Raw genomic sequence first — 57,671 nt, forward strand, 5'->3', positions numbered from 1 at the left:
TCGCCGCACTCGCAGCGGCGAAAATCGCCTTGCTGTCGGCTTTGAGGATGCGAAGCCAGTGGCCGATATATTCGGCATGATCGGCGCGCGGCTCGGCGGTGATACCAAGATCGCCGCAGAGGAACGCCGCGCCAAGTTCGGCAACCATTTCCTCCATCGCATAGGCATTGTCGCCGAAGCGTTTGCCGAATGTGCGATCACAACGCGATGATGCACCTGACCAGTGAGTCAGTTCGTGCAGAAGCGTCGAATACCATCCTTCCGATGCGGAACTGGTTTCGGTTCCGACGAAGCGATGCCGATCCGGCATGGTGATGCTGTCGGTTGCGCGATTATAGAAGGCGCGTGTGCCGCCGATGGCGATGTTCGCTCCGGTGGCAACGATGAACTGCTCGGCACGCTCGCACGGGTCGATACGATCTACGGCGGGTTCGGACGGTTCAATCTCGTAGCCATCAACCTGCGCCACGTTGAACACGCGCGATGCACGGGCAACGAAGAAACGGCTCTGCTGTTCGTCACCATTCGACGATGCGGACTCGTTCGGATCAAGATCGCGATAGAAGATGATGACCGAGGATTTCTCACCCTTGCGAACTTGTGCGCCCTTCTCCTGCCACTGGCGATAGGTTCCCCAGATGCTATGCTCGAAACCGCAAGCATCGGCCGCAGCCCAAAGGGCGACGGTGTTGACGCCGCGATAGGCTCTGCGGCTCGTAATATTGGTGGGGCGCTGGATTGATCCGCCATTGCGGTGCCACGGCAGTTGCACATTGTCGCCGGAACCGGCTTCGATGGCGGTGATGATCTGATTGGTGATGGCGGTGTAAACGTCGAAGCGTTCGTTCGGTGAAGTGGTCATGTCCTGATCTCCTTTCGCTGTTTCCTGAGGACGCGAAGGGACCAGGCTGGGGGAAAGTCGGCTCAGTCAGCCGAAGGCGTAACAGGCAACACGGGAGCCTGAATGCAATGAAGGGCGAATGGATCGGGCAGCCTGTTGACGGGCAGACAGCCTCAGCCACATTCGCGGATGAATCTCAGGGGATAGCGATAAGGAGTTTGGTCAGATTGACCGCCCGCATCGAACGCGGCGATGTCTATGCGGACGGCGTCACAGCGCCATCGCAATCACTCAATGCCGAGTTTGCTAAAGAAGATTTTGTTGCGCATTTCGGCATCGCGCAGGAGCTTGGTCCAACTCAGCACCTCAATGTAGAGATTGATATTGCCGAACCAGCGGAACCAGCCAAGCCCATCGGGCATGGGCGTGAAGTCCTTCTCGCGTTCCAGCCAATCGGCAACCTTCTTGGTCAGGTCGCAGACGACATAACCGTAGAATGGAGTGTTGGTGTTGACGAGAATGTCGCGGTTCTTCGGGGTCTTGAACTTCCCGTCGCGAATCTGATTCACGTAGCGAACAATCTGCTGCACGGGATCGTCCTTGGATGACGGATTCGCAAAATCGTCACGCTGCGGCTTTTTGAACTCAAAGATCGTGATCGGATTGCTGGCTTCGTTCTCGCCGCGAAACGCCACACGATTGTTGAAAATCGTGATGTCCGTTCGATCACCATTGGCCTTGTTGATCGGCTTTTCCGATGAAATATAGGCAGAGAAATTGAGCCGTTCGTCCAGCATCCAGAGGTTGTGGGCATCGAAGTCAATCTCGTCGGAATCCTTCTTCCTCTGCATGATGATGTCATGCACTTCGCCTTCGGACTTGTGGCGACCATCATCATCGGCTTCGAGCGCCTTCGAGAAAATATCGAGAACGCATTTGCGCATGGAGACATAGTGGATGAGGTCGTTCTTGCTCGTCTCGGATATGCTTTCCATCACCTCCGAGATTTTCTTGTCGAGGTCGGCCTCGTCCTCGGCTTGCAAGATCGCGGCAACCTGCGCGCGGGTCACTTGCTCTTTCTCAAACTTCTTCCGCTGGAAATGCAGTTCGATGTCCTGATTGCTCGGGCGCATCGGAAGGGAGCTGAAATCAACCTCGTTGCTCAGCGTTCGATGCCACGGCGCTTGGGTCGATACATACTCCGTGATGCGAGCTTGCTTCCGTTGCTTACGCTCGGCGATCTCCGCGCCAACAGCCGATTGCGCGATCTCTGCTGCTTGCTGCTCGATCTGGCTCTGCGAGATTCCGCTGAGCAAATCGGATTCGGTCTGGAATCGAAACTCGCCGCGTTCGAGCGACACGTTGTCGTTCAGATAATCGCCGAACACATAGGCTTTGATGACAAAGTTGCGTCCTTTGCCCGCCTCATCGCCGGGTATCGGCTCAAAAAACTCGTCCGCGAACTCTGGCACATAGGTTTGCAACGCTACGTCCGTCACTTCACGGCGATGGGCGACGAGGCTCACTTTGCTTCGGGCGGCGCGTGGCGAATAGAATTTGAAGACGCGAACCTGAAACGATTTGTCTTCGCCATTCGCTGATATGCTGAATGCGCCATTCTGGACGGGCATCTCGATGATCTGGCTGCTGTCCTTGCCAAGATAATCGTTCAACGAAACCGGCGCGGTGGTGCTGCCTTCGTCACGGATCACAACGCGCGGGCAGGGCTTATCAGCATCGACGAAATACGGGAGCAATCGCTCGACAAGCACGCGGCTGATCGTGTCGATGCCCTTGTCGGGAAACTTCACCGACTTAATTCCAGCGATCTCGACGACACTGCCTACCTCGCCCTCGGAGATCGGGCGCAATTCTTCATCGACGATGATGTCTTTATCCAGACCCATGCGGAACTTGCGCTCGCGCAGCTCGTGGCCTTCCGCAAAAATGCTACTGACATTCATGCGGTCAAAATATTTGAGGCAGGTGAAGCGCCCGAAGCCTTTCCCACCGTCTGATTTTTTCTGCTCGGTGTAGAGTTCATCGAAGGAGTCACGATTGAGCTGGGTGAAGCCAATCCCGTTGTCGGAGACGATGAATCCATCGACGCCGCGCAAACCTTCGATCAAATCCTCCTGACCATCGCGCTTGATCTGGATATCAACCACGCCCTTGTCGGACTTTTTCTCGTCGATGGCTTGGATCGAGTTCACGACCAGTTCCACGAGCGGCGTATAGACGTTGGTGCCGGAGCGAATGTTCTCGACAAGGCGCTTAATGTTGACGTTGCTCATGACGCGCCACTCTCGCGGACGAGCCGCGCGGTTTTCGGATCATAGGTATATTCGGTAATCGTGCCGTCCTTGATCCGCTCCACAGCGTCATCGACGATAAAGCGCGGCACGAGGAACCATTCACGCGGGATGACGGGATTGCCGAAACGATCCTTGATCTCGATGTCGAGTCGCGCTGGATCGAATATGCGGTGGATCAGATTTTCGAGCTTGGTCCGGTTGATGTTGTAGAGCGTGTAGGTCGCGACGATTTCCGCCTCGGCCATCAGGAATGTCGGATCGAATTTGGCATTGGCGATGCGCTTTTGCACGTCGCCGCCGGTCACGCCGATCTTGTGCAGAACATCGCGGTTTGCGGCGACCACGGGATCATCGGACTTGCTGCGCAACACATAGATCGTGCCGCTGGCGGAATCGTCATCGTCAAGCTGTCCAGCGAATGGCGACTGCTCTTCGCGCACAAACAAGGGGCCAGCTTCGGGATCGGAGATGCGTCGGCCCGCCTCGTCCTTATGCAAGGCCCGCTGCAATGAGCGCATGAGCATATTGCTCTCTGTGCCGTTGTCGAAAATCACGCGCAGGCGAGCATCCGTGCGTCCCTGCGCATTGACGAATATCTCGTCCATGTCGGCGACATAGGCTTTTTGGCCTCCGACGATGAACCATGCGCCGGGACGGATTTCGGCCTTCAGCTCGAACTCCCGCGATTTCCTGATGCCACTCTCAAGCTCGCGCTGGACCTCCTCGAATAGAGGCTTGAACGTGTCGAAGTCCTCGCACTTTTCGCGGTTCGCGATCTCTTCGGCAGCGCGCTTTTCTTCGGCGGTTCGGACATGGCGAAGATCGGAAATGTCGGACGTGCCAATTGCGTCCTCAAGTTCAGCCAATAGGGCGTCGGTGTCCATGTCATCATCGGACGCGGGTGAAGCGGCCTCGGTTCCCGCAAGCAATCCCTGATGGTCGAGCGGTTCTATAAGAGTCCGGCAGTCTTCCTGCGCGCGCAGCCGATCAAGGCGCGTTGCATAGATGCGCTCGAAGATGTCGCGGCTTTCACCGTGACGCGGCGCATGACCATGCTTCTCGACAAATCGCTGGATCTCTTCAAATCCAGCGATGATGCGTTCCTCGCGCGGCCCGCGCCCGACCTTTTTCTCGGGCGGCGCGAAATCGGCGAGCGCGTCAGCTAGGGCATCAAGGTCGAGGTCATCCGTCATAGCGGCCCTCTTTCTTGAATCGCATGAAGGCGGCTGCACCCTCGGCCAAACGCCTTTCCCACGCGTCCGACGATGTGATCGACGGCGGACGCTCACGTTCCTTGATGAAGCGCGCGGCGCGCACGGCAAGGTCTTTCGCATCATCAGGCGACAGGCTGGTGCGCTTGCTGGCAATGGCGGCGGCGACCTGTTTCAGACTTTCCTCGCTCATGGATTTCGCGAGGATCGCATAGGCCTCCTGAAACGGATTGATGCGGTCGATCAGGTCGATGTCGAGTTCGCGCACATCCATCGCGAATTTCCGCACGCCGTCGATTAGCGCGGTATTCGCGCTCGGCTCGCTATCGCCCTTCTTGTCATCGCCAAGCGCAATGCGCGCGGCCTGCTGGGTGAGATTGAGCGCGGCGATGGCGTGCTGACGCACGGCCTCCTGATCCTCTTCATCCAGTTCAGGATATTTGTCCTTGATGATCTTGCCGAGGCGAAGCTGGGTCAGCTCTTCGGGAACCATCTCTTCGTCGAACAGCCCGCGCTCGATCGACGGCTTGTCCTGAACGAAGGTCGCGATCACCTCGTTCAAATCCTCTTTGCAGATGCGCGCGGCTTCCTTGCTCTTGGGTTCGGTCAGACCTTTGATCTCGATCTGGAACTGGCCCGTCTGCTCGTTGAAGCCGACATTGCACTTGTCGGGCTGATAACCGTCATCGCCATAATCGAAGCCGGGTTGCGGGCCGCTCTGTGGATTTTTCGGTGTGAAATTGAAACGCGGCGCGAGAACCTGCTCCATGAGCAAGCTCGCGGCGATGGCTTTCAGCGTATCATTGATCGCCTCGATAACGGCGGACTCGGATGCGTCCGGCTCGGCGATCAAGTTGGTGAACCGCGCGCGCGTCTTGCCCGGTGCATCACGGGTGGCGCGGCCGATGATCTGCACAATCTCGGTAAGGCTGGCGCGATAGCCGACAGTCAGCGCGTGTTCGCACCAAATCCAGTCGAAGCCCTCCTTCGCCATGCCGAGCGCGATGATAATATCCACATGATCGCGGTTATTCTTTTGCGCGGGGTCTTTGAGCGCGGCGGACACACGGTCGCGCTTCGATGGATCATCATCCACAAGATCGGCAATGCGCAGCGTCTTGCCGTCCGGCGTTTTCACCAACTGGAATCCGGTGGCGGGATCAATGCCCTGCCAGTCCCCCAACTCGGTGATGATATGTTCCACCTCGCGGATTTTGTCCTTCGTGCTTTCGCGCGAATTGACGTTCGGAATGTGGATGATGGTTTTCTCAGCCGGATTCAGCACCTCAAGAATGTCGTCGGTGTAGGAGCCGGAGTAGAAGAAATAGCCGATGTCGAGCTGTTTGAGATATTCGTAGCCGTTGAGCTGCTCGTAATAGGTGTAGGTGACGGTATCGAACTTCGCCTCATCGGTCGGCGCGAGAACGGCCTCGGCGTCACCGCGAAAATAGCTGCCGGTCATCGCGACGATATGCACCTTGTCGCGGGCGATAAACTCGCCAAGGTGTTTGCCCAACACATTGTCGGGATTGGCGGAAACGTGGTGGAACTCGTCCACCGCGATCAATCGGCCATCGAAAGCCTCGACGCCGAACCGCTCCACCGCGAAACGGAATGTCGCGTGCGTGCAGACCAGCACTTTGTCATCGCTGGCAAGGAAGCTGCCGACAGAATTGACCTTGCCGCCATCCTCGCCGGGTGCGTTGCAAAGGTTCCATTTGGGCGCAACGATCCAGTCAGCCCAAAAACCATGCTGGCTCAGTAGTTCATCGGCGAAGCTGGAACCGATGGATTTTTCAGGCACGACGATGATCGCCTGCTTCAAACCTTGATTGGCGAGCTTGTCGAGCGCGATGAACATGAGCGCGCGGCTCTTGCCTGACGCCGGCGGCGATTTGATGAGAAGATAGGGTTCGCCACGCTTCTCGAACGCGCGCTCCTGCATTGCGCGCATACCAAGGGCATTGGACTTGGCGGAGTTACCGTTGCGGGCGTATGAAACCGATACGGAAGGAACTGTTTTCTTGTCGAAGGTCATTATCGGTCCCCCGCGACACTGGCGAGCGCCGCTTTCAATACTTGGAAGCAAACCTTGGCCGTATGCTGATCCGGCGTGAAGCCGGAGGCCATTTGTTCGTATGGATGGATGTAATTGCGGAAGTCACGCAGGCCATGACCAAATTTTTTTACATCCGGCTTGAGTAAGTCAATTTCGCTGGCGGCGTCGATGAATTGAGCGAGGCTCCATTCGTGAAACCGCTTCACGCTGCCGTCCGCTGCCTTAGGGCTGGCCGCTGCCTGATTGAAGCGCGCCGGTTGCTTCTGTGCCGCCCCCAGCAAAACGGCTTCGAGAACGCTGCCGCACAGCAGGACTGTCGCAAGATACGCGCCCGCTCCCATCGCCGTCCGCGCTTCGGCCAGACGACTCTCGATGATCGGGACCGCCTGAGCTTCGATGGGCAGGTTCTGGATATTGGGGATGGTGAACTCGCTGTGCAAGAAGTCATCGACAGTCTGCGCGGTCGACGCTTTCGGCGTTGCGGCGGGCTTGCCCTCAAGCCGTGCAACGATGCCGCGTGCTTTGGCGAGAATGGTGTCATCGGATTGCTGGCCATTCAGCGCGCCTATGGCCTCGCAGGCATCAAGCAATTCGGACAGCACCTTACTGACAAGAGAGTCCGGCTCCTGCTCCCAGAACGAACGCAGCTTCTTTGCTTTTGAGCTGCCGTAGGTTTGATATTTCGCGTCGTGGATCGCTACGCGGTGGCGTTTGAAAAACTCGGCGAAGGTCTGGTCGGTGTAGTCAAGGACATAGCCGCTCGACATGCCAAGCAGGTTTTCAAAATAGCGTTTTTCAATGTCGGTGAGGCTGCTCATACTGCCCCTACCTTGCGCTTTTTCGCGCCGCCCGCGCTTGCGGTCATTTTGGTGTAAAGCTCGAAGAGCTTTTCCAGCCGTTCTGTGTCGTTCCTGAACCGTCGCCCGATATAGATGCGTTCCAGCACCTCATCGTTGCGCTCGTGTGCTTCGAGCAAGTCAGCGGGCATCTTCTCTGGATCATAGAGGTCGGCAATGGTCGCCGGAAAATGCGCCTCGCGCGCCAGCAAGATGTCTTCCGCACAGCGGTTCAGGTCATCTTTGTTCTTATCGGTGAGTGTCGGCACCGGAAATGTATTCCAGCCAAGTGTGTTGGAATATCGGAAATCTGTCTTGAGTTTGCCGCAGACGGTGGCGATCCAAATGAGGTGGAGCCTCGATGCAATCAATGCCATGTTCCAAAGCGGTGCATCGTAGAGCGCAAAGGAGCTATCTGCGACAATCGAACGCTCCGGCAACAGGCCAATGGGGAGATAAGGCCGCCGCTCCGAGCTGACGCGCGGCACGATAAGCGCCATGCGCTCACCGACTCCCTGAATTTGGCGGAAGCGATGCGGGAACTCTGCTGCGGGTCTTGTTTCAGCGGCTATGCTGTTTGCGCGGAAGGTCCGGATGTTTGCAATCCGGTTTGCGATCTCTGGAATCTGTGCCGCGCGCGTCGCATCGCCATCTTCGATCCACAGACAGTATCGCTGTATGCCGCGAATGAACTCTGCTGACCCATAGTAAGGTCTTATAAACACACGAGCTTCTGGATGATCCGAACACAGCGCATTAGCGCCGTCGTGATCTAAGAAAAAATTGCCATCATCAGTAGGCTTGTTACCCCACAACATTAGCGCGCGATCCGAGGTCGTTCGGTTAACCTTCTCAACGATCAAATCCGGTCCTGACACCAGATAGGCGTTTATGTTTTGAACGTCTTTGACAATGGACGTTCCATCATCCGATTCCGAATATAGCTGCCGAGCATTACTGGGCGCGATCTCCAGACCAATAATTGCGACCGTCACGCCAGCATTGTGGCTGGCAAGATTAGCCCATTTGAATGACGTGTGAGCGAAAGCAATCTTGCTATTAGTCTTAAAAACTAGCGGCCATAGAACAGGAACCTGCTCGCCTTGGCAAACAGAGTTTGTGGAAACGAAGGCCGTTTTTGCCTTGGTAGCGATGGCATAGTCCGCAGCCTTCATAAACCAACCAGCGACGTAATCGAGCGACTTCCAGTTTTTAGTTCTGTGGCCAAAAATCGCCTCAAGCTCGGCCTTTTGTTCTTTGTCCTGCCAAGTCGATCCGAGATACGGCGGATTGCCGCAGATGTAGGTTTCACCGCCTTCGTTGTCGAAGTCGATCCGCGCTTGATCGAGCGGCGTGTGAAACAGGTCATCACCAACGAGCTTCACGCCTGTTCCTGTCGGTGGACAGATGCTCAGCCAGTCGAGCCGGAGCGCATTGCCGCAGGTGATCCAATTTTCATTGTTGAGCGGAAGAAACTCGGCAAGTGCCAATTTCTGCCCGCGATAGAGGGTGTCACACTGAAACTCGGCGATGATGAGCGCGAGACGCGCAACCTCCGCCGGAAAATCGCGCAACTCGATCCCGCGAAAATTCGTGAGCGGAATGTCGGACAGGCGACCGACCTCATCGCGCCGCCGGTTTATCTCCGCCTCGATCTCGCGCATTTCCTTGTAGGCGATCACAAGGAAATTTCCGCTACCGCACGCAGGATCGAATACCCGGATGCGCGCCATGCGATTGCGGAGATTGAGGAGCTTGCGGCCATTGCCACCGGCCTCCTCAAGCTGCTCACGCAAACTGTCGAGGAAGAGCGGATTGAGAACTTTTAGGATGTTCGGGCGACTGGTGTAGTGCATCCCGAGCGCGCCGCGCTCCTCATCATCCGCCACTGCCTGAATCATCGACCCGAAGATATCGGGGTTGATCTGTGTCCATTTCAGGCTGCCGATGTGGAGGAGATAGGATCGCGCGATCCGGCTGAAACGCGGCACCTCAAGGCTGCCGGAAAAGAGGCCGCCATTCACGTAAGGGAATACGTTCGCCCATGAGCGGATGTTCGCCGTCTGCCGATCCTTGATCGGCGTGTTCATTGCGCGAAAAATCTCGGCGATCACTTCATGGGTGTTCGACGCATCCTTCTCGCTCATCTGGTCAACGGTCGCGGTGAAGAGGCCCGTGCCGTTGAAGATGTCGGTGTCCTCCGCGAAAAAGCAGAAGATCAGCCGCGCCATGAAGTGATTCATGTCAGGGCGGCGATCCGCCTTGCCCCATGCCGGATTGTCTTTCAGCAGTTCCACATAGAGCCGGTTGAGGCGGCTGGTGGCGCGAATATCGAAGGCGCTGTCGCGCACTTGCTTGACGGTGCTGATGCCCGCCAAGGGGAGAAAGAAACCGAAATATTCGGGGAACTCGGTGAAGGTGCAAGCGACGGTTTCGCCGGATTCAATATCCTCGGCCTCGAACAAGTCGCCGTCCGTTGCGAGGATGAATTGCGCTTTCGCCTTGGTGGTGGCGGGACTGGCTTTCAGCGCCGCCAACGTCGCGGTCACGGTGCCGGATTCGGCGACCGCGATATGGATGTTATTCCGTTGCAGCACGCCGCCGACATCCGAGCCGTTGCTGTGGCCGTCGCGCAGGCGCTTGATCGTCGCAGGCTTGTTGCCGAAGGCTTCAAGAAACTGGAACGGAAACGCCTCTCGGTCGAACGGGCGTTCTGCCAATTCGGAAACAGCTTCTTCGATCTCAACGGCGTTCATAGTCTGTGGTGGGCCTCTCCCGCCCTGTGTTCGGTTGGTCGGTGTTCGCGACATAGGCCCGCATAAATTCGCGGAGCACCTGCGCGGCGGGTCGATCCTGTTTCCGGCAAGCGGATATGAACTCCTCGCGGAGTTCACGCTCGACCCGAATCCGAAAGCCGGAGTCTTTCCCTGACATAGCGTGAGTGTAACCAATGGATACACAAATCGCCAAGGGAAAACTGCCTCCGATACGAAGCCATCTACAGGGAAATCGGCCGCGCCGAACGCGAAGACGTTTCTCAATCGGGCTGGGAGCTAGTCGCGGTCATTTTCTGACAAAGCCAGTCGACTGCAAAACCGCTCATCGAGCTTGGCGGTGATCTCATCGAAATATGCACGGTCGCCTTCGACAATGGACAAGATCATCTGCGTCTGTGCGGTAAGCGCGACGATAAGGCGTTCGAGCGGAGTGCGAAGTGTCGCTGCCTTCTTGTTCGAAAGCACTGCCGCGTATGCAGCTTTCGCCGCCCAGTTAGAGGCGGCCAGATACTCAATCACGCGCTGCTGCTCGGACTCATCGGGTTCGACGGTCAGATTCTGCAACGCCCTTGCCGTGCCGAAATGTTGGAGGAGCAATCGGCCGATCAGACGCGGCCAATCATGTCCCTCCGCCGCATAGACGGGCAGGATTTGCGACGCCGAAAACGAGCCTGTCACCGGTTGCGAGTGGCTGAGAACGATCTGGATTAACGCGCGCAACCTGACCATTTCCGATGTCGTGATGCTCTCTTTGCTAAGCGCCTTGCAGCGGGATTCAAACGCGGTGACAGCTTCCTGAAATTTCTTGGCGGTCGCCCGACTTTGCGCGGAAAGCGATCTGCTTTGCGGCACGGAATGGGTGCGCGTATCGCCGCTCCCGCCATCGTCGGCGGATTGCGGTTCGGTGGTGCGGAAATCTATCGCGCCAAGCGCATCGATGTCCTCATCCTCCATGCCGCGAAGATCGGGACCAACCAACCCGATCATCTGATTGAGGCAGGCGCTCATCAAACTAGCGGCGCTATCGTTGCGGCTGTTCAGATAGAGGCCGAAGGATTTTCCTTGCGCGTTCGCATGAGTGCGCGCGCGGATGAAATCGTCATAGGAGAGAACTTCATATGTGGGCGGCGCGGTGTCTGCTGCCTCTGGCTTCGCGCGGGGCGTCTGATCTGGACGACTGGCACGATCCTCCTCTTCCAAGGCTTCGAGCTGGTTGAGCGTTTCGATCAGCACCAAATCCTCGTGGATGGATTCCACGAGTGTATCCATGAGCCGCCGCTTGCGCCCTCGCTGTGCAGGCAAGGTTGTGACCGCGAGATAATCAAGATCGACGATCTGCACGGGCGCTGAGATCAACCCTCCCGCGAATGTCACGATGCCATATTTGGGACGCTGCGCGTCGGAAGAAACAATATAGATCGCGGTGCGCCCGTCCGCTTCGATCTCGGAAAGCGCAAGTCCGTCGCGATCATAGAGCTGGATCGTTGCCGATGCCGCCGGCGACGATGCCGGAGCGGCCCACGATATTTTTCCGGCCTGCAATATCAGCGTGCCGCCATCGACTGTTGGCTCCGCGCTCTTGGCTTCTTCAAAGTTGTGTTGAAGTTCTGCAAGTTGCTCGCCCTCGATGCGGGCATCTTCATAACCGTCCAGCCCAAGCGCTTCCAACGCCGTGCCTCGCGCAACACGCTTGTAGATTCCGGCCTCCGCATTTCCGTGAATGGCTGGCCCCATCAAAGCTGGAAAGGTGCAATTCATACTGCCAGAGATGACATGGTCCCATCTCTCACCATGCGCGATGATCAGCTTTGCGTGTAGAAACCGGCCTTCAGCGTGTGAGGTGACATCGAACAAATTGGTGTCCGTGAATCCTGAAAGAGCGCTCGAGGGAAAGCCATTGGCCTCGCTCTCGATGAGAATGTTGGCGACAGGATTGCCGAGCGCATCGCGAAGGCGCGCCAATCCTTCAAGCCGCACATCCCAATATGGCGATACGACGATAAGGCGCTCAATCGTATCATCACCGATGGATGCCACGATCTGATCGAGGAAAGTGATGTCGGGGCGGTCGAAAAGAAGATTGAGATCGGTCTCTCCGCTCGCATCGAATGTGAGATCGAAATTATCATCGCGCAGCCACGGCGCGGAACGCAGCGCGCGTTGGAGACTCACGGGAAACCACTGATCGTCCTGCGGCACATATCGGCGCAGGTAGGCGAGCGCGCCGATGAAGAATTTTGCGTTCTCAGGCGCACCTGCCGAATAGGTAATGCTGGCGAGTTGTTCCTTGTTACCGCCTAGACCGAGCGCGGTGAGGTTTGCCGAGCCAACAATCAATCGACCTTTCGTCTCGCCGATCAGCATCGTGATCTTAGGATGGAATGCACCAGGTGCATCGACTTTGATGAGATGATAGCTGGTTCCGGCAAAGCGCGGCGGGCCGAACTCCGAGAAGGCTTGATTGACCATCGCGCGGTCGGCCAGCACCGTGATGTTCCGACATCCCGCGCCGCGCAGCTTCGGAAATGGGATGTCCTCGAAGGCGAGCGATCCGAACGCATAGGTCGTCATGAAGGCCGCGTGGAATCCACCTTCGCCGAAGGCTTCGAAATATTTCATGCCGCCGCCATTTCCGCGCGGCCGCGCTGTGTGATGCCGCCCTCGTCAATCAGTCTGATATCGCGAAGGAACCGGAGCGCCTGATCGAGACGCGGGCTGCTCGGGGAAATACGGAAGTGGCTGCGGTAGCGGAGTTGCCCTTCCTCGGGTTCCATATGGAAGGTGTAAGCCTTCTGATTGCGAAACTTGCGCGATGCGACCCAGAGATGCCGCTTCAAAACCCGCTCGCGAACCACATCGGCCATCACCCGGCTCGCAGGCGCGGTGTGCGCGCGATCAAGAAATTGAACTTCGGTGCGCAGCGATTGAAAATAGTCCGCGCCGCTCAATGCCTCATCGATTAGATTGGCCGCATCTGATGCCCTGACATAGAGAATGGCGATCAATGATGCGGCGAGCCGAACCTGCTCTGCTGTATCGCCTTCGCTCATGGCATCGAGCATCGCCTCAGCATGTTCGCGCGCAACTTGTGCGCCATCGTCAAAGCCGAGCGAGAAATCTTCCCATGTTTGATCGTCGGCAATGTCTGCGAAGGCGATCAACTCGTCCACGACATCGGCAAGCGACATGCGCCGTCGCGGTGCGGAATCGAGCAATGTGAGCGCGGCTGCGAGGATCACCTCGTAGCTAAGGCGCATGAGATCGCAGGCTTGATACAGAAACCAGAGATGCGCGACCTCACCCGCGCTCCCGCCATTCAATTCCGGCACATTCTCAAACCAGTGCCATTTCACTTCTTCAGCGCGCGGGATTGAGCGCGATGTCGCGGTCACATCGAGAAGCATCTGAAGTGTGCTCCGCCGCATCATATCTGTTTCGCTGCGCGCATCGGATTTGCCGAGCAGAATATCAGTCAGCAGAATATGCTCATCGCTGCCATCGCGAAGCTGATTGGGTTTCATGGCCTCGAACGATCCAAGTGACGACATGGCGATCTTGCCTGCCGCCACAATTTTGAAAAACTCGTCCGCCGTCGCGCCCAATTCTCGCGCGAAGGCCTCGGCGAGTTTCAGCGCATGCTCGGAGCATACAGGGTTGGGGTTCGGGTCGCCTGCGCTCGGGAAATGGATCAATCCCATCTCCGCCATCTGCGTTGAGTAGATCGCGCCGAACGCGCCGCCCTTGTTCCGCAGATAGCGCAGGCTCTCATCCGAGTTGGGATCGGCCCCGACGCTGAAATCTATGATCGCATCGCCTGATTGCGCGCGCGCTTCATTCAGCGTGCGTCCCGCCCAATCGGAACCCGTGATGCCCAACTCCGGCTCCCCATAGGTGCAGATTAGCGCGAAGAGCGCTTCGCATCGGCGCTGAAATGCTCGAAACACGTCAGGATCGGTATGCCGGATGTTCTCCTCATAGTGTTTGAGAATGAACGGAAAGAAGGAATAGTAGCGATATCGGAGCGTGATCGTGCTGATGCCGGGCACAATCGATTGGTAGATGACTTCGATGGGCCGCTGCATTCCGAGTGGATCGAGGCCACTATCCTGTCCTAGCTCGGTCCATTCTGGGAATCCCTCTCCTAAGTCCATTCAAACACCGCACATTTTGTTTTCTGTTAGATCACCGCACTATGGCGCACGATCAGGAAACCACAACAGCAAGCGCGGGGCAACTAGCTCGGTCATTCGACAAACTTTGCTGGGTGTATGGGGCAGGCACGCCCCTGCTCGTCATCCATCGGCGAAACGATGGCGCGCATCCAATCCGCGCAGGGTTGGCCGATGGATTGAAGGGAGAGCGGCGTCTCCCTCATCATGGGTGTCGGGAGCAGGAACGCTCCTGACTGGCGATGCAACGGCCATACGTTGCGACTGGCACATTGACGCCCCTGCCGCCGATCAGCGTCATGCAGATACGCAGCGGTTGGGGTTTGGGAATGTGGCAGCGGCGAGAGGGATGCAACGGGAGAGCGCAGCGTCTCCCTTGCCAAGATGTGTGAAACGCAAACGCAGTTTGTAGTTACGCACACATCTTGCAGTCGGCGTTAGACGCCTGTTTCACCCTAAGCGGAGTTCATAGAACCAAAGCTATGATTTTCAGGCCATTCAAACAAACCGTTGTGCTCTCCGCATTCACGTGACCATAGAGATGATCTCAGGGCTACGGAAAATCTATGTTGCACAGAGCCAAAGACGCCAACAGGATCGTTCTCAATCCGATGACCATTACCTCGGTCGCGGAAGGCGAACACGGCACGATTATTATCACAAGTTTCTTCGGGAGGCGGCATGTCCATATCGTCCGTCAAAGCCTCGATGAAGTTCAGGCAATGCGCGCGCAACTGCGTGGCTTGTTTCCCGGCAAGATCACGCTCGATCTTGTCGAGGGCGATAGCATCGACTGACCGCGCGAGGCGCGCTTCAATTCGCACGGGCGGGGTCGGCGACATTGACCGATGCGCTGCGTAAGTGCCGAAACAAGGTTGCGCGACTAACCGCATAGCGGTGCGCGACCGTCTCCGCTGTTTCGGTACGCATGAGCTGCGCAGCCTCTGCGATCTGGCAGGGCTGCATCTTGGGTTTCGCACCAAGGCGGACACCGCGCGCTTTCGCGGCATCGAGTCCGGCCTTGGTGCGCGCGACGATCATGCGCCGTTCGACATGGGCGATCATCGCGAGAATGGTGGAATATAATTCACCGGCTTCGTTGCCGGTGTCGAACCCCTCGCCGATGCTGACAAGGCTCGCGCCTTTATCAGCCAGCTCGGCAACGATGGTCATGATGTGCGGGATCGATCGACCGAGACGGTCGAGCCGCCACACGATGAGTTTGTCGCCCTTGCCAATTTCAGCAAGGGCGCGATCCAGCCCGTCGCGCACCATTGAGACGCCCGTGATCCGATCCTCATAGATCGGGTCGCATCCGGCCTTGGTCAGGGCGTCATATTGAAGATCGGTATTCTGTTCGCAGGTGCTCACGCGGACATAGCCGATCCGCCGCCCGCCCATCGGCGGGCGCGTGACGGGCGCGGGCGGAACGCCCCTCTTTGCCCGCAAAGGCAGGCATTTCCTTGGTTTTTCGGGTGTCATGCGACCTCTCGGTGGCGAGTCTCACAAACTGTCCTTTGTGAGACTCTGCAATTCAACCCCGGAGGGGAACCTCACCAAGACGGAAAACCGCCATAATTCAACGCCGTTAAAATACCATACGTAGCGAATACAGCCAAGAAAAAAGAGTCTCATAGACCACGGAATATGAGACGCCGTGAAGTTAAAACATATGAAACACAAGTGAGCGTGCGATGGCTACTTTATCAAATGCGATGAAATCATTTCGGACAGCGGCGTTAATGGGTGCTGCGCTCGCTTGCGCGACACCGGCAACGATCACGGCGGCGGAACCTGCCGTCACGGGATTGCAGCCGGGTCAGTGTTTGCCGATGGCAGATATGAACGCGGCGCTTCGCGCCGAAGGTCAGCGCACAATGATTATCGGCAATCGCAGCGCTGTGCAGGAACGCGACGCGCGCGGCAATCCAACGCGGGTTGTTGAGAACGTCGAAACCATCACGTCGAACGCCGACGGCAGCATCGGTTACAATCTTGGCGGCGATCGTCCACGCGAAGAAACCTCAACGAGAGTTTGCGTTGGTGCACGCCTTACGAATGTCCGCCTCTATGACGCGCGCTCGGGCACAATTCCGCGCGATGCCTATCTCGGTGGCACATTTAATGAGGTTGTGGATCGGAATGCAGCGCTTGGCACACGCCCGATGGTTGTTGCTGATACCGTATTCACGAACAACGATGGCAGCACCCGCATCGGTCGTCCGATTGTTCTGTTTGGAAATATGGAAGTGCGCGGTGGTTCACTTATGACCTTCACCGCCAATCGTGAGCCTGCTGAATTGGCCCTCATGGTGGATACAGATTATACGCCAGCGGCTATGGAACGCATCAGCGGCACTCGCACGCTTGCGTCTCTTTCGCCATCTATTGCTGGCGGCTCACGCTAGTCAATCACACATCAAATCCAGAAGAAGCTATTGCCGCTGGTGCAGGAGCGGGTGGTGCAACCGTGCTGGCTGCAAGTTGAGGCGCATCGAGCGGGGTCGTTGCAGTAAGAGCCGCTCCAAACTGCCCACGAAGAGATGGCGCGCCAGCAATGGCGGCTTGGCCATCAATCTGCCCCGACACCGAACCGCGTGAAGTCGCAAGTGCGTTCGTCGTTATCTGTGGATTTGCGTTCGTCGTTACCTGTGGACCTGATGTAACCACGCCACTGTTCAGCAAATCCGACCGAGTGCCATACGCTGTGTCGATTATGCCACTATTGGCAGAGCCATTCATAGCTTGAGCATCTACTCGGGTTGCAACCACTGGCGTGAATCTGCTTCCGCCCATTTGCTCATACTGGGCCAAGCTGTCGGAGCCAGCGTCACGACGCTCATCGGACATTCCGTTATATGCTCGACGCTGCGCGTCGTTAGCTTGACCGGATCGAACTGCGGCAATGATCTGCGCGTCTTCAAATCTTCGACGGATTTGATCGTCGGTCATTCCCGGATTCATCATACGCAAGAAGCTCATGAAGCGCTCCTGCCCGTCGCGTGTTTTCAAATCATCGTTCAATTCCGCATAATTCTGCTGGCTCAATCCATAGCGGTCAGGGACGGTGCTGAGCTGATTGCTCATCGCGTCGTCCGCCATGTCGGCAACACGCGCTTGCTCCTTACGCTCACGCTCGGTCTGCTCGCGACGCTCGTTCCATGTTTCACCGCGCGTGAATGCGCCGCTACCGTTTTCCTGTTTCTCTTCCTGCAAGCTCACGGCTGCACGAAGATTCATGAGCACGCCGGAATCCAATCGCGCGGCAAGCGGCGAGTTCAATATCTGCGCCGCCTCTTCCGAAAGATTGGTGGATGGATTGAAACGAAGATCGTCAATTATCTCTTCGACATCGGATGCGAACGCATCGACTGCCGGTTGGGCGCTCGCCTGCGACATAGCCGCATTGCTGCCTTCCATTGCATTTGCCGCTGCACGGATCGCCTCAATGTCAAAATTGTTGGAAGTTCTCTCCAAAGCCATGACATGAGGATATCAAACAGAATTTAATGAATTACGTAAAATAGATAAAGTTTAAGGCAAATTCGTCTTTCATTTTATTCAAAACTAGTATTCTATTAACCTACTATCCTGTTCAATTAATGTCGGGGTGGCCCTCCCCATAAGCCACCCCTCTTCTTCCTACGAAACGATGGCTGATTTCTGCGATTTCGCTCCGTCCCTTTCGATTATTCAGATCACGCGCGACATGAAGCGGGAGTTGCGCTCTCATTGGAAGCGCACTGGCCTGTCCACGCGGCGCATCGTTGAAAACGATCCAAACGCGCCCGAGGGGCTGACCGTGGCGATGGTCAATGGCTGGATCGCGAACAAGATACACGAAGCCCGCGCCGATCACTGGACATTCACGCTCACGAAATGGGCATCATTCCCCGATGGGGAATATCACCGACAACGACGCGCGACACGACAAAAAGGGCCGGGTCGCCCGCGACGCAATAAGGGCGACATCTGGATTCCCCTGACGCCGGAAATGTCTGCGCAATTTATCTCGGAAATGGCGCGCACCAACGCCGATTTTGACGGCGACATTTTACGCGCAGCGAATGTGCCCGAAGGATTGACGCTGCGCGTCCTCCATAACTGGCGTTATCGCCACACCAAAACCACGCGCTGCGATCATTGGAATTTTGTAATGGATCGTCTGCGCACCATGCCAGATTTCAAGAGCCAGTTTTCCAAGCGATAGTGCAGAAGGCGTGACTTCTCCCCATCCCGAGAATCGGTTGGTCATAGAACCGTGGCGGAAAGGATTTCCGCTATGGATAAATCGACAGCCGTGCGGGGATTGATGCCCGCGAATTTCATCATGCATTTTATCTCTGCATCGCTCGCGGGCGTGTGGATCAGCGACATGGTGTCGCAATCCGGCGCGATGACTCCGCTCGCATGGTTTGAAACCATTCTCGCAGTGGTCGCGATTTCAATTGGGCTGAGCGTCTGCACATATATCGCGCTACGCCATATTCCGGCGCTCTCGCCTGAGCAGCGGCGCAAAGCAAAGATCGCGTTCATCACCGCCTATGGCGTCCTCGCTCTTGTGCTGGCGACCGCCGCTGCATCCGTTCTCGGCGCACCTGCCGGTGAACGCGCGCACCAAGAGCATGGCCTGACGGAGATGAAGGCGGCGACGGAAGTGCGCCGCAGAGCCGCTGCGACAATTCAGAATCGCGTGCCCGCTCTCACCGATTGCGTCGATACGTCCGGCGCGATGAGCAGGCAGGAAGGTGCGACGGGCGCATTCAGCCGCGAAGGCGGCGATGTCGGCCGCGTTGCGATCACGCTCTCCAATATCTCGAATGCGTGCGCGACCGCGCGCAATGCGATTTATGCGAGCCGTGCGCAGCTCGCACGATTATTCGCGCGCGCTGATCGCATCCTGATCGAAACGCGCCGCACGATCGATGCCGATATGGATGCACATGATCGGATGGTGATGGTGCGCCGCTATGCCGATGAATGGCAGCGCGTGATGCGCGCGGTGAATGATACGCTTGCCGTCGAGGCGATGCTCGCCGTCTCCGATGCGCTTCGCAAGGATTGGCACGCTGCGGGGCTGCCACCGAGCGCGGCCAATGCGATAACGCAGAATTTCGACGGCCTCGCGGATGCGCTCGTCGAAGGTATCGATGACATTGCGGCGCTCAAGACCGCACCGCTTCCAAGTGTGCCGGTCGTCTCCAATATCGCCTATCTCGGCCTCTACCCTGACGCGACCATGGGCGCGCTTGCGATTGGCGCGATCATCGAGCTGATCCCGCTCGGCGGGATCTTGCTCGCATTTGCGATCATGGAAAAATCGGTGAGCGGCAATCGCGCGCCTGCACCAGCCGACACGGCACCGCGCGTCGTTGCTTCACGCCCACCGAAGCGGCGTGGGCGACCGCCAAAGGCGTGAGCCAAAATGGATGATGCAATGAGCGCGGAGCGATGAAAATCGCTCCGCGTTTTCGCGTTACCACCATGCGTAATAAGCGATGGTGCGGCCACGTCCGAATTCCTCGCGGGCTTTGCGGATGAATTCGAGATCATCCTCGCGTTCCTCACCCGTGGTTTCGCCGAAGAAGAAACCGGTCGTCTGCGGAAGCGTGCCGTCGAGAATCGTGCGCTCAAGCGCATCGATATCGGCGGATGTCAGTTCCACGGTGTTGACGTTGAAATCGTCATCGCTGCCGCCCTTCTCATAGTAGCGACCAGCCATCCAGCCATGCAGGTTCGGATGCTTGCGCCAGTAATGCAGGCGACGGCGTTCTTCGTCGCCAATGTCGTCGAGGTCGAAATCAACGCATGGTCGGTCATCGTCTTTCGGTAGTGAGTAGGCATACATATCAAGTCCCATATCGGTCTCCTTTGGTGTGAACCCGCACGACCATTCGCGCGGGGCATGGAGACTGGCGGGCGCACGCCGGATCGCGCGCGCAACGCCCCAACACGGTCATCAACGATGAGTGGTGCGGGCGGGGCTTGCGGGCATGAGCGGGCCGGACGGGCGCAAGGTCGGAATAATTCCTCGCGCACGGATGTGTCCGGTGTGGATCATAGCGGAGACAAGACTGGCGATGATGGATGCGCTCGCATCGCGTGCCGATCACACGCGATGTCGACTATCGCGGCAATCGTCCGGGTCAGATTGTTGTGGCAACCATAGCCATTGGCTGTCCGTCACATGAGACGGCTTATGGCACGAACCTATTCGCGCGCCGATAGTGAGGTGCAAGGCGGGACTACGATCCCTGGCCTTCTCCGCGTTCGCTGCGATCACAGGTGATGCACCTTTATCCGATCACGCGAATGCACGTCCTCCAACGCGGCTCATGGTGAGCGGCGATCAGCAAAATGGAGGTAGCCCATGAACTTCAATCTCACCCGCACCGATCTTGCGAGAAAATCCACATCGCAGCTCGCCGCGCTTTTCCAGCAAGCGACAACCGCCATCGCGGTTCGCCAAGGCGATCTCGCATCGGCGCACGCGATCATCGCGATGATCGCGCAAGAACTCGGTCGCCGTGGGCCAGCGCCGTGAGGCGCTGGCTCGCGACCCGCGAAGGGGAGCGTTAGCTCCCCTTCTTGGTGTCCTTCTCGTCGTTGGTGCGCATCACGATCCGGCCATTGACGGGGATCGCATTCAAGATGAGCGTGTAGCCCTTGCCGTCTTTGGTTGCCCATGCGACGCCGATATCGGTCCAGCGGGCGTTGTCACCGTCGCCGTTGACGTTGAAAAGGCGGTGGCTCGGGCGGTTGGTGTTTGTATCAGACATAGTAGGTCTCCTTGGTTGTTCGCGGGCGGGACCATTCCCACCGGCTTCATGGGGAGACTCGTGACCTGACGGGTGAGACGGCGATCAAAGGCCGAGCGGAACGCGAGCCTGTTGGCGCGGAGCTGCACAAACCCTGAGGCACGAAGGGTGCGGAAGCGAGCGGCCTTGATCGCCGTCGCGTCTGGTCAAAAACCCATGAATGATGACGGCGGGGATGGTTCTGCCATGCCCGTGATGACGATTGCGGAGACCTTGCCTGATTTGACTGCCAATCGAACGGGCCGCGCTCGCGTCAAATAGAGCGTTGGCAATTTGGCTATCGGATCATCGATCTCGGCATTCCATCATCAGCAAGCCGGAGGGTTGCTACGAGAACCCGCGTCTCAACATGACGGCGCGCTCGAACATCATCGTGTGAGGAAGAAGCTCGGGGCCAGCTTCGCAGCGACAGCCGCCGAAGCGCTTCGCCTTCTTCATCCCCAGCATCGCGCGGATCGCGACATCTATGCCGGGTTCGTGGGAATCGCGGTCCCGAAGCGCAACGCCCATGCTGACCGATGCCCAAAGGTCGGGCGTGATATCGGACCACTGTATCCGACCGAGGCTTTCATGCGCGGCGACCAAGTGCGACATCGCGTCCGCGCCCCGTATCGCCAGATAAAAGGCATCGTCACCGCACTGGCCGGTATCACCGCCATACTCCGCAACGAATTCGCGCAAGGCGGAGTCGATTCGGCGTATGACGGCATCGCCTACGGTCTCGCCGAAATTGCGGTTGATATTTTTGATCCCGTCAACATCGATGATCGCGAGGCCGAGATCGCTCCGGCTTGTGGAATCCATCGGCGGGTTCAAACCTGTTTCGAGGAAAGCCATACCAGCATGTTTGGTACGCACCGTATTTCTGAACTGGAAAAATGCATCCGGCCCGCTCCGCCGCTTTGCGACCGCGCGCGATAATTCCTCGAAGAGCTTGTCCACGCCGTAACTCAGGTCGAGAGATAGGCACCGCGTGGTATCAATGTCATACAATGCCAATGTCGCAAGCGGCTCATCGACGATGAGAACCGCCACTTCGGCATCGCGGGTGAATGTGGCGCGAAGCTGCTGCTGAAACTCGGCCTGCTGCCATGGTTTGCGCATGATCGCTTTCGAGAGGCAGATGACAGTGAGTTGTGCCTCGTCGATGCCCTTGGGCCACGACCGAGCCACGGTCTCGGCATTCGCGCCGTCCACGAGGACAATATCGACGATCATGCCTTTCTGCGCAAAGCGCTCGGCAATCTCGGTCACGTCGCGCGTTTCGTTCTCACCGCGTCCTTTGGCCGCGACGAATAGGAGCTTTGGGATGTCCAGCGCGTTCTGCGGCTGGTTCGAGGATAATTCACGATCAAGAATTTCGCCGATGAAGTCGTGCAGGTCACACCGCTCTTCCAGAAGAGCAAGGAACTCGCGTCGCGTTTCGGTCCATTGATAAAAAAGCATCATCGGAACGAACTCTTCATAACCGCCGTTCCGCTTGGCTCCATCGACATGCGCGCTTACGCGAGTTTGAGCATCTCTTTCATTGTCCGGCAGCGAATATCTGAACCTCATCGCCTGCGGTCGTGAAAATCTGACAAACTGGCGATATTTGTTGCCATGCTCAGATTTGGCGTGGCTTTGGAACGCCTCCACCATGCGAAAAAGCAATGTGTACTCGCGTGTTGGAAGTTGCTTATGTGGCTCGAAGTCTGCTTTCAGAATTCCAGCAAGCTTTTGAAAATCTTCGGCATTCATCATCTGGCGCAGCCCCTGCGTAGAAGGTCTAGCGTAGAGACAATGTGCGCGAAAGCCGTTTGAGTTATCGTGACCTGTTCGGCGCGAGTCTCGCCATATAATGTAGAAACGCTCCTATAACCGGACCTGTGGGTGGCAGGTCATCTGTCTGAATGTGGTTTGCTCAGATACCTTTTCACCCGCCCGGTAGTGAGCGGCATAGTCCTCTCTGGTAAACGAATCGAAGGTTTTAACCGCAGGGCCGCCTATTCGATGCAGAAGGCCGTTCGAGTACCATTCTTCTTTTTCGCGGAATGGACCGGATATGCCGCAGTAAGATTGAATAGCCGCAGGTCCACGTTCCCGGTGGCGAACACCATTCTGATACCACTCTTGGACTGACACTCCTCGGGAGTGCGTAACGTTCGATGCATCAATGGCTGGTTGGCGGAGGCGATGGAAAACACCATTTTGATACCATGCATTCAAAAAGGCGTCAGGGTTCATCGATGAACGGCCAATAATCGCGGGGCCGTCTTCACTATGGATATTGCCTTCTTGATCAAAACAAACTTCGAATTGATCGATATAAAATCTACGAGCCAATTGCCCAATTTTGCAATCTGGATCATTATAAAAACCGTCAAATATTGTCTCAATGCTCGATCTATCAAACTGATCTTTAAGTGAAATTTTCATCTATAGGCATTCTCCCTGCTGGTTTTGTGTAATAATATATCATAGTATTTTGCATAACAGCAAGATTTATTTGAAGAAACTTTGCCAAAACGCGTCCGGAAAAGCTCCGGAATCATTCCGGAAACACTCCGGACGACCTTGGCAAGGCCCTCCGGCATAACCGCATCACTGATCAGGGCTTGGCAGACCCAAGCGCGGCCGCTCCCCATTTCGAGGAGCAAAAGTGATGGAAACACTGGAGTTTACACGGACCAGCTACACCGATGGCGGACCATCCCGTCCGCAAGGGCCAACGATCATCTATCTCCCGCCCGCGCGCATTCTGCGGGAGACCTATACCATCTTCAATCTGGCTATCGCCTATGCAGGGATCACACCGCGTATCTCGCGCCGCCGTCTCGTCGATTGGGTCTATGACCGGATCATCGGGTTCGACGGCATGGTGATCGATCAAGGTGGGCAGCATCTCAATCTCCATGCCATCGACATTGACGAGGTGTTTGGCGATGACTGCTCCGCTAGCTGGTCAGGCGATTTTCTCGGTGGCCGCGCTCGCCCGCGCACACTCAGCGCCTCACCCAAAATCACTGCGCGCATCAAGCTCATCTGGATCGCGCTCGCCATTCATAATCCCGCCGCCGCGCGCGATGTATTGCGCTGATCGCACAAGTTTGCCCCACGCGCCCACGTGTTCGGTGATGTGAAGCCTCCACCGGCAATTTCGCTGGTGGAGGTTATTTCATGTCCGATGTTCAGTTCAGGCTCGACTATGACGAGGATGGCGCTCGGCAAGTCGGGAGAGAGATTGTCCCTGCTGCCGCGCCGCGCGTTGCCCCCGTGAAGCGCAAGCGCAAGTTCCGCCTTCCGGCTGCGGCGAATACCGCGATCACCGTCATCATCTGCGGCGGCGTGTTCTTCGCCGCTGTCGCCTTCGCGCCCGAAGGGTGGCGACCACAGGATTTCACCGGCCAGTATGTCGGTGATGTCACCCGCGAGGTGAAGGCGAATGAAGGTGCCATCGAAGCCGAGGTGCAAGCTTATACCAATGCGACGCGCGCGGCCTACGAACAGCGCAACGCGCAATATGGCCGTATCATCGAAGGCTATCTCGAAGCCTATCGGGCGGCGGTCGCACTCAACCAGCAGCAGATGGAAGCGAACAACCGGCTGCGCGGTTCGTTTGTCGATCGGCAATCCAGCCAGACGATGCAGAGCAACGGCTCGAACATCGGCATTGCCAACGCAGCGGAGCTGATCGGCAATGTGCAGAATTGGCTTGAGCCAGGATCGGGCGATGCGACGCTTGGCGAAGCAAGCCGTCAGCGATCCATCGCTGCGGACCGCCTCGAAGGCACGGCGCGGGAGAGTGCGAGCGTCGATCTCACCAGCTATGTGAACGCGCTGCCGAGCGAGGAAGCCCTTCGTCGCCGCATCGACTCGCTGCCTCCCATCGAACTCCCGCCCCCGCCACGTTTTGATCGCGAGGGCCGATGATATGCGTGGCGGTAATCTGCTGAACTGGATGGAGCGCGGCTTCGCGCTCCATCGTGGCTGGGCGGAAGCCGATCATGCATATGAAGCGCGGATGCGCGCACTTGATCTCGAAGATGCGATGCTCACAGCAAAGCCGTCCGGCGCACTTGGCGATGGGCGGCTTGGTGATTTGGAGGATTGCAGAAAATCGGGGCTGCTGGGTAGTCAGGGATTATTTCTTGGCGCGTTCGGGACACGCGGACATTTCCTGTTTCACAATGGCGAGGAATCGCTTCTCACCTACAACCGTGCTGGCGGCGGCAAAGGCACGACGCTGATTCAGCCGAACCTCGCGCATTCGCGCGACAGGACATTGATCGTCGTCGATATCAAGGATGGCGAACTCGCCTTCTCATCGGCCAAGCATCGCGCCGACACGCTCGGCACCGAAGTCATATTTTTCAATCCCTATGGATTGCATGGCTACCCGAATGCCAAGATCAATCCGTTCTATCGACTGATCGAGGTGATACAGGCTGGCGGCTCATCCGATGGGGAGGCCGAAGCGATCTGCGAGATTGCGATGCCTGCGCCGCCGCGCGAGAGCGATAATAGCTGGGTGCGCAAAGGCGCGATCCAGCTCTCAGTGCTCCGCGCCGAATATCTCGCGCATTTCTCTCCAGACATCTGCACGCTCCCCGAGCTGTGGCGTTTTCTCAATGGAGATGAGATGCATTTCGGGATGGCGTTCTCGATGATGGCAACGTGCGGCATCGAATCCATCGAGCGACGCGCGCAATCCTTCGCATCCATGCGCATCGAAGCGTCGAAACAATGGGAGGCCATTCGCAGCGAAGCCGCGACCGCGTTCAATGCGTTCGAGCCGGGAAAATCACTCGGAGAATCCTGCTCTGCGCATGAGTTCGATCTGACCCGCGCCAAACGCGAGAAGCTCACCATCTTCATCATTCTCCCCGCCAATCGCATCGATGTGGCGAAGGCATGGGTCGCCATGCTGATTGCCATGATGACGGAAGTGATCGCGGCTGCGCGCGGTCCAATCCGCACGACCTTCATTGTCGATGAATTCGCAAACCTTCCGCGCGTGCCGAACATCCTTCGCGCGCTGCGGCTCTATCGGGGTCTCGGCATTTCCTACTGGCTGTTCTCACAGGGCCGTCACGCACTCACATCGCAATGGTCGAAAGAGCAGGTCAAGGACATTGAGGATCAGGTCGGCATCATAACGATGAAGTCGGTATGGGAGCCTGATCTGCTCAAAGATATCGAACTCTGGTCGGGCATGAAAACCATTCTGCAAGGTGGTGTCAGCCATGCGGGCGGCGTCGTGCAAACGGCGAATGCCAATCTCTCCGAAACCAAACGCCCTGTCCTGCAAGCCGGTGATGTGATCGCACTTGGCCCCACGCGGCAGGTGATCCGCGTGGCATCGATGCCGCATCTGCTGATTTGCGATGCGGTTCCCTATTTCACCGTCGATCCGTGGAAGAATCAAGTGCGCGACGTGCGCGATCTGCACAGAGGATTGGCTGAATGAGCGACAGCGGCATATCGATCTCGCCGCGCTTCAACGGTGCCGCAACGCTCACGGCGCGATCTGCGGAGATTCAGGCGCGCGTCGATAACGCGATGAAGCGCATGAACGATCATTTCGAGAGGTGCGAACCGGCACTCACACAATCGCGTTATCGCGATCTCCTGACCAAGCAAGGGAACGCGCCTGAATTGAAACCGTCACACGCTCATGAAAATCCACAAGAGCGAATGATGAAAGCCGCGCGCCAATGGGTGCGTTTCGATCATCTCAATCGGCTGAACAAAATTCGGAATGTCGGCGAGCGCATGATCGGAAAAGATCGCGTGCTCGAACGATGAGCGCGATGCACAACATAATGTTGTGGAAAACTATTGAATTAGTATAAAATTTTATATTAAAATTATATTATAGAGTGGTGGCGCGACAATCGCGGGGAGATTGTCGGTTCGGAAACCCCGATGATGGCGTCGTCGGCTGTTTCCCCCACCAGCAACTTACTTCGGACATAGTTTCTTGGCCAGACGGCAGAACCAAAGCGGTTCTGCCATATGGACCGAGGATGGTGGTATCGTGCTGGAAATCAGGCCCGATAAGATGGATCGCTATCGCGAGATCGTCGCAAAGATCGACGTTCCGCAGGACCGAAAGGATGATGTGATCCGCTCGGTCGCGAACCTGCTGCAAGCGTTCATCGACAAGGCATTCGGCGTCGATCCGGTGCAATTGGCGACGCAAGACAGGCTATCGGACTCTTTCCAAACCGCCGCCTCTCATGCTAATCTTGGTCACCGCCAAGATGCGGCACGAGTTGACCTCGATGATGAGGGCGCGATCACCAAAACAAAGTCCGACAAGGATATGCGCCATGATAAAAACACAGACAAACAAAGCGGTCATTTACTGCCGCGTTTCTAGCCAGAAGCAGATGCGGGAAGGCGACGGGCTTGAAAGCCAGCGCGCTCGCTGTGAGGAATTCGCGAAGTATCGCGGATATGAGATCGTCGAAATTTTCAGGGACGACGCCTCCGGCTCGCTCGTCAATCGTCCCGCGATGAAAGCGATGATCGCGTTCCTCAAAGCGCGTAAGGAGCCGCATGTCGTCATCATCGATGACATCTCGCGTCTCGCGCGCGGTCTCGAAGCCCACCTGACCCTTCGCAACAAGATCAAACAGGCTGGCGGCATTCTGCAATCGCCAACCATCGATTTTGCCGAAGAGGATTCTGACAGCTCTCTGATGGAACATGTTCTGGCCTCCGTGTCGGAACACGCCAGAGCCAAGATCAGGGAGACTACGCGCAATCGGATGCGCGGTCGCATGATGAACGGCTATTGGTCGTTCCGCGCACCGATTGGCTACAAGTTCCAGCGCATTGCCGGTCACGGCAATATGCTGGTGCCTGACGAGCCTGTCGCATCGCTCATCAAAGAAATCTTTGAAGGCTATGCGTCGGGCCGCTTTGCCGGTCCTGCCGAAATCATGCGCTATCTCGGCAACCATCCGGTGTGGCCGCGCTCGCGCCGTGAAACCATGACGGTCGAGCGCGTTCTCGAACTGCTCGAACGTGTCCATTACGCCGGATATCTGAATTACCCCGAATGGGGCATCCACATGCAGCCCGCCAAGCATGAAGGGCTTATCAGCCTTGCGACGTTCAACGCGGTTCGAGATCGTCTCGCGGGCAAGGCGAAGCTGGCTGCACGCAAGGATATCAATCTCGACTTTCCGCTGCGCGGGTTCGTCGAGTGTGACGATTGCGGACAGCCGTTCACGGCATGTTGGACGAAGGGCCGCAATGCGCGATACCCCTATTACCTCTGCCAGACCAAGGGCTGCTGCTCCTACGGCAAGTCGATCAAGCGCGATGTGATGGAAAGCGAATTCGAGCGGCTGCTCGCATCGCTTCGTCCGTCGCCTGAGCTCTATGAACTCGCCATCGAGATGTTCCGCGACTTGTGGGATGCCCGCGTAGCCAGCTCACAAGGCAATCGTGGGCATCTGCTCTCCGAAGCAGTCCGCCTCGAAAAGCAGATCGAACAGCTTGTAGATCGTATCATCATCGCGGACTCGGATTCGTTGGTCGGCGCATACGAGAAACGTTTGCGCTCGCTCGAGGCGGAGAAGGTCGAAATGAAAGAGAAGATTGCGAATTGCGGTCGTCCGCTAAGCGACTTCGACACGACTTATAGAACCGCTATGCAGTTCCTCGAAAACCCTTGCAAAATATGGACTTATGGCGATCTCGCCGACAAGCGCGCGACGCTAAAGCTCACATTTGAGCATCGCATTCGTTACAACCGCAATGAAGGATTTAGAACCGCCGAAGCGGCGGTTCCTTTCAGGATTTTCAACGGTTTAGATGGTCTGGACTCTGACGAGTCCGAAATGGTGCCGCTTACAGGACTCGAACCTGTGACCCCCGCATTACGAAGGCCTGTGAGGCACGGCAATAAAACTCAGTAATTTCAATGCGATAGATGTAAATATCGAGTGATGATACAAGCTGACCCACGTTATCTCCAAACCGACCTGAGATCGATCTTCAGCAGCTTCCCACCGAGTGCACATTGGCTGGATCGAACGCTACAAAGCGACCTGCGCTATACCCGCGCGAAGCGCCCGACCTTCTCCAGATTAGCGGGGCGGCGCAGTTAGACAAACGACCGAATGTGGGGACTTTCCCGCCCGGCGGCTCTCGGGAGGCCAAGTATCGATAGCTGCCCGTCCGCTTGTTTAGAATTGGCCAGGCAGAAAGCGCCCCAGAAACCGCCGCTCAGGATTTCGGCTGTCGTACGCCGAAGTGCCAAAATATCGCAGCCGACAGCGACGCAACAGCAGCGAACGCCAGCACCGCTTTTATGGCCGTGTCGCTTTGCTCGTAGAGGCCGAATGGGTTGACCGGTGGCGTGGGAGCCGGGCCCAGCCAGCGCCAGATGGCAATAGCCCCGGCGAGCAGTACGAAGGGCAGGGCAGTAAGTCCCAGGTAGTGGGTCAAGGCGGTTTTCTTGAAATGCCGTAGCACGAGATGAATCGGAACACCGATGAAGGCAATGGCGCCGTAGCTCAGGAAAAGCAGAAACAACATCGCGGCGACAATGTCCGCAGCTGTCGCGTCGCCCGTACCGCCTCTTATCGCATTGAACACGACCGCGATCAGCACCGGTACAATCACAGGCAGCGGAGCTAGCGCAAAGGCTTTTGTCTCTCGCTCGGCCATGACCACCCCCGGCTTCGTCGGATTTCAATTCAGAATATCGCAACAGACGGCGGCTTGCTGCCGCGCGCCTCAGACATTCTGGACCTACGTCGGCAGGTCGGCTGCCGCCATCGGCCGGGACACACATGATGGTTTCCACGGTCGAAGCCCGATGGCCGGCAGTGACGTGCATCGCATCGCGCGGCGAAGGTACGCCGGGTTGAATCTTCGATAGCTGGCCGATCGCATCGCGAACCGTGCGGAATTCTCCACGGGCAAGGAACCCTTTGGGCATGCCAACGGGCCTGCGCATCGCAATCAGGAGCGCACGAAAGCGTTGTTGCGGAACGCCGAACTCGGCCATGTCGTGAATGGCAATGCAGGAATCATAGCCAGCCTCGGACAGCAGCCGCCTGGCCTCTGCAACAAGCGGCCAATAGCGGTCCGTAAGTATCTCGGGGACATTTTCCGCAATGATCACATCCGGGCCGACAGCCGCCGCGATGCGTGCGAACGCGACGAAGAGCGAATTACGCAAATCTTGGTCCCCGGCGGCGTTCCTGTGGGAAGAGAACCCCTGACAGGGCGCGCAGCCGATCATCACCAATGGTGCGTCCGGCGCGCTACGAACGGATCCGATAAGACGCTTCGTTTTTTCAAGATCCTTCGCGAGCTCGAAAACGTCGAGCTGCTTCGCGATCGGACCTATGTTCCGGTTGTACGTCGCGATCGCGTCCGCATCGGTGTCCACAGCAAGCGCCAATCGATAGGTCGGGTCCTCGCCATTCAGAGACAAAAAACCCGCGGACATTCCGCCACACCCAGAAAAGAAATCGATGACATCGATCGGCCCCGCCATCGCCGCTTTCGCCGCCGGCCATCGGGAGTCCATTTGCAGCGCCGCCGAGCGAATGTCGGGTCGCGAACCTCGGTCAATCATTGGATTCCCCCTTTAACGCTGCACGTCAAATAGCGACCGCTGCCTATCGAACTTTTCGCTATCCAGATGATCTCGAATGAGGCGCGCAATCAGAGTGCTCTTCTTGAACCCTCGCGACCGACAATAGGCGTCGAACCGGTCGGCTTCCGCCGACTCCAAAAGGACAGAGATCTTGGTGCTATGCTCTGCCATGCGCACTTGTCCTCCGAAGTGCGCAGTTTTGCGTAGTTTGCCGCACTGGTCAAGGCATATGGCGGTGGCGGGGGATGATCGGCACTGTTGCGCGACCACGGTTAGGATTGGCGTTCGCAAGCAAGTGTGGGTCGGTTCGCGCATTGACATCAGCGGGCGCCGCAGTTAGTATGTTCCCTGTTTGTTCTCACATCTGATGGCGGGTTTCAAGTGGCGATCTTCGACGGCATCGAAATCCCTCTCTGCGTCGTCGCTGGGTGGTGCCACCCCATAGCACTCAAGCCTGTGATTCCTCATTGAGGATAGGCAAATTGGGCTGACTCTGACGAAGGGGTTACCCGGCATGGCAAGCTACGAGATATTGCGCACCCTTCCCTGAACCACCCAGCCGCAGGAACGCCAATTAGTCCCTCTCAAAGCGCCCAAGGTTGACCCACGCCGAACCCACGTTCGCTAGGCAATTCGCGCTGATCAAGCTGAAAGGTGGGTGGTGCCGCTTGCAGGACTCGAACCTGCGACCCCATCATTACGAATGATGTGCTCTACCAACTGAGCTAAAGCGGCATAACTCCAATTGCTCCCAACTCCGTAGACCCCCGCATTACGAATGCGATGCTCTACCAACTGAGCTAAAGCGGCATATGCTCCCGGACCCGCCGGAGGCGAGGCGGGCGCTTACCAGCATGATTCATCGCTGACAAGCGTTGCGGAAGCGTTGACGCGGCGGGCTGCCTTTACGCGCCGTTTACCACGGCCGTTGCAGAAGCATTGCGAACAACGGGGCATCTTTCCCCAGTGGAGCAAGCGCATGGACATGGCCCGCGGCGTCAACGATCCGCTTCGCCCGGATCGCCCGGAGCATGAGGACGAGATGGACGACGTGCTGAGCGACCGCCCGCTCGATATCGGCACCGACGAGCGCCGCATGCATGTGCGCGCCTATAACCACTGGGTGTCGCTGCTGCGCGGGCGCGCCTATCCCTCGATCGAGGATCTGGATCCGGAGAATATCGCCGATTTCGGCCCCAATTCGGTGCTGCTCGATTTCTCCAAGGGCATCGAGGACCCCGCGATCCGCTTCCTGGGCCGCGCGCTGCGCGAGGAATGCGGCGTCGATACCAGCATCACCCATGTCGCCCAGGTGCCCAGCCGATCGCTGCTGTCGCGCCTGACCGACCATTATCTCCAGATCATCGCGAATCGCGCGCCGATCGGGTTCGAGGCGGAGTTCGTCGGCCAGCGCGGGCACAACACGCTGTATCGCGGCATCCTGATGCCCTTCTCGTCCGACGAGGACACGATCGACTTCATCTATGGCGTGATCAACTGGAAGGAGATGGTCGACGCCGAGACCCAGGCCCGGCTGAACGCCGAGGTGGAGGAGGCCCGCCGCGCCACGCCGCGCAATCCGGTGGCCGCCGCCGTCTGGGCCGATGGGCCGAGCGCCAGCCTGATCGGCACGCCCGGCGCCGACCCGCAGCACGAGCCGGAGGTGGAGGCCGCCGCGCGATCGCTGAGCGTCGCGCCCGTGGCTGCCGCGCCGGCATCGGCGCAGCAGACGCTGGCCGACCGGCTGATGCTGGCCCGCGAATCGGCCGCCGCCGCGCGCGCCGCCGACACGCGCACCCGATCCGCGCTGTATCGTGCCCTTTCGCGCGCCTATGATTTCGCGACCGCCGCCGAGGAGGATGAGGACGGCTATGCCGCGATCCTGGCCGATGCGGGGATCGTAGCGCAGGAACGCGCGCCGATGACGCCGTGCGCCAAGCTGGTGTTCGGCGCGGATTACGACAAGACGCGGCTGACCGAGTTCGCCGCGGTGCTCACCCATGCGCGGCGCAACGCCGTGCCCCAGGGCGGGCTCGACGCATTCCTGGAAGTCGCCGAGGGCGGGATCAAGGGCGTGGTGAAGGCCGAACGCGCGCTGCGCCGGCCGGAAGCAAAGCCCGACCTCTATGCCCGTGCCGCCGCCGAGCTGCGCAGCCGCCCGCCGCTGGCGCATGTCCCGATCGCGCCCGCGGGCGACGGGTTCGTCGTGCTGCTGGCGCGTCCAGGTGCCGACGGGCTGGACATCGTCGCCGCGATCACGGGCGACGCGGGGCTGACCGAGCGCGCGGTGAAGCGCGCGGCGGGCTGATCCGCCGCCCGCGCGATAAGCAATTCGCGGCGGTTTCCGACACGAAATGACGGCGCGCCGCCACGCGCCTGCAACTTAGTTGCAAACGTAACTTGGGCGTCGCCACAAGGCTTGAGGTGGCGTCGCAGCGGGCGCATAGGGCGGCCATGCCCAAGATCAAAAGCACGCTGTCCAAGGCGTTCGAGGAGCGGCTGCTCGAAGGAGCGCTGCCGGGGGAGATAGAGGATTTCGGCGCCGCCGGACGCGCGGAGGCGGCCGCCTTCGTGGCGGAGGCCGCGGCGGAACGCGACGCGGGCGCCCCCCGCATCGCGCTGGCCACCTATCAGGACGGCGAGCGGCGGCGGATGCGGCTGGCGGTGATCAACGACGACATGCCGTTCCTGGTCGATTCGATCGCGGGCGCGATCGCGGCGCACGACATCGCGATCCACCGCATCCTGCACCCGGTGATCCCGGTGGTGCGCGACGGCGCGGGCGCGATTTCCGCCATCGGCGAGGGCAAGCCCGAATCGATGGTCTATATCGAGATGGACCGTGCCGACGCGAGAACGCGCCGCCTGCTGGTGGCCGATCTGGAGCGCACGCTGGAGCAGGTGCGCGACGCCGTGATGGACTGGCGCGCGCTGCAGGGCGCGATGGCGGCCGACGCCACCCACCTGCCCACGCCGGAGGGCACGGCGCTGCTGCAATGGTTCCTGGGCGGCGCGATGACGCTGCTGGCGCATGAGGAGTGGAAGACCGACGGCACCACCGGCGCCCAGCTCGGCATCGCGCGCTATGATCATGCCCAGCCGATCCTGGCCGAGGCATCGCGCAAGGCCGCGGTGGAGTGGTTCCGCGCGGGCGGCGAGCCGCCGCTGCTGCTCAAGTCGAACTGCATCTCCACCGTCCACCGGCGCGTTCCGCTGGACGTGGTGGTGGTCCCGGTGCTGACGGGCGCGGAGGTGAGCGCGCTTTCGATCCATGCCGGGCTGTGGACCAGCTCCGCGCTCTATTCGCTGCCCGAGGAGGTGCCGCTGCTGCGATCGCGGCTGAAGGCGCTGGAGGCGCGCTTCGGCTTCGATCCCAAGGGGCATACCGGCAAGGCGATGGCGCACGCGCTCGCCTCGCTCCCGCACGATCTGACGACCGCGTTCGATCCCGCCTCGCTCGAATCGCTGGTGCTGACGGCGATGTCGGTGGCGGACCGGCCGCGGCCCAAGCTGGCGCTGGTGCCCAGCCCGCTGAAACGCCACCTGTTCGCCTTCGTGTGGCTGCCCCGCGACGAGGTTTCCACCGGCCGCCGCGTGGCGATCGGCGAGATGCTGTCGGAAGCCGCCAATGCGCCGCTGATCGCCTGGGGCATCGCGGTGGAGGAAGGGCCTGTGGCGCTGCTGCGCTACACGCTCGATCTGCGCGGCGAAGGGCGGCTGCCCGACACCGGCGAACTGGACGATCGGCTGGAGCGGATGGTGCGCGGCTGGGTTCGGGCGGTGGAAGCCGCGCTGGCCGAACATGCCGGCGCCGGGGCGACGCGGCTGGCGCTACGCCACGCCGCCAGCTTCCCGCCCGCCTATCGCGCCGACGGCACCGCGGAAGAGGCCGCGCGCGACATCCTGCGCATCGCCACGCTGAGCTCCGACGGGGATCGTTCGGTGCGCATCTGCCCGCATCCGCGCAAGCCCGGCGCGTGGCGGATCAAGCTCTATCGCCGCGGCGGCGCGCTGGCGCTGTCGGACGCGGTGCCGGTGTTCGAGAATTTCGGCTTCCGCGTGATCGAGGAGGTGCCGACCCAGCTCACCGGCGAGCATGGCGCCTTCATCCATGATTTCGAGGTGGCGCCCCCGCCCACCGGCGTGACCGCGCTGGAGCGTGAGCCCGCGCTGATCGAGCGCGCGATCGCCGCGGTGCTGGAGGGCAAGGCGGAGAACGACGCATTCAACCGCCTGATCGTCGAGGCCGGGATGCAGCCGCGCGCGGTGGTGCTGTTCCGCGCCTGGTTCCGCTACCTGCGCCAGACGGGGCTCAGCTATGGCCTGGCGACGGTGGTGGACGCGCTGCGCCGCGCCCCCGCCGTCGCCGCGGCGCTGATCGAGCGGTTCGAGGCGGCGCACGATCCCGCACGCGCGGGCGATGCGACGGCGATCGAGGCCGCCGCCCGCGCCATCGACGCCGGGCTCGATCATGTCCAGGCGATCGACGACGACCGTATCCTGCGCATGATCCGCGGCGTCGTGCTCGCCACGCTGCGCACCAACGCCTTCGCGCCCGCAGGCGCAGAGGCGCTGGCCTTCAAGCTGGAAAGCGCGAAGGTACCGGGCCTGCCCCAGCCGCTGCCGTGGCGCGAGATCTGGGTCTATTCGCCGCGGGTGGAAGGCATCCACCTGCGCGCCGGCCCCGTGGCGCGCGGCGGCCTGCGCTGGTCCGACCGGCGCGACGATTTCCGTACCGAGATCCTGGGGCTGATGAAGGCCCAGCGCGTGAAGAACGCGGTGATCGTGCCGACCGGGGCCAAGGGCGGCTTCTATCCCAAGCTGCTCCCCTCCCCCGCGCAGGACCGCGACGCCTGGCTGGCCGAGGGGACCGAGAGCTATCGCGTGTTCATCCGCGCGCTGCTTTCGATCACCGACAACATCGTCGGCGGCGCGGTGGTGCATCCGGACGGCGTGACCATCCTGGACGGCGAGGACCCCTATTTCGTCGTCGCCGCGGACAAGGGCACCGCCACCTTCTCCGACGTCGCCAACGCGATCGCGATCGAGCGCGGCTTCTGGCTGGGCGACGCCTTCGCCTCGGGCGGCAGCCAGGGCTATGACCACAAGGCGATGGGGATCACCGCCAAGGGCGCCTGGGTGTCCGTCCAGCGGCACTTCCTGGAACTGGGCATCGACGTTCAGACGCAGAGCATCCGCGTGGCCGGATGCGGCGACATGTCGGGCGACGTGTTCGGCAACGGCATGCTGCTGAGCCGGGCGATCAAGCTGGTGGCGGCGTTCGACCACCGCCACATCTTCCTGGACCCCGATCCCGATCCCGCGAAGAGCTGGGCCGAGCGCGAGCGGATGTTCGGCCTGCCGCGATCGAGCTGGGCGGATTATGATCCGTCGCTGATCAGCAAGGGGGGCGGCGTCTTCGCGCGGACCGAGAAGTCGATCCCGCTCAGCCCCGAGGTGCAGGCGATGCTGGGCACCGGCGCGGCCGAGATGGAGCCCAGCGCGCTGATCTCCGCGATCCTGCGCGCGCAGGTGGACCTGATCTGGTTCGGCGGCATCGGCACCTATGTGAAGGCCGCATCCGAAAACCATGTCGAGGTGGGCGATCCCGCCAACGACCGGCTGCGCGTCAACGCCGAGGAACTGCGCGCCCGCGCGGTAGGCGAAGGCGCCAATCTGGGCGTGACCCAGGCGGCGCGCATCGCCTTCGCGGCGCGCGGCGGGCGGATCAACACCGACTTCATCGACAATTCGGCCGGCGTCGATTGTTCGGACAATGAGGTCAACATCAAGATCGCGCTCAACCGCGAGATGATCGAGGGCCGGCTGGGCTTCGAGGACCGCAACGCCCTGCTCGCGGAGATGACCGGCGACGTGGCCCAGCTCGTGCTGGAGGACAACCGGCTGCAGACGCTGGCGCTGTCGTTCATGGAGAATGACGGCGCGGTGGCGCTGCCCAGCTATGTCCGCACGATCGAGATACTGGAGGCCGCAGGCCGGCTGGACCGCGCGGTGGAAGGGCTGGCGCCCAACGAGGAGCTGCTGCGCCGCGCGCAGGAGGGCCGCGGGCTGACCCGGCCGGAGCTGGCGGTGCTGCTGGCCAGCACCAAGCTGGCGCTGCAGGACGCGGTGGAGAAGACCGGGCTGGGCCAGGATCCGGCGCTGTCCGCCGATCTGCACGCCGCCTTCCCGGCGGCGATGCAGGAACGGTTCGGCACGGCGATCGACGAACACCGCCTGCGCGGCGAGATCGTCGCCACCAAGCTGGCCAACCGCATCGTCAACCGGCTGGGCGTGCTGCACCCGTTCGAGCTTTCCGAGGAGGAAGGCGCGGCGATGGGCGATATCGCGGCAATGTTCGTCGTCGCCGAGCGGCTGTTCGGCCTGCGCGCGCTGTGGGAAGCGATCGAGACCGAGCCGATGGCGGAGGGCGCGCGCATCGCGCTGCTCGACGAGGTGGCGGTGGCGACGCGCGTCCATATCGCCGATCTGCTGCGCGTATGCCGCCCCGGCGCAGGCCCCGGCGAGGTGATCGCGCGGCTGCAGCCCGGCATCGACAGCCTGGGCCGCCAGGCGCGCGGGCTGTTGCTGGAGGAGGTGCGCGCGCAGAGCGGGCGGATCACGGCCAAGCTGGAGGCCGCGGGCGCCCCGCGCGGGCTGACGGACCGGGTGGTGCAGCTTTTCGAGCTGGACGGCGCGATCGGCCTGGCCGAGCTGGGCGAGCGGCGCGGCATCGGCGAGACCGAGCTGACCCGCGCCTTCACCCGGCTGGGCCAGGCGCTGGGGCTCGACTGGGCACAGTCGGTTGCCACGCGGATCACCACCGGCGATGTGTGGGAACGGCTGCTGATCGCCAGCCTGGCGCGCGATTTCCAGCAACTGCGGCTGGAGTTCCTGGCCCGCATCGACGGCGCCGATCCCGAGGCGGGCGTCAACGCCTGGCTGGACGCCAACGCGGGCCGGGTGACGCAGTTCGCGGCGCTGGTGGCGCGCGCGCGGCAGGCGGCGAACCCCAATGCGGCGATGCTGGCCCAGATCGCCGGCCAGGCGCGGGTGCTGCTGGGCCGCTGATACCGGGCCGGAACCGGACCCCGGATCGAAGCGCCACACCGGCGCTTTTCCGGAGCCGGTTTCCGCCCGTTCGAAGCCGGCGCCCGCCATCCCGGCCGGGCGGCCGCTGGCCCTCCTGGACTGCGCCGGGGAGCCAGCCTGCTTCAACGCTTGCGGTCCGTGGAACGGGCGGAGGCGACCCGCCCCCGGTCCCTTCAGCCCGCGGTCTTGCGCCCGGCCGCCTGGCGCTGGCGCTCGGCCAGTGCCCCGCGCCACTTGCGCGCGCGCCACCACATGATGATCCCGGTGATCGACAGCACCGTGGGCAGCAGGCCGCCCAGGAACACGATGAGCTGCCACCAGAAGGGCATGCCCTGCCCGTCGTGGATCTGCCGCATCGTGCGCGACAGCGTCTGCGGCGGGCGGCCGGCGGGCTGCGAGACCTTGGTCTCGCCGCTTGCGTCCTTCACGGTCACGCTGGCGCGGCCGATCTCGATGGCCCATTCGGGCTTCACGTCGGTCGGCCAGGTCACCGATCGTACCGGCCCCGCCTGGGCGGACTGCGCGCCCGCGACGGCCGCATCCAGCGGCGTGGCGGGCTGCTCGATCGGCTTGGCGCGCATCATCGCGGCACGGCTGGGGCCGGTCGCGGCCGGACGCGGACCATCGAAGCCCGAGAAGGCGGAGGGGAAGGAAATCCACACCCCCGTCAGCGACAGCACGAACAGCGGCACCGAGATCCAGAAGCCGAGCAGATAGTGAAGGTTGCTGTCGGTGTTCGCATGCCGCTTCCACCGGAAGCCGCGCCGCACGCTGCCGCTGAGCGGCCACCACAGCCAGATGCCGGTGAGCGACGATATCACCATCGCCACGCCCACCCAGCCCACGATCGGCCGCCCCCATTCGGGAATCATCAGCGATCCGTGGATCACGTGCATCACCTGAAACACGGTGGAGCCGACATATTCCTTGTCGATCACCCGCGCATCCTTGGGATCCAGATAGATGTTGATCCGTTCCGGACGGCCGCCCTTCACGGGCTTGGTGGCGGTGGCAAGCACCGGCTCGCCCGCCTCGCCGGGCAGGGTCAGCTTGGTCAGCGCCTCGCCGGGGGAAAGCTGCGCGCGGGCCGCATCGGCATAGGTCGCGGGCGCCAGCGCCGCCGGACCTTCCACCGCGTAGCGATCGGGATGGATCACGCGCAGCAGCGGATCGTGCCACACCAGCGCGAATCCGGTCACGCACAGCGGCAGGATGGCGATCGCGAGCAGCAGCCCGATCCATTTGTGGAACTGGAACCACAGCTTGCGGAGGCGGACCATGTTCATGCGCATACCCCTTTCGCCGCGCCGATCGCAGCGGCGCTATTGCAAGTCAATCGCGATAATTGTCGCAAGATGTCACGTCCCGGCCGCCGGTCCACGGCTCAGCTATCGGCCCAGCGGCGCAGCAGATTGTGATAGACGCCGGTCAGCTCGATCACCGAGCGATCGTCCTGGCCAAGCTGGCCGCCGAGCCGCTGTACCGCCTGGTCCAGCTCGAACAATAGCCGCCGGGCACCATCGTCGCGCACCATGGACTGGAGCCAGAAAAAGCTGGCCACGCGGCACCCGCGCGTGACGGGCTCGACGCGGTGGAGGCTCGACGAGGGATAGAGGATCGCGTGCCCCGCGGGCAGCTTGACCGACTGGACGCCATATTGGTCCTCGATCAGCAGGTCGCCGCCGTCATAGGCTTCGGGCGCCTCCAGGAACACCGTCATCGACAGGTCCGATCGCACGCGGAACTCGGTGCCGCGCTGAATGCGCACCGCATTGTCGACATGCGTGCCGAACGCCTGCCCGCCGGAATAGCGGTTGAACAGCGGCGGGAAGACCTTGAGCGGCAGTGCGGCCGCGACGAACAGCGGCGACTTGCCGAGCGCATCGAGGATGATCGCTCCGGCCTCGCGCGCGGCCGCTCCGGCTTCCGCAAGCTGCTCGTTGCGCTTGGCCAGCGCGGCCTGGGGGCCGGAGGTGACGTTTCCGTCGACCCATTCGCCCGCGTCGGTGATGGCGCGGACGCGCGCCAGCGCGGCGGCATCGAGCAGGTCGGGGATCGCGATCAGCATCGGAAGAACTCTCTACAGCAGGATGGCCCGGAACCGAACCGTCATCCCGGCCAGGCCGGGATGACGGCGCGAGGAAGGGCTGTCCTTGTCCTCCCTCAAAAGCTGTAGAACAGGCTGAACACCGCCGAACGCCGCTCGCCCGGCGTCGCCCAGCCGCCGGTGATCGCGCCGGTGGTTGCGTTCACATTGTTGCGGATGCCGGTGTAGTAGCGCTCGTCGGTCAGGTTCTGCACGTTAAGCTGCACCGTCAGCCCCTGCGTCACCGGATAGGAGACGAACAGCCGGTGGACGAGATAGTCGTCCGAACGGAACTGGGGGGTGAGCTGCCCGCCGGCCAGCACCTGGTTGTTGAGCGCGAACGCGCCCTGATAGGTGGCGCCATAGCCAACCTCCAGCCCGAACGGCAGGCGATAGCTGGTGAACAGGCTACCCGAGTTGCGCGGGGTCTGCAGCATCTCCTGCCCGGCCTGGGGATCGGGGACGGCCACGCTGTTGGCGCAGCCCGCCGCGCCCGGCGTGGCAAGGCAGAAGTCCGACACGCTCTGCAGCACCGTGCCGTCCAGCCAGGTGTAATTGGCGAAGACTGTCCAGGCATCGGTGATGCGGCCGGTGGTGCCCAGCGCGACGCCGTCCACCCGCGAACGGCCGTCGAGCACCTGCAGCGACGCCGGCTGCGACGGATCGTTCGAGGCGACGCGGAAATTGCTGCGTTCGTTGCGGAAGAACGCCGCGGTGAGCTGGAGCTTGCGGTCGAGCACGTCCGCCTTCACGCCCACCTCATAGTTGCGCGCGGTTTCCGGCGCGGTGGCGCAGGGGTCCGCCGCGCCCGGCGCGGCGACCACGCCGCAGCCCAGGCGGACCGTGGCCGAGGACGGCGTCTTCGAATTGCCATAGGCCGCATAGAGGCTCACGTCCTCAACCGGCTTCACCACCACACCGAAGCGATAGGAAAACAGGCTCTCGTCGCTGGTCTGCGGTGCGGCCTGAAGCGCGGTGAGCGGCGTCGTCCCCGGCGGCACCGTCAGCAGCGGGATCGCACGGAAGGTGGCCTTGTTGTTCTCCCAGCGGACGCCTGCGTTCAGCTCGACGATGCCCAGCTCCAGCGTGTCGAAGGCATAGACGGCGGCATTGCGGCTGTGCGACTTCGATACCGCGGTCACCGTCAGGTTGCGCGGGCCGGAATAGACGCTGTTCGGGTTCGAAAGGCTCATCTGCGGCAGCGGCGACACCGCCGATCCATCGGGGTTGCGCGCCAGCGAGGCGGTGGTGATTCCGTAATCCTCCCAGGAAAGCGCACCGCCGATCACCAGCGTATTGCGGATGCCATCGCGATCACCCGAGACGATGCGAACGTCCGACTGGTTGACGAAGAGCTGGTTCTCCTGATCGCGCACCAGCCCGCGCGGGCCGGACGGCAGGTACATGCCCGGCGCCAGCGTGCCGGGGCAGGCGATGCCGGTGGTGGCGGCGCCGGTCGCGCCCACGGGCTGGAGGCCGGTGGAAGTCAGGCAGAACGTGCCCTGCGGCGCGCTGGTCTGGCTGTACTGGCCGACGCGCTGCCAGCGGGTGAGGTTGCGTACCGACACCGCGTCGCTGAAGCTGTGGACGAAGGTGGCGGTCAGGCGATCGACCGTGGTCTCCTGAAGGTCCAGGTTCGAATAGCCGAAATAGTCGCTATCATCGACGCCGGGCAGCGGGCCATCGTTCACCAGGCTCTTGAAATAGGGCACGCCATAGACGGGCGTGTTGTTATCGCGCTGGTGGACATAGGCCAGCGTCAGGCTGGTCGGGCCGTCGATGCCGAAGGTGATCGCGGGTGCCACGCCCCAGCGCTTGTACTGCTCCACGTCGCGGCCGGGCACGTCGTTGCGATGATAGACCGCGTTGAGCCGCACCGCGATCAGCGGCGAGACGCGGTGGTTGGCGTCGATCGCGCCGCGATAGTAATTGTCGGTGCCGATGGCGGCCTGGGCAATCACCAGATCGTCGCTGCGCGGCGCCTTCGACACCAGGTTGACGGTGCCGCCGACCGATCCGGAGCCGTTGAACACCGAATTGGCGCCGTTGTAGACCTCGATCTGCTGGAGGTTGAACGGATCGGTGCGGCTGTACTGCGCGCTGTCGCGAACGCCGTCGACGGTGATGTCGTTGTTCGCCGAATAGCCGCGCAGGTTGATCGAATCGCCATATCCGCCGCCGCCCTCACCCGCGCCGAAGGTGATGCCGGGAATGGTGGCCAGCGCGTCGCGCAGCGTGAGCAGGTTCTGCTTGCGGATCACCTGATCGCTGACGACCGTCACGGTCTGCGGCGTATCGCGCAGCGGCTGGGTCGCCTTGGGGCTCTCCACCTCGCCTTCCACCAGTTCGCCGGTGACCACGATCTCGCGGCGGTCCTGATCGCTGCCGGCATCCGGCGCCTCGCCGGCATAGGCGGCGTCGGCGTCATCGCCCGGCGCGGCGGCGAGCACCGCTCCACCGCTGGAGATGAAGCCAACACAGGCGAGCGCAAGAAAGGCCGGGCGGGCCGAAGAAACACGAGTCACGGAGCAGTCCCCTGGATATTGTTCTCGGGGCCCAGCTATTGAGAGTCGTTCGCAGTGTCAACGCTAATGAGAGTGGTTCTCAATTTCTCTGTTCGATTTTCCGGCCTGATCCATCAGCCAGCTCCGCAGCGCGCTGGCCAGATTGGGCGGGTCGTGCGCCTGGATGCGGGCGTGATCGATCGCGGCGACCAGCGCGCTGAGCGGCAGCCCGCGCGCCGCCGCGGCCTCCTCCAGCGCCTGCCAGAACAGCGGCTCCAGGCTGATCGAAGTGGGGTGGCCGGCGATGGTGACCGATCGCTTCACCGGGCCATGGAAGCCGCCGGAGGGCGGGCCGATCGTCACGGCCGCTGGTTCACTCGCTGTCGAACAGGCCCGCCAGTTGCTCGATCATCGTGCCGGCGAGCTGCTCGGCATCCATGATCGTCACGGCGCGCTGATAATATCGGGTGACGTCGTGGCCGATCCCGATCGCGACCAGCTCCACCGGAGAGCGGCCCTCGATCCAGGCGATCACCTGGCGCAGGTGACGTTCCAGATAGCTGCCCGAGTTCACCGACAGCGTCGAATCGTCCACCGGCGCGCCGTCGGAAATCACCATCAGGATCTTGCGTTCCTCGGGCCGGGCGATGATCCGGTTGTGCGCCCACAACAGCGCCTCGCCGTCGATATTCTCCTTCAACAGCCCTTCGCGCATCATCAGGCCCAGCGACTTCTTGGCGCGGCGCCAGGGCTCGTCGGCCTGTTTGTAGACGATGTGGCGAACGTCGTTCAGGCGGCCCGGCTGCGGCGGGCGGCCCTCGGCCAGCCATTTCTCGCGGCTCTGCCCGCCCTTCCACGCGCGGGTGGTGAAGCCCAGAATCTCGGTCTTCACGCCGCAACGTTCCAGCGTGCGCGCCAATATGTCGGCGCTGATCGCCGCGATCGAGATCGGCCGGCCGCGCATCGATCCGCTGTTGTCGATCAGCAGCGTGACCACCGTATCGCGGAAATCGGTGTCGCGTTCGATCTTGTAGCTGAGCGACTGCATGGGATTGACCACCACGCGCGCCAGCCGGGCGGCGTCGAGCAGCCCTTCGTCCTGATCGAAGTCCCAGCTCCGGTTCTGCTGCGCCATCAGCCGGCGCTGGAGCCGGTTGGCCAGCTTGGTCACCGCGCCCTGGAGGTGGAGGAGCTGCTGGTCGAGATAGGAGCGCAGCCGGTCCAGTTCCTCCGAATCGCACAGCTCGGTCGCGGCCACCACCTCGTCGAACTGGGTGGTGAAGGGCTTGTATTCGAATTGCGGGGGCAGGTCGCTCCACGGGCGGTTGGGGCGCACGGGCATCATGCCCTCCTCGCCCTCGTCGCCGGGCTCGCCGTCGCCGTCCTCCATCGCCTCCGACTGTTCCTGCTCGGTGCCGGATTCGTCGGTATCGTCGGACTCGCGCTGCTCGCCGCGCGCCTCCACCTCGCCATCGCCCTGCTGCGACTGGCTCTCGCCTTCCTGCTCGCCCTCGTCGCCGTCGTCGGTGCCTTCGTCCTCGCCGCCGCCCTCGTCGCTGTCGTCGGGGATCAGGTCGCCCTCGGTCAGCTCCAGATCCTGCAGCACGCGCTGAGCCAGCGTGGCAAAGGCGGCCTGATCGTCGATCGCCAGCGCCAGCGCGTCCAGATCGCCGCCCGCGCGGTCCTCGATCCAGTCGCGCACCAGCGCCATGCCCAGCGCCGCGCTGGCGGGCGATTCGAGCCCGGTCAGCCGCTCGCGCACCATCAGCCCGATCGCGGTGGAAAGCGGCACCTCGTCACGGGTGCGCGCCCGCGCGATCGGATCGGATCGCAGCTTCAGTTCCAGGCTGTGCGACAGATTGTCGCGGATGCCGGCATAACCCTTCGATCCCAGCGCCTCGACCCGCGCGGATTCCACGGCGTCGAACACCGCGCGCGCCGCCGCCTCACGCGGGGCGCCGCGCAGGTGGAGCGCGATATCGTGGTGGCGCATGCGCAGCGCAAAGCCATCGGCGAAGCCGCGCGCCTCAGCCACCTGGTCCGCGGGCAGCGCGCGCGCGGGCATAGGCACCTTGATGCTCTTGCCGGTCTGGTGCGGCGCATCGGCGGTGAAGCTCAGTTCCGCCTCACCCTCGCCCGAAAGCGCGCGCGCCGTGCCGGTGAGCACGTTGCGGAAGCGTTCAAGGGGAGAGTCGTTGGCCATTGGTCTTTCCTGCGAGCGCCGCGCGGGCGCGGTCAACCCAATCGCTGCCCGGCGGGCGCGGCGGCAGGCGTTCCGGGTGGCCGCGATCCCGATCCGGACATCGCGGCCCCTTGCCCGCTCAGGCCTTGCTTACCACGCTTTCCGGCAGATCGGTGCCGAACACGCGCTGATAATATTCGGCCACCTGCGCGCGTTCCGCCTCGTCGCACTTGTTGAGGAACGAGAGGCGGAAGGCGAAGCCGACGTCCTTGAAGATCATCGCGTTCTGCGCCCAGGTGATCACGGTGCGCGGGCTCATCACGGTCGAGATGTCGCCGTTGATGAAGCCGCGGCGCGTGAGATCGGCCACGCGCACCATGTTTTCCACCGTCTCCTTGCCGCGCGGATCGTCATATTCGCCGGACTTGGCGAGCACGATCTGCGATTCCACCGCGGCCGGCAGATAGTTGAGCGTCATCACGATGTTCCAGCGGTCCATCTGGCCCTGGTTGATCTGCTGGGTGCCGTGATAAAGGCCGCTGGTATCGCCCAGGCCCACCGTGTTGGCGGTGGCGAACAGGCGGAACCAGGGGTTCGGGCGGATCACGCGGTTCTGGTCGAGCAGCGTCAGCTTGCCCTCGGTCTCCAGCACGCGCTGGATCACGAACATCACGTCCGGGCGGCCCGCGTCATATTCGTCGAAGACGAGCGCCGTCGGCGTCTGCAGCGCCCAGGGGAGCAGTCCCTCGCGGAACTCGGTGACCTGCTGGCCGTCCTTCAGCACGATCGCGTCGCGGCCGATCAGGTCGATACGGCTGATGTGCGCGTCCAGGTTGATGCGGATGCACGGCCAGTTCAGCCGCGCCGCCACCTGCTCGATATGGCTCGACTTTCCGGTGCCGTGATAGCCCTGGATCATCACGCGGCGGTTGTGCGCGAAGCCCGCCAGGATCGCGAGCGTGGTATCCGGATCGAAGACATAGGCCGGATCGAGATCGGGCACGCGCTCGTCCGCCTCGCTGAACGCCGGGCATTCCATGTCCGAATCGATGCCGAACAGCTCGCGCACCTTCACCATGCGGTCGGGCGCGTCGAGGATGGTCGTCTCGCGGCTGTCGGGCTGCGCGTTGGGGATGTTGGTCATCTCAATTCTGGTCCTGGGCGGCGGTCGCCGCGGTTGGCGGTTGCGGGGTAGTGACTCGCGCACCGGGCCGCAACGGTCACTTGGCCACATGGCCGGATTTGTGCAACTCACCGCTGTGCAGAATCATCTGCATGGGGGGAATTTTGATGAACCGTGTCTTCATGGCGGCGCCGCTTGGCGCGCTGATCCTGCTTGCCGGCTGTGGCGGGGGCAGCGCACCGGCGCCGTCCAACGCAGCCGCGCCCGCCAACGCGACGGTGCCCGCCGCGCCCGTGACGCCCGCTCCGGCGGACACTCCGGCTCCCGAGCCTTCGCCCAGTGCGGCCCCCGCCGTAGCCGCCGATGCCGGCGCGAAGCCGAGCTTCGACTGCGCCTCGCCCGATCTCGGCACGGCCGAGCACATCATCTGCAACAGGCCCGAACTGGCGGAGGACGACCGCGAGATCGCCGCCGTCTACAAGCGGCTGCGCAGCCAGTTGCTCGCCCATGGCAAGGACGCGCTGATGGAGGAGCAGCAGGAATATCTGAACCGCCGCAGCGAATGCACCACCGAACGTTGCGTGTTCATGGCGCAGAAGGAGCGGCTCGACGAACTGCGCCAGGCCGAAAATCCCTGAGCCTCACGCCCCGGCGTGTTCCGCATTCGTAACGATGCGGCCACGCCGGGGGTTTCCCTCAGCGCCCAATCGTGACACCTTGGCATCGTTAACCATTGTCCGCCCGGGAGTGCCATGATGAAGCGCTTCGTCCTGCTCGCCGCGGCCGCGGCATCGCTCGCCGGCTGCAATCCGGACACGCCGGCCAACAACATCACCGTTACGCCCACGCCCACATCGACCCCGGCGCCGACGCCATGGCTGACGCAGGAGCCGCTGTGTTCGGGCACGATCACCCGCGCCGAATGGCTGGTGTGCGACAACAAGGGGCTGCGCGAGCTGCACCGCCGCCTGGCCGCGCAATGGGAATCGGGGCGCCAGGCGGCCAGCCCGGATCGCATGGAAGTGCTGGAAAACCAGCTCTACGCCCTGCTGACCGAACGCGACCTGTGCCAGGACGCGCCCTGCGTCGATCGCGCCTATCGCCGCTATCTCGATTCGCCGCCGCCCCAGGCCAAGCCGCCGGTGGCAGGCAAGCCCAAGCCGCGTCCGAAGCCCAGGCCCCGCCCGCGCGGCCATGGCGGCAACTGGGACGGCGGCCCGTGGCGCGACGGGCTGCAGAATTGCACGCGCGACATCGGCTGGGATCAGGCGCAGACGCTGGCGCAGCGCTGCCAGGCGGTCACCAACGGCTCGCGATCGGTGTGCAGCCCGCAACGGAGCTGTGCGTCGCTGGAGAATCTGATCGACAAGGGGTGCCGCACCAGCCGCCGCCCGCCGGGGTTCTGCCCGCGCTGACGGCGCCTTCGCGGATTGGCCTCAGCCGTCGCCCTTGACCGCAAGCCATTCGCGGATCGCGGCGTTGACCGGCGCGGGCTTCTCCCAGGTGACGAAATGGCCCGCGTCGGCGATGCGCACCACGGTCAGGTCGTCCACCACCGCGTCGAGCCCGTCGAGCTGCACGGGCAGCAGCGCGCCGTCCTTCATCCCCCAGATCACCAGCACCGGCTGGGTCAGCGGCGGAAAGGGGCCGTCCAGCCAGCCGGGGGGCGTGGCCTCCTCGCCCGTCGCGGGGACGACCACCGTGCTGGCGCGATACCAGTTGAGCATCGCGGTCATCGCGCCCGGCTGCGACCATTGGTCCAGATAGGCGGCGCGCTCGTCCGCCATCAGCGCCGGATCGGCATGTTTGACGAAGGTGGTGTCGAAGAACCCCTCCACCCCGATCGCGGCGATATGCTTCTCCAGATCGGGGTTGCGGAAGGCGCGGATATACTGGCTCGCCTCGCGCTGGCCCGATCCGTCGAACATGCTGCGCTGAAAGACCAGCGGGTGCGGCGCGTTCAGGATGATCAGGCGGCGCACCCGCTGGGGATTCTGCAGCGCCGCGATCCAGGCGATCGCCCCGCCCCAGTCATGCCCCACCAGCGTGAAGCCCCGGATTCCGAAATGATCGGCAAGCGCGAACAGATCGGCGACGGTCTTCGCCGGGGCATATTCCTCAACCCCCTCGGGCTTGGACGATCGCGCGAAGCCGCGCTGATCGGGTGCGATCACGAAATGGTCGCGCGACAGATCGGCCATCTGGTGGCGCCAGGTGCGATGCGACTCGGGGAAACCGTGGAGGAAGATCATCGCCGGGGCCGCGGGATCACCCGCCGACGCTACGTCAAGCTCGACCCCCGTCGAAAGCGCCACACGCTGCAGCTCCATTACCCTCTCCTTCTTTGCCACCGGGCTAGGCCGGGCGGGCGAAAGGGGCAAGGGGACGGGTTTGGGGAGGCGGGTCCAGCGTCCATCCCCCTCCGTCACGCGGCGCATGCCACCTCCGCCCGGCGGGGGAGGATTGCGCGATCAAAAGGAAAGGGCCGCCGGGAATGTTCCCGGCGGCCCTTCCTGTCGGCCCCGAAGGGACGGTCGCTTAGCTGATGACGATCGTCACCGCGCGGCGGTTCTGAGCCCAGCTCGCCTCGTCGGAGCTGAGCGCCAGCGGGCGTTCCTTGCCGTAGCTGATCGTGGTGATCCGCCCCGGCGCGACGCCACGGGCCGCCAGATAGTTCTTCGCGGCATTGGCGCGGCGATCGCCCAGCGCCAGGTTGTACTCGCGGGTGCCGCGCTCGTCGCAATGGCCCTCGATCGTCACGCGGACGGAGGGATAGCGGAGCAGCCACTGCGCCTGGGTGTCCAGGATCGCGCGCGCCTGGGCATCCAGGTCATACTGGTCATAGGCGAAGTGGACCGTATCGCTCATCACCGAGCGCTTGAAGTCCTCGGCGGAGCCGGGGCGGATGGTGTCGCCCCCGCCATTGTCGACGACGGTGCCGTTATCCGGGCCGGGACCCGGCACGTCGGGCGGCGGCGTCTTGGTGCAACCGGCCAGCGCGATCAGCGCGGCGGCGAGCAGGAACCCCGATTTCGTCCTGGCCATCTTCTTTCTCCTTCCTATCGCCCGCCTTGCCACGGGCAGTTCAACCCAAGCGCAATAAACGTTCTACGGCCGAATCGGTCCCCACGCCGGGTCCGATCCATCGAGTGGCGTCGGTATCTTGCGCGCATTCGCCCCCGTCAGGTCAACAGACCAGAGATCGGGGCGTCCCGATCCGGGAGCGGCGCGGAAGAACATCAGCACGCGGCCGTTGGGCGCCCAGCTCGGCCCCTCGTCGCCCCAGCTCTCGGTCAACAGCCGCTCGCCGCCGCCGCCGGGGCTCATGATGCCGATGCGGAAGGCACCGCCGCCGATGCGCGTGAACGCCACCAGATCGCCGCGCGGGCTCCACACCGGGGTGGCATAGCGCCCCCCGCCGAAGCTGATGCGCTGCTGGTTCGAACCATCGGCATCCATCACATAGAGCTGCTGGCTGCCGCTGCGATCGCTCTCGAACACGATGCGCCGACCGTCGGGCGAATAGCTGCCGCCGGTATCGATGCCAGGCGAGGTGGTGAGCCGCTGGGGCGTGCCGCCGCTGGCGCTGACGCGATACAGATCGGTGTTGCCCGCGATCGCCATGGAGAACAGCACCCAGCGCCCGTCCGGCGAGAAACGCGGCGCGAAGTTCAGGTTGACGTTCGACACCAGCAGCCGCTGGCGCCGCGCCTTCATGTCATAGATGTAGATCGCCGGGCGATCGTCCTCATAGCTCATGAAGACGATGCGGCCCTGGTCGGGCGAAAGGCGCGGGGTGAGCACGATCGACTGGCCGTTGGTCAGGAACCGGTGATTCGCGCCATCATAATCCATGATCGCGAGCTGCTTGATACGCCGGTTCTTCGGCCCGCGCTCCGCGACATAGACGACCTGGCTGTCGAAATAGGGGCCTTCGCCCGTCAGCCGCGAATAGACCGCGTCGGCGCACTTATGCGCCGCCCGCCGCCAATCGCCCACGCCCACCACAAAGCCCTGGCGCAGCAGCTCCGCCTGGGTGGACATGTCGTAAAGGTAGCAGCCCACGGTGAGCGTGCCGTTGCTGTTCGCGCGGACATAGCCCTGCACCAGCGCCTGCGCGCCGAAGGTGGCCCAGCTTCCGTAATTGGGCGCGTTGACCTCCGAATAGGCGATCGGCCGCGCCGAATTGGGGCCGACGGTGCGGAACAGGCCGGTGTTGCGCAGATCGTCGTCGATCACGCTCGAAAGCTTGCGCCCCAGCTCATCGGTGGAGCCGGCGGTGGTGGCGGTGACGCTGGCGGTGGGCATCGCCGGGATGACGATCGGCAAGGGCGCCGACTGGCCACCCTCCAGATCGACCACGAGTTCGTCGTCTTCCTGAGCCCCGCCCGCCTGCTGCGCCGGCGGAACCTGAATGGGCGGAGCCTGCACCGGCTGGGCCGCCGCCGCATGGGCGAACGTGGCGCCAAGCACCGCGATCCCGATCGCCACAATCTTGCGCATCAAAAGCTCCTCACCCTTTCAGCCTGTAGTTCAGCCGGAATGTCTTCCACCCCCGGGTCACGTCGTACAGCTCGGCCGGCAGCCCGCGCAGCGGCGAGCAGCTCGCAAAGATCGCCTTCACCGCATCGTCGACCCGGCGCACATAGCGTTCGTTGCTGTCGTCGACGCCATTATGTCCCACGATCTGCACCGGCGCGGCAAGCGAGCCGTCGCGATTTAGCTGGAGACGGACCACCGCCTGGATACGCTCGGCTCCCGGCCCCGGGCTGACCTGGCGGTTGGCGCAGGGCTGGACCTGGCGGATGATCGCCGACGCGATGTTCGCCGCCGCCTCCCCGGTCATCGTCGCGGGCGGGTTGGTGGAACGGCTGTCGTTGGGGCGGTTACCGCGGCCGAATTCCGCCGCATAATCGGGCAGGCCGCCGCTGGAACGGTTGCCGCTGCCGCTGCCGCCCGCGCGCGAATTGCTGCGCTCCGGCTTGCGCTCGGCGGCGTTCGCGTCGGGCTTGGGCTGCGGCTTGGGCGGATCGGGCTTGGTCACCGGCTTGGGATCGGGCTCGGGCGGCGCGGGCTCGGGCTCGATCGGGGCGTCCAGCTCGGATTTCTTGGCCGCCTCGGGCTCGGTGCTGACCACGGGGGCCATCTGCTCGAGCCCGACCTTGTCCACCAGCGAAACCTCCATCGCGGGCGGCGGCGGCGGGCGATTGTTCGATTCCGACAGGAAGCCGATGGCCAGCAACGCGAACAGCGCGGCGTGCCCGATGCCCGCGACCGCGAGCCCGGCGACCTCGCCGCGCGAAATCACTGCGCGCCGTCCTTGGTGGCGGCCTCCGCGGGCGCGGCGGCGGGCGAGCCGGCGGCGTCATTGGCGCTGGCCGCGTCGGTCACCATCGACACGCGGTTGAGCCCGGCGCGGTTCAGCTCGCCCATCACGCGCATCACCTTGCCGTAATCGAGCGCCTGGTCCGCGCGCAGGAATATCTGCGGCGGCTTGCCGTCGGCATCGCGCTTCTGCGCCAGCGGGGCGAGCAGTTGCGGCAGCTCCTCGAACCGGACCTTGACCGTGTCGACATAGACGTCGCCCACCCGGTCGATCGCGATCTGCACCGGCTTCGCGTCCTGCTGCAGCGCCTTGGCGCGGCTTTCGGGCAGGTTCACGGGCACGCCCGCGGTGAGCAGCGGGGCGGTGACCATGAAGATGATCAGCAGCACCAGCATCACGTCCACCAGCGGGGTGACGTTGATCTCTGCCATCGGCGCGCGGCGGCCGCGCCCCTTGTTGGAGGGGAGGTGCATGGCCATGCCGTTACGCCTCGCTCTCCAGCCGCCGGCTGAGCGTGGCGTGGAACCCGTCGGCGAAGCGATTGAGCCGCGCCTCGATGCGGTTGATGCGGTGGCTGAAGCGGTTGTACGCGATCACCGCCGGAATGGCCGCGAACAGGCCGATGGCGGTGGCGAACAGCGCCTCCGCGATGCCCGGCGCCACCACCGCGAGCGACGAATTCTGTTCGCGCGCGATGCTGGTGAAGCTGTTCATGATGCCGACGACGGTGCCGAACAGGCCGACGAAGGGCGCGACCGAACCCACCGTGGCGAGGAAGTTCAGCCGGTCCGCCAGCTTGTCGATCTCGTTGGCGATGGTGGCGCCCATGGTGGTGGCCAGCCGCTCGCGCGTACCTTCGCGATCGATACTCTTGCCCGCGGTCGAGCGGCGCCATTCGGTGACGCCCGCAGCGAAGACGCGCGCGATCGGCTGGTCGCGCCCGGCGGCGCGGCGGTGGAACTCGTCGATGTCGTCGGCCTCACGGTAATCGTCCTCGAACCGGTCGATGTCCTTGCGTGTGGCGGCCAGGCGGAAGCCGAAGCTGATGATGATCGCCCAGCTCCACAGGCTGGCCAGGCACAGCCCGGCCATCACCGCCTGCACTAGCCAATGGGCATGCACGATCAGCGATATCAGCGACATGCTGGCGGGGTCGGTATTCCAGAAATCCATGATCCTGTTCAGTCTCCCTTGGTGACCAGCGGCTCGAATGCCGTCAGCCATTCGGCCGGCTGGCGCCGCGGACGGCCCGAGGGGGAGACGAACACCGCCTCGACTTCCGCCTCGCTCAATATCGTCCCGCCGCGCATGACTCTCTGATGAACGACCACCGCGGCAGGCCTGAGGCTGAGTACCCGGCTGGCCACCGTCAGCTCGTCGCCCAGCCGCGCCGGAGCGCGATACTGGATGGCGAGCCCGCGCACCGCATAGGCCCCCTCGCCCCCCTCCTGCGCCGTCCGCTGGTCGATCCCGGCGGCGAGCAGCATATCGGAGCGCGCCCGTTCCATGAACCGCAGATAGTTGGCGTGATAGACCACCCCCGTCAGATCGGTGTCCTCGAAATAGACACGCAGGACGAAAAGATGTTCCACGCCGGCGAAGCGGCCGAGGGGGGCGTTGCCGTCCATGCCAGCCGGTTAGCCGCGGAACGGGGCGCTGGGAAGGCCACAAACGGACGGGCTTGCGTTCATGTAACCCTTAGGTTACTTGTAACCCGAAGGTTACATCAGGGAGACCGGGGATGAACACGAACGACCTGGCCGAAGCCGAGATGCTGGGCCGGCGCCGCGCGCGGATGTGGCCCGCGCTGTCGGCGATCTTCCTGTTCCAGCAGATGGTGTTCTTCGCCCATCCCGACGCGGGGCAGCCGCAGCGGATGGTGGAGTGGGTGCGCGTTTCGGCGTGGCTGATGCTGACGCTGGTGCTGATCGCCGCGCTGTGGAGCGGCGGATACTGGGTGAAGCGCCGGGCCGTGCGCGCGCTGATGAACGACGAGGTGACGCGCGCCAACCGCGCCGACGCGCTGGCGCTGGGCTTTCTGCTGGCGATGCTGGCGGCGGTGGCGCTGTATGTGGCCGCGATGTTCGAGCCGGTGCCGGTGCGCGCCGCGCTGCATGTGGTGCTCAGCACCGGCATCGCATCGGCGCTGATCCGCTTCGGCCTGCTCGAACGGCGCGCCTATCGCGATGCCTGAGCTGGGCAACAACATCCGCGCCGCGCGCGAGGAATGCGGCTGGACCCAGGCCGAGCTGGCCGCGCGCGTCGGCGTATCGCGCAAGACGATCAACACGGTGGAGAATGGCGTGTTCGTGCCCTCCACCGTGATCGCGCTGCGCATCGCGCGGGCGCTGGACCGTCCGGTGGAGGCGCTGTTCTTCCTGCCCGGATGATCAGCCGGCGTCGAACAGACTGTCCTGCGCGCCCTGCGGCGGATCGAGGCCCAGGTGCTTCCAGCCCGCCGCATTGAGGCAGCGGCCCCGCGCCGTCCGCGCGATCATGCCGATCTGGATGAGATAGGGCTCGATCACCTCCTCGATCGTGTCGCGCGGTTCGGAGAGGCCGGCGGCCAGCGTCTCCACCCCCACCGGGCCGCCGCGATAGATGTCGGCGATCATCGTCAGATAGCGCCGGTCCATCGCGTCCAGCCCCAGCGCGTCGACCTCCAGCCGGTTGAGCGCCTGGTCCGCCACCCCGGCATGGACCACCGCCTCGCCCAGCACGTTCGCGAAATCGCGCACGCGGCGCAGCAGCCGCCCGGCGATGCGCGGGGTGCCGCGCGCGCGCCGGGCGATCTCGCGCGCGCCATCGGGGGCGATGCCCAGATCGAGCAGCCCGGCGGCACGGGTGACCACCTTCTCCAGCTCATCCACCGTATAGAAGTTGAGCCGCACCGGGATGCCGAAACGGTCGCGCAGCGGCGTGGTGAGCAGCCCCTGGCGCGTGGTGGCGCCGACCAGCGTGAATCGCGGCAGATCGATCCGCACCGATCGCGCCGACGGCCCCTCGCCGATGATCAGGTCCAGCGCGCGATCCTCCATCGCGGGATAGAGCACCTCCTCCACCTGGGGCGCCAGCCGGTGGATCTCGTCGATGAACAGGACGTCGCCGTCCTCCAGATTGGTCAGCAGCGCGGCGAGATCGCCCGATTTGGCGATGACCGGGCCGGAGGTGGCGCGGAACCCCACCCCCATCTCGCGCGCGATGATCTGCGCCAGCGTGGTCTTGCCCAGCCCCGGCGGGCCGAAGAAGAGGACGTGATCCAGCGCGTCGCCCCGCGCCCGCGCGGCATCGATGAACACGCGCAGATTCTCCCGCGCGGCCTTTTGCCCGACGAACTCGCCGAGCGACTTGGGGCGCAGCGCGGCATCGACATCATCGGCCCGGCGATCGGGGGTGAGAAGGCGGTCTTCGGTCATCGCGGCTGCCGAAGCTCGGATGCCGCGTCGCGGCTGTGATGGAGGATGCGCACAAGTGGCATCGCGTCACCCGCCAAACGGGCAAGGCGAATGTCCCAAAGATCCTGCCGCGCGGCCCCTGCGATCTTCAGCCTAGTCACGCAGGTCCGGATCCTCGGCGAGGATGGCGTCGATCACATCTTCCGGCTCCGCATCGACGATGCCGGATGCCAAACCCTCGTCGATCATCGCCTTCAGCCAACGCCGATCCTCTGCAGCATATTCCCGGTCCCGGCGGACCAGGTCGCGCAGATAATCGGCGACATCGGCATAGCGCCCCTCTGCGATGCGCGCATCGACCCAGGCCTGGAGCGCGGGCGGGAACGAGAGGGTGTGATAGGTCATGCCGGGAATATACTCCCATTGCCGGAGGCCGCCAATGCGGCGGGGCAGGCAGCGCGGCCGGCAGGGCGCATCACCGCGCCGCCTTCCGCAACGCCAGCCGGACCAGCGCGTCCAGCGTCGCGCCCGCGCCCAGCTCGTCGTTGGCGGCGTTCACCGCCGTGTTCGCCTCGGCGGGCTTGAAGCCCAGGTTCATCAGCGCGGAGACCGCGTCCGCCGAGGCGCCGGCCACAGGCGCCGCCGCCGCGCCGCCCGCGCCCAGCGCGATGCCGCCCGCCTTGTCCTTCAGCTCGTTGACGATGCGCTGGGCCAGCTTCGGCCCCACGCCGTTGGCGCGCGCGATCATCGCGGAATCGGCGCGGGCGATGGCGGTCTGCACCTCTTCCGGCGACAGGACCGAGAGGATCGCGAGCGCCACCTTCGCGCCCACGCCCTGCACGCCGGTCAGCAGGCGGAACCAGTCGCGCTCGGCGGCGCTGGCGAAGCCCATCAGGCGGATCGAATCCTCCGCCACCAGCATCTCTGTATGCACGGTCACCAGATCGTCGACCGCGCCCAGCGCCGCCAGCGTGCGCGCCGACGCGCCGACCAGATAGCCGACGCCGTTCACGTCGATCACCGCATGATCGATCCCCGTCGCGGCAAGGCGGCCCCGCAGATGCGCGATCATGCCGCCCGGCCCCGCGCCAGCCCGGCCAGGCCCGGAAGCGCGCGCGCCTTCGCACGGCGGCAGCCGCAGGGCTCGGGCAAGGAAGGCAGCGAACGCACGGCCGGTACGTAAGCAGAACATCGCCGCACAGGAAAGCGAAATCCGCCCCACGGCGGACGCGGCGGCCCGGGCAGGCGCATGGCCCGCCCGGGCTCCGGCGGTCAGGCCACGGTCAGCGCCAGCGCGCCGTCGCCCTCGTCCACCGTCACGGTGCTGCCGTCCTTCACCTGGCCGCGCAGGATCATGTCGGCCAGCGGGTCCTGAAGATAGCGCTGCACCGCGCGCTTCAGCGGCCGCGCGCCATAGACGGGATCATAGCCCACCCGGCCCAGCCACGCGCGCGCGGCATCCGAAAGCGCCACCTTCACCTTGCGCTCGGCCAGCAGCTTGCCCAGCCGCGCGACCTGGATATCGACGATCGGCGCCATATGCTCCGCGCCCAGCCGGTGGAACAGGATGATCTCGTCCAGCCGGTTGAGGAATTCGGGCCGGAAATGCGCCCGCACGATCTCCATCACCTGCGGCTCCACGCTCTCCACCGGCTGGCCGTCGGCCAGGTTGGTGAGGAACTGCGATCCCAGGTTGGAGGTCATGATGATGATCGTGTTCGAGAAATCGACCGTGCGGCCCTGCCCGTCGGTCAGCCGCCCGTCGTCGAGCACCTGGAGCAGCACGTTGAACACGTCGCCGTGCGCCTTCTCCACCTCGTCGAACAGCACGACCTGGTACGGGCGGCGCCGCACCGCCTCGGTCAGCACGCCGCCTTCCTCATAGCCGACATAGCCCGGAGGGGCGCCGATCAGCCGGGCGACGGCGTGCTTCTCCATGAACTCGCTCATGTCGATGCGCACCATCGCGCCCGCGTCGTCGAACAGGAATTCGGCCAGCGCCTTGGTCAGCTCGGTCTTGCCCACGCCCGTGGGGCCGAGGAACAGGAAGCTGCCCAGCGGACGATTGGGGTCCTGGAGCCCGGCGCGGCTGCGGCGCACGGCCGTGGCCACGGCCTTCACCGCGTCCGCCTGGCCGATCACGCGCTTGCCCAGCGCCTCCTCCATATGGAGCAGCTTCTCGCGCTCGCCCTCCATCATCCGGTCCACGGGGATGCCGGTCCAGCGGCTGACCACCGCGGCGATATCGTCGCTGGTCACCTCCTCGCGCAGCATCGCGCCCTTGGTCGTCGCCTGGGCCTCCTCGATCTGCTTTTCGAGCTGGGGGATCACGCCATAGGAAAGCTCGCCCGCACGGCCCAGGTTGCCGGTGCGCTGCGCCTGCTCCAGCTCCAGCCGCGCGGCGTCGAGCTGTTCCTTCAGCTTCGCCTCGGCGTGGATCTTGTCCTTCTCCGCCTGCCAGCGGCCGGTCAGCTCGCTCGACTGCTGCTCCAGATTGGCCAGATCGGCCTCCAGCGCGGCCAGCCGGTCCTTCGACGCGGCGTCGGTTTCCTTCTTCAGCGCCTCGCGCTCGATCTTGAGCTGGATGATGCGCCGGTCGAGCGTCTCGATCTCCTCGGGCTTGCTCTCCACCTCCATGCGGATGCGGCTCGCGGCCTCGTCCATCAGGTCGATCGCCTTGTCGGGCAGGAACCGGTCGGAGATGTAGCGGTTGGAGAGCGTGGCCGCGCTGACGATCGCCGCATCGGTGATGCGAACGCCATGGTGCAGCTCATACTTCTCCTTCAGCCCGCGCAGGATGGAGATGGTGTCCTCCACCGTCGGCTCGCCGACGAACACGGGCTGGAAGCGCCGCTGGAGCGCCGGGTCCTTCTCGACATATTTCTGATATTCGTCGAGCGTGGTCGCGCCGATGCAGTGCAGCTCGCCGCGGGCCAGCGCGGGCTTCAGCAGGTTGCCCGCGTCCATCGCGCCTTCGGTCTTGCCCGCGCCGATCAGCGTGTGCATCTCGTCGATGAACAGGATGATGTCGCCCTCGGCGGCCTTCACCTCGTCCAGCACGCCCTTCAGCCGCTCCTCGAACTCGCCGCGATATTTGGCGCCCGCGATCAGCGCGCCCATGTCCAGCGCCATCAGGCGGCGGTCCTTCAGCGTATCGGGCACGTCGCCGTTGGCGATGCGCAGCGCAAGGCCCTCGGCGATCGCGGTCTTGCCGACGCCGGGCTCGCCGATCAGCACGGGGTTGTTCTTGGTGCGCCGCGCCAGGATCTGGATGGTGCGGCGGATCTCCTCGTCGCGGCCGATGACGGGATCGAGCTTGCCGTCGCGCGC

General features: G+C 62.7%; 49 protein-coding genes, 1 tRNA gene and 1 pseudogene (2 of these 51 only partly in view). 17 read left to right on the forward strand and 34 right to left on the reverse strand.

The genetic code is table 11. The annotated features are described in order from the left end of the window. From OM513_RS15480 to OM513_RS15515, 8 genes are all read right to left on the reverse strand, one after another. On the reverse strand, positions 1 to 862 hold the 5' portion of the coding sequence (locus OM513_RS15480) for an ArdC family protein (protein WP_264945474.1). 59 nt of this gene lie to the left of the window's left edge; the window shows 862 of its 921 coding nt (coding positions 1–862); the start codon lies at positions 860 to 862; its stop codon lies off the left edge, out of view. Between the two features lie 266 nt (positions 863 to 1,128). Next, positions 1,129 to 3,135, reverse strand: coding sequence for an ATP-binding protein (locus tag OM513_RS15485; RefSeq protein WP_264945475.1), 2,007 nt, complete (start codon positions 3,133 to 3,135; stop codon positions 1,129 to 1,131). After that, the gene (locus OM513_RS15490; protein WP_264945477.1) at positions 3,132 to 4,349 is read right to left on the reverse strand and encodes a GIY-YIG nuclease family protein; all 1,218 of its coding nucleotides are present in this window, start codon (positions 4,347 to 4,349) and stop codon (positions 3,132 to 3,134) included. The genes OM513_RS15485 and OM513_RS15490 overlap by 4 nt, the downstream gene beginning before the upstream one ends. Beyond that, positions 4,339 to 6,405 (reverse strand): DEAD/DEAH box helicase, encoded by a 2,067-nt coding sequence (locus OM513_RS15495; RefSeq protein WP_264945478.1) that lies wholly within the window; start codon positions 6,403 to 6,405, stop codon positions 4,339 to 4,341. Before OM513_RS15495 ends, OM513_RS15490 begins: the two co-directional genes overlap by 11 nt. Continuing rightward, positions 6,405 to 7,244: a hypothetical protein gene (locus OM513_RS15500; RefSeq protein ID WP_264945479.1), complete on the reverse strand. Its 840-nt coding sequence runs from the start codon at positions 7,242 to 7,244 to the stop codon at positions 6,405 to 6,407. The genes OM513_RS15495 and OM513_RS15500 overlap by 1 nt, the downstream gene beginning before the upstream one ends. Next, a complete protein-coding gene (locus tag OM513_RS15505) occupies positions 7,241 to 10,018 on the reverse strand; it encodes a class I SAM-dependent DNA methyltransferase (RefSeq protein WP_264945480.1) in 2,778 nt (925 codons plus the stop codon). The genes OM513_RS15500 and OM513_RS15505 overlap by 4 nt, the downstream gene beginning before the upstream one ends. Before the next feature lie 297 nt (positions 10,019 to 10,315). After that, entirely contained in the window at positions 10,316 to 12,658 is a 2,343-nt protein-coding gene (locus OM513_RS15510; protein ID WP_264945481.1) for a phospholipase D-like domain-containing protein, read from the reverse strand. Next, positions 12,655 to 14,121 carry a hypothetical protein gene (locus tag OM513_RS15515; protein WP_264945482.1) on the reverse strand — a complete coding sequence of 489 codons (1,467 nt, stop codon included), beginning with the start codon at positions 14,119 to 14,121 and terminating at the stop codon, positions 12,655 to 12,657. The genes OM513_RS15510 and OM513_RS15515 overlap by 4 nt, the downstream gene beginning before the upstream one ends. Before the next feature lie 698 nt (positions 14,122 to 14,819). Here OM513_RS15515 and OM513_RS15520 point away from each other — a divergent pair. Then, entirely contained in the window at positions 14,820 to 15,005 is a 186-nt protein-coding gene (locus OM513_RS15520) for a hypothetical protein (RefSeq protein ID WP_264945483.1), read from the forward strand. Positions 15,006 to 15,021: 16 nt separating this feature from the next. Here OM513_RS15520 and OM513_RS15525 read toward each other — a convergent pair whose 3' ends face one another. Further along, a complete protein-coding gene (locus OM513_RS15525; protein ID WP_264945484.1) occupies positions 15,022 to 15,690 on the reverse strand; it encodes a recombinase family protein in 669 nt (222 codons plus the stop codon). A gap of 212 nt (positions 15,691 to 15,902) precedes the next feature. Between OM513_RS15525 and OM513_RS15530 the strand changes: the two genes are divergently transcribed. Further along, positions 15,903 to 16,616 (forward strand): hypothetical protein, encoded by a 714-nt coding sequence (locus OM513_RS15530; protein ID WP_264945485.1) that lies wholly within the window; start codon positions 15,903 to 15,905, stop codon positions 16,614 to 16,616. A gap of 4 nt (positions 16,617 to 16,620) precedes the next feature. Here OM513_RS15530 and OM513_RS15535 read toward each other — a convergent pair whose 3' ends face one another. Then, entirely contained in the window at positions 16,621 to 17,691 is a 1,071-nt protein-coding gene (locus OM513_RS15535) for a hypothetical protein (RefSeq protein WP_264945486.1), read from the reverse strand. Positions 17,692 to 17,860: 169 nt separating this feature from the next. Between OM513_RS15535 and OM513_RS15540 the strand changes: the two genes are divergently transcribed. Both OM513_RS15540 and OM513_RS15545 read left to right on the forward strand, forming a co-directional pair. Continuing rightward, positions 17,861 to 18,418 carry a hypothetical protein gene (locus OM513_RS15540; RefSeq protein ID WP_264945487.1) on the forward strand — a complete coding sequence of 186 codons (558 nt, stop codon included), beginning with the start codon at positions 17,861 to 17,863 and terminating at the stop codon, positions 18,416 to 18,418. A gap of 72 nt (positions 18,419 to 18,490) precedes the next feature. Then, entirely contained in the window at positions 18,491 to 19,627 is a 1,137-nt protein-coding gene (locus OM513_RS15545; RefSeq protein ID WP_264945488.1) for a hypothetical protein, read from the forward strand. A gap of 57 nt (positions 19,628 to 19,684) precedes the next feature. On the opposite strand, the gene OM513_RS15550 is transcribed toward OM513_RS15545, so the two are convergent. Then, on the reverse strand, positions 19,685 to 20,068 hold the full coding sequence (locus OM513_RS15550) for a hypothetical protein (protein WP_264945490.1): 384 nt from the start codon (positions 20,066 to 20,068) through the stop codon (positions 19,685 to 19,687). 510 nt (positions 20,069 to 20,578) lie between these two features. On the opposite strand from OM513_RS15550, the gene OM513_RS15555 reads away from it, so the two are divergent. After that, positions 20,579 to 20,752: a hypothetical protein gene (locus OM513_RS15555; RefSeq protein WP_264945492.1), complete on the forward strand. Its 174-nt coding sequence runs from the start codon at positions 20,579 to 20,581 to the stop codon at positions 20,750 to 20,752. Between the two features lie 31 nt (positions 20,753 to 20,783). Here OM513_RS15555 and OM513_RS15560 read toward each other — a convergent pair whose 3' ends face one another. The 3 genes from OM513_RS15560 to OM513_RS15570 form a co-directional block, all read right to left on the reverse strand. Next, positions 20,784 to 20,987: a hypothetical protein gene (locus OM513_RS15560; RefSeq protein ID WP_264945493.1), complete on the reverse strand. Its 204-nt coding sequence runs from the start codon at positions 20,985 to 20,987 to the stop codon at positions 20,784 to 20,786. A 366-nt stretch (positions 20,988 to 21,353) separates the two neighbouring features. Then, positions 21,354 to 22,769, reverse strand: a complete 1,416-nt coding sequence (locus tag OM513_RS15565) for a diguanylate cyclase domain-containing protein (RefSeq protein WP_264945495.1) — start codon at positions 22,767 to 22,769, stop codon at positions 21,354 to 21,356. Between the two features lie 111 nt (positions 22,770 to 22,880). Further along, entirely contained in the window at positions 22,881 to 23,444 is a 564-nt protein-coding gene (locus OM513_RS15570; RefSeq protein WP_264945496.1) for a hypothetical protein, read from the reverse strand. A 226-nt stretch (positions 23,445 to 23,670) separates the two neighbouring features. Between OM513_RS15570 and OM513_RS15575 the strand changes: the two genes are divergently transcribed. The 6 genes from OM513_RS15575 (at position 23,671) to OM513_RS15600 (ending at position 28,939) form a co-directional block, all read left to right on the forward strand. Next, positions 23,671 to 24,105 (forward strand): hypothetical protein, encoded by a 435-nt coding sequence (locus tag OM513_RS15575; protein WP_264945497.1) that lies wholly within the window; start codon positions 23,671 to 23,673, stop codon positions 24,103 to 24,105. A gap of 80 nt (positions 24,106 to 24,185) precedes the next feature. Then, positions 24,186 to 24,938, forward strand: a complete 753-nt coding sequence (locus OM513_RS15580) for a hypothetical protein (protein WP_264945498.1) — start codon at positions 24,186 to 24,188, stop codon at positions 24,936 to 24,938. 28 nt (positions 24,939 to 24,966) lie between these two features. Beyond that, on the forward strand, positions 24,967 to 26,475 hold the full coding sequence (locus tag OM513_RS15585) for a type IV secretory system conjugative DNA transfer family protein (RefSeq protein ID WP_264945499.1): 1,509 nt from the start codon (positions 24,967 to 24,969) through the stop codon (positions 26,473 to 26,475). Further along, positions 26,472 to 26,813 (forward strand): hypothetical protein, encoded by a 342-nt coding sequence (locus tag OM513_RS15590; protein ID WP_264945500.1) that lies wholly within the window; start codon positions 26,472 to 26,474, stop codon positions 26,811 to 26,813. The genes OM513_RS15585 and OM513_RS15590 overlap by 4 nt, the downstream gene beginning before the upstream one ends. Before the next feature lie 175 nt (positions 26,814 to 26,988). After that, positions 26,989 to 27,390, forward strand: coding sequence for a hypothetical protein (locus tag OM513_RS15595; protein WP_264945501.1), 402 nt, complete (start codon positions 26,989 to 26,991; stop codon positions 27,388 to 27,390). A 10-nt stretch (positions 27,391 to 27,400) separates the two neighbouring features. After that, positions 27,401 to 28,939: a recombinase family protein gene (locus OM513_RS15600; RefSeq protein ID WP_264945502.1), complete on the forward strand. Its 1,539-nt coding sequence runs from the start codon at positions 27,401 to 27,403 to the stop codon at positions 28,937 to 28,939. Between the two features lie 310 nt (positions 28,940 to 29,249). Here the strand turns inward: OM513_RS15600 and OM513_RS15605 are convergent, their stop codons facing one another. From OM513_RS15605 to OM513_RS15610, 3 genes and pseudogenes are all read right to left on the reverse strand, one after another. Beyond that, positions 29,250 to 29,693: a hypothetical protein gene (locus OM513_RS15605; protein WP_264945503.1), complete on the reverse strand. Its 444-nt coding sequence runs from the start codon at positions 29,691 to 29,693 to the stop codon at positions 29,250 to 29,252. Positions 29,694 to 29,985: 292 nt separating this feature from the next. Then, positions 29,986 to 30,612: pseudogene (locus OM513_RS20845) on the reverse strand (DNA cytosine methyltransferase); the annotation flags it as partial. Between the two features lie 680 nt (positions 30,613 to 31,292). Further along, positions 31,293 to 31,368 (reverse strand) — tRNA-Thr (locus tag OM513_RS15610). Between the two features lie 307 nt (positions 31,369 to 31,675). On the opposite strand from OM513_RS15610, the gene OM513_RS15615 reads away from it, so the two are divergent. Together OM513_RS15615 and OM513_RS15620 are read left to right on the forward strand one after the other, a co-directional pair. Then, complete coding sequence (locus tag OM513_RS15615; RefSeq protein WP_406701376.1) at positions 31,676 to 32,941, forward strand: PAS domain-containing protein; 1,266 nt, start codon at positions 31,676 to 31,678, stop codon at positions 32,939 to 32,941. 146 nt (positions 32,942 to 33,087) lie between these two features. Further along, a complete protein-coding gene (locus OM513_RS15620) occupies positions 33,088 to 37,704 on the forward strand; it encodes an NAD-glutamate dehydrogenase (RefSeq protein ID WP_264945505.1) in 4,617 nt (1,538 codons plus the stop codon). Between the two features lie 194 nt (positions 37,705 to 37,898). Here the strand turns inward: OM513_RS15620 and OM513_RS15625 are convergent, their stop codons facing one another. From OM513_RS15625 to cobS, 6 genes are all read right to left on the reverse strand, one after another. Continuing rightward, positions 37,899 to 39,011 carry a PepSY-associated TM helix domain-containing protein gene (locus OM513_RS15625; protein WP_264945507.1) on the reverse strand — a complete coding sequence of 371 codons (1,113 nt, stop codon included), beginning with the start codon at positions 39,009 to 39,011 and terminating at the stop codon, positions 37,899 to 37,901. Positions 39,012 to 39,109: 98 nt separating this feature from the next. Next, entirely contained in the window at positions 39,110 to 39,793 is a 684-nt protein-coding gene (locus OM513_RS15630; protein ID WP_264945508.1) for a Fe2+-dependent dioxygenase, read from the reverse strand. A gap of 95 nt (positions 39,794 to 39,888) precedes the next feature. Continuing rightward, complete coding sequence (locus tag OM513_RS15635) at positions 39,889 to 42,336, reverse strand: TonB-dependent receptor (protein WP_264945509.1); 2,448 nt, start codon at positions 42,334 to 42,336, stop codon at positions 39,889 to 39,891. A 63-nt stretch (positions 42,337 to 42,399) separates the two neighbouring features. Further along, positions 42,400 to 42,678 carry a ribbon-helix-helix domain-containing protein gene (locus OM513_RS15640; protein WP_264945510.1) on the reverse strand — a complete coding sequence of 93 codons (279 nt, stop codon included), beginning with the start codon at positions 42,676 to 42,678 and terminating at the stop codon, positions 42,400 to 42,402. 10 nt (positions 42,679 to 42,688) lie between these two features. Beyond that, complete coding sequence (cobT, locus tag OM513_RS15645; RefSeq protein WP_264945511.1) at positions 42,689 to 44,518, reverse strand: cobaltochelatase subunit CobT; 1,830 nt, start codon at positions 44,516 to 44,518, stop codon at positions 42,689 to 42,691. 118 nt (positions 44,519 to 44,636) lie between these two features. Beyond that, positions 44,637 to 45,641, reverse strand: a complete 1,005-nt coding sequence (cobS, locus tag OM513_RS15650; RefSeq protein WP_264945512.1) for a cobaltochelatase subunit CobS — start codon at positions 45,639 to 45,641, stop codon at positions 44,637 to 44,639. A 146-nt stretch (positions 45,642 to 45,787) separates the two neighbouring features. On the opposite strand from cobS, the gene OM513_RS15655 reads away from it, so the two are divergent. Then, positions 45,788 to 46,258 carry a lysozyme inhibitor LprI family protein gene (locus OM513_RS15655; protein WP_264945514.1) on the forward strand — a complete coding sequence of 157 codons (471 nt, stop codon included), beginning with the start codon at positions 45,788 to 45,790 and terminating at the stop codon, positions 46,256 to 46,258. Between the two features lie 117 nt (positions 46,259 to 46,375). Further along, a complete protein-coding gene (locus tag OM513_RS15660) occupies positions 46,376 to 47,035 on the forward strand; it encodes a hypothetical protein (RefSeq protein ID WP_264945515.1) in 660 nt (219 codons plus the stop codon). Between the two features lie 21 nt (positions 47,036 to 47,056). Here OM513_RS15660 and OM513_RS15665 read toward each other — a convergent pair whose 3' ends face one another. The 7 genes from OM513_RS15665 to OM513_RS15695 form a co-directional block, all read right to left on the reverse strand. Then, the gene (locus OM513_RS15665) at positions 47,057 to 47,950 is read right to left on the reverse strand and encodes an alpha/beta fold hydrolase (protein ID WP_264945517.1); all 894 of its coding nucleotides are present in this window, start codon (positions 47,948 to 47,950) and stop codon (positions 47,057 to 47,059) included. A gap of 208 nt (positions 47,951 to 48,158) precedes the next feature. Further along, complete coding sequence (gene pal, locus OM513_RS15670) at positions 48,159 to 48,665, reverse strand: peptidoglycan-associated lipoprotein Pal (RefSeq protein ID WP_264945518.1); 507 nt, start codon at positions 48,663 to 48,665, stop codon at positions 48,159 to 48,161. 63 nt (positions 48,666 to 48,728) lie between these two features. Then, positions 48,729 to 50,123, reverse strand: coding sequence for a Tol-Pal system beta propeller repeat protein TolB (tolB, locus tag OM513_RS15675; RefSeq protein WP_264945519.1), 1,395 nt, complete (start codon positions 50,121 to 50,123; stop codon positions 48,729 to 48,731). A 10-nt stretch (positions 50,124 to 50,133) separates the two neighbouring features. Then, a complete protein-coding gene (locus OM513_RS15680) occupies positions 50,134 to 50,928 on the reverse strand; it encodes a cell envelope biogenesis protein TolA (protein ID WP_319951624.1) in 795 nt (264 codons plus the stop codon). Beyond that, positions 50,925 to 51,425 carry a protein TolR gene (tolR, locus tag OM513_RS15685; RefSeq protein ID WP_264945520.1) on the reverse strand — a complete coding sequence of 167 codons (501 nt, stop codon included), beginning with the start codon at positions 51,423 to 51,425 and terminating at the stop codon, positions 50,925 to 50,927. Before tolR ends, OM513_RS15680 begins: the two co-directional genes overlap by 4 nt. Positions 51,426 to 51,429: 4 nt before the next feature. After that, positions 51,430 to 52,119: a protein TolQ gene (tolQ, locus tag OM513_RS15690; protein WP_264945521.1), complete on the reverse strand. Its 690-nt coding sequence runs from the start codon at positions 52,117 to 52,119 to the stop codon at positions 51,430 to 51,432. Between the two features lie 8 nt (positions 52,120 to 52,127). Beyond that, positions 52,128 to 52,574, reverse strand: a complete 447-nt coding sequence (locus OM513_RS15695; RefSeq protein ID WP_264945522.1) for a YbgC/FadM family acyl-CoA thioesterase — start codon at positions 52,572 to 52,574, stop codon at positions 52,128 to 52,130. 113 nt (positions 52,575 to 52,687) lie between these two features. Here OM513_RS15695 and OM513_RS15700 point away from each other — a divergent pair, with 113 nt between their 5' ends. Together OM513_RS15700 and OM513_RS15705 are read left to right on the forward strand one after the other, a co-directional pair. Next, positions 52,688 to 53,140 (forward strand): hypothetical protein, encoded by a 453-nt coding sequence (locus OM513_RS15700; RefSeq protein WP_264945523.1) that lies wholly within the window; start codon positions 52,688 to 52,690, stop codon positions 53,138 to 53,140. Beyond that, positions 53,133 to 53,336 carry a helix-turn-helix transcriptional regulator gene (locus OM513_RS15705; RefSeq protein ID WP_264945524.1) on the forward strand — a complete coding sequence of 68 codons (204 nt, stop codon included), beginning with the start codon at positions 53,133 to 53,135 and terminating at the stop codon, positions 53,334 to 53,336. Before OM513_RS15700 ends, OM513_RS15705 begins: the two co-directional genes overlap by 8 nt. Here OM513_RS15705 and ruvB read toward each other — a convergent pair whose 3' ends face one another. The 4 genes from ruvB to clpB all read right to left on the reverse strand — a co-directional run. Next, positions 53,337 to 54,362, reverse strand: coding sequence for a Holliday junction branch migration DNA helicase RuvB (gene ruvB / locus OM513_RS15710; RefSeq protein WP_264945525.1), 1,026 nt, complete (start codon positions 54,360 to 54,362; stop codon positions 53,337 to 53,339). Positions 54,363 to 54,494: 132 nt separating this feature from the next. Beyond that, complete coding sequence (locus OM513_RS15715) at positions 54,495 to 54,746, reverse strand: ribbon-helix-helix domain-containing protein (RefSeq protein WP_264945526.1); 252 nt, start codon at positions 54,744 to 54,746, stop codon at positions 54,495 to 54,497. Positions 54,747 to 54,816: 70 nt separating this feature from the next. Further along, complete coding sequence (ruvA, locus tag OM513_RS15720; RefSeq protein WP_264945527.1) at positions 54,817 to 55,413, reverse strand: Holliday junction branch migration protein RuvA; 597 nt, start codon at positions 55,411 to 55,413, stop codon at positions 54,817 to 54,819. Between the two features lie 200 nt (positions 55,414 to 55,613). Continuing rightward, a protein-coding gene (gene clpB, locus OM513_RS15725; RefSeq protein ID WP_264945528.1) for an ATP-dependent chaperone ClpB crosses the window boundary here: on the reverse strand, positions 55,614 to 57,671 show its 3' portion. 519 nt of this gene lie beyond the right edge of the window; the window shows 2,058 of its 2,577 coding nt (coding positions 520–2,577); its start codon lies off the right edge, out of view — the gene reads right to left on this strand; its stop codon occupies positions 55,614 to 55,616.

Origin of the sequence: Sphingomonas canadensis (assembly GCF_026013525.1) — a bacterium.
Taxonomy (GTDB): domain Bacteria; phylum Pseudomonadota; class Alphaproteobacteria; order Sphingomonadales; family Sphingomonadaceae; genus Sphingomonas; species Sphingomonas canadensis.

Excerpts from the sequence above, each read along its gene's own strand:
- OM513_RS15625 (WP_264945507.1), bottom strand. The coding sequence starts at position 39,011 with ATGAACATGGTCCGCCTCCGCAAGCTGTGGTTCCAGTTCCACAAATGG.
- OM513_RS15600 (WP_264945502.1), top strand. The coding sequence starts at position 27,401 with ATGCGGGAAGGCGACGGGCTTGAAAGCCAGCGCGCTCGCTGTGAGGAA.
- OM513_RS15715 (WP_264945526.1), bottom strand. The coding sequence starts at position 54,746 with ATGACCTATCACACCCTCTCGTTCCCGCCCGCGCTCCAGGCCTGGGTC.
- OM513_RS15695 (WP_264945522.1), bottom strand. The coding sequence starts at position 52,574 with ATGGACGGCAACGCCCCCCTCGGCCGCTTCGCCGGCGTGGAACATCTT.
- cobS (WP_264945512.1), bottom strand. The coding sequence starts at position 45,641 with ATGACCAACATCCCCAACGCGCAGCCCGACAGCCGCGAGACGACCATC.
- OM513_RS15620 (WP_264945505.1), top strand. The coding sequence starts at position 33,088 with ATGCCCAAGATCAAAAGCACGCTGTCCAAGGCGTTCGAGGAGCGGCTG.
- ruvA (WP_264945527.1), bottom strand. The coding sequence starts at position 55,413 with ATGATCGCGCATCTGCGGGGCCGCCTTGCCGCGACGGGGATCGATCAT.
- tolR (WP_264945520.1), bottom strand. The coding sequence starts at position 51,425 with ATGGCCATGCACCTCCCCTCCAACAAGGGGCGCGGCCGCCGCGCGCCG.
- OM513_RS15510 (WP_264945481.1), bottom strand. The coding sequence starts at position 12,658 with ATGAAATATTTCGAAGCCTTCGGCGAAGGTGGATTCCACGCGGCCTTC.
- tolB (WP_264945519.1), bottom strand. The coding sequence starts at position 50,123 with ATGCGCAAGATTGTGGCGATCGGGATCGCGGTGCTTGGCGCCACGTTC.
- OM513_RS15515 (WP_264945482.1), bottom strand. The coding sequence starts at position 14,121 with ATGCAGCGGCCCATCGAAGTCATCTACCAATCGATTGTGCCCGGCATC.
- OM513_RS15500 (WP_264945479.1), bottom strand. The coding sequence starts at position 7,244 with ATGAGCAGCCTCACCGACATTGAAAAACGCTATTTTGAAAACCTGCTT.
- OM513_RS15530 (WP_264945485.1), top strand. The coding sequence starts at position 15,903 with ATGGCTACTTTATCAAATGCGATGAAATCATTTCGGACAGCGGCGTTA.
- OM513_RS15580 (WP_264945498.1), top strand. The coding sequence starts at position 24,186 with ATGTCCGATGTTCAGTTCAGGCTCGACTATGACGAGGATGGCGCTCGG.
- OM513_RS15585 (WP_264945499.1), top strand. The coding sequence starts at position 24,967 with ATGGAGCGCGGCTTCGCGCTCCATCGTGGCTGGGCGGAAGCCGATCAT.
- OM513_RS15705 (WP_264945524.1), top strand. The coding sequence starts at position 53,133 with ATGCCTGAGCTGGGCAACAACATCCGCGCCGCGCGCGAGGAATGCGGC.
- OM513_RS15550 (WP_264945490.1), bottom strand. The coding sequence starts at position 20,068 with ATGGGACTTGATATGTATGCCTACTCACTACCGAAAGACGATGACCGA.
- OM513_RS15540 (WP_264945487.1), top strand. The coding sequence starts at position 17,861 with ATGGCTGATTTCTGCGATTTCGCTCCGTCCCTTTCGATTATTCAGATC.
- cobT (WP_264945511.1), bottom strand. The coding sequence starts at position 44,518 with ATGGCCAACGACTCTCCCCTTGAACGCTTCCGCAACGTGCTCACCGGC.
- OM513_RS15660 (WP_264945515.1), top strand. The coding sequence starts at position 46,376 with ATGAAGCGCTTCGTCCTGCTCGCCGCGGCCGCGGCATCGCTCGCCGGC.
- OM513_RS15495 (WP_264945478.1), bottom strand. The coding sequence starts at position 6,405 with ATGACCTTCGACAAGAAAACAGTTCCTTCCGTATCGGTTTCATACGCC.
- pal (WP_264945518.1), bottom strand. The coding sequence starts at position 48,665 with ATGGCCAGGACGAAATCGGGGTTCCTGCTCGCCGCCGCGCTGATCGCG.
- OM513_RS15565 (WP_264945495.1), bottom strand. The coding sequence starts at position 22,769 with ATGATGAATGCCGAAGATTTTCAAAAGCTTGCTGGAATTCTGAAAGCA.
- OM513_RS15570 (WP_264945496.1), bottom strand. The coding sequence starts at position 23,444 with ATGAAAATTTCACTTAAAGATCAGTTTGATAGATCGAGCATTGAGACA.
- OM513_RS15605 (WP_264945503.1), bottom strand. The coding sequence starts at position 29,693 with ATGGCCGAGCGAGAGACAAAAGCCTTTGCGCTAGCTCCGCTGCCTGTG.
- OM513_RS15655 (WP_264945514.1), top strand. The coding sequence starts at position 45,788 with ATGAACCGTGTCTTCATGGCGGCGCCGCTTGGCGCGCTGATCCTGCTT.
- OM513_RS15700 (WP_264945523.1), top strand. The coding sequence starts at position 52,688 with ATGAACACGAACGACCTGGCCGAAGCCGAGATGCTGGGCCGGCGCCGC.
- OM513_RS15505 (WP_264945480.1), bottom strand. The coding sequence starts at position 10,018 with ATGAACGCCGTTGAGATCGAAGAAGCTGTTTCCGAATTGGCAGAACGC.
- tolQ (WP_264945521.1), bottom strand. The coding sequence starts at position 52,119 with ATGGATTTCTGGAATACCGACCCCGCCAGCATGTCGCTGATATCGCTG.
- OM513_RS15575 (WP_264945497.1), top strand. The coding sequence starts at position 23,671 with ATGGAAACACTGGAGTTTACACGGACCAGCTACACCGATGGCGGACCA.
- OM513_RS15535 (WP_264945486.1), bottom strand. The coding sequence starts at position 17,691 with ATGGCTTTGGAGAGAACTTCCAACAATTTTGACATTGAGGCGATCCGT.
- OM513_RS15590 (WP_264945500.1), top strand. The coding sequence starts at position 26,472 with ATGAGCGACAGCGGCATATCGATCTCGCCGCGCTTCAACGGTGCCGCA.
- OM513_RS15560 (WP_264945493.1), bottom strand. The coding sequence starts at position 20,987 with ATGTCTGATACAAACACCAACCGCCCGAGCCACCGCCTTTTCAACGTC.
- OM513_RS15615 (WP_406701376.1), top strand. The coding sequence starts at position 31,676 with ATGGACGACGTGCTGAGCGACCGCCCGCTCGATATCGGCACCGACGAG.
- OM513_RS15545 (WP_264945488.1), top strand. The coding sequence starts at position 18,491 with ATGGATAAATCGACAGCCGTGCGGGGATTGATGCCCGCGAATTTCATC.
- ruvB (WP_264945525.1), bottom strand. The coding sequence starts at position 54,362 with ATGACCGAAGACCGCCTTCTCACCCCCGATCGCCGGGCCGATGATGTC.
- OM513_RS15525 (WP_264945484.1), bottom strand. The coding sequence starts at position 15,690 with ATGACACCCGAAAAACCAAGGAAATGCCTGCCTTTGCGGGCAAAGAGG.
- OM513_RS15555 (WP_264945492.1), top strand. The coding sequence starts at position 20,579 with ATGAACTTCAATCTCACCCGCACCGATCTTGCGAGAAAATCCACATCG.
- OM513_RS15630 (WP_264945508.1), bottom strand. The coding sequence starts at position 39,793 with ATGCTGATCGCGATCCCCGACCTGCTCGATGCCGCCGCGCTGGCGCGC.
- OM513_RS15490 (WP_264945477.1), bottom strand. The coding sequence starts at position 4,349 with ATGACGGATGACCTCGACCTTGATGCCCTAGCTGACGCGCTCGCCGAT.
- OM513_RS15665 (WP_264945517.1), bottom strand. The coding sequence starts at position 47,950 with ATGGAGCTGCAGCGTGTGGCGCTTTCGACGGGGGTCGAGCTTGACGTA.
- OM513_RS15485 (WP_264945475.1), bottom strand. The coding sequence starts at position 3,135 with ATGAGCAACGTCAACATTAAGCGCCTTGTCGAGAACATTCGCTCCGGC.
- OM513_RS15520 (WP_264945483.1), top strand. The coding sequence starts at position 14,820 with ATGACCATTACCTCGGTCGCGGAAGGCGAACACGGCACGATTATTATC.